53 protein-coding genes and 3 tRNA genes are annotated in these 51,791 nt (G+C 49.8%); 27 read left to right on the top strand and 29 right to left on the bottom strand.

From position 1 onward, the window contains the following. Positions 1-59: 59 nt before the first annotated feature. From HMPREF2711_RS10480 to HMPREF2711_RS10475, 3 genes are all read left to right on the top strand, one after another. Positions 60-133: transfer RNA gene (locus tag HMPREF2711_RS10480), tRNA-Cys, on the top strand. Between the two features lie 10 nt (positions 134-143). Beyond that, positions 144-221, top strand: a tRNA-Cys gene (locus HMPREF2711_RS11165). Between the two features lie 21 nt (positions 222-242). After that, positions 243-332 (top strand) — tRNA-Leu (locus tag HMPREF2711_RS10475). A 320-nt stretch (positions 333-652) separates the two neighbouring features. Here the strand turns inward: HMPREF2711_RS10475 and rfaD are convergent. The 6 genes from rfaD to HMPREF2711_RS10450 all read right to left on the bottom strand — a co-directional run bounded on the left by rfaD (position 653) and on the right by HMPREF2711_RS10450 (position 4,562). Then, the gene (gene rfaD / locus HMPREF2711_RS10470; RefSeq protein WP_070616173.1) at positions 653-1,657 is read right to left on the bottom strand and encodes an ADP-glyceromanno-heptose 6-epimerase; all 1,005 of its coding nucleotides are present in this window, start codon (positions 1,655-1,657) and stop codon (positions 653-655) included. 141 nt (positions 1,658-1,798) lie between these two features. Next, positions 1,799-2,761, bottom strand: coding sequence for a D-glycero-beta-D-manno-heptose-7-phosphate kinase (rfaE1, locus tag HMPREF2711_RS10465; RefSeq protein ID WP_003746117.1), 963 nt, complete (start codon positions 2,759-2,761; stop codon positions 1,799-1,801). Between the two features lie 44 nt (positions 2,762-2,805). Beyond that, positions 2,806-3,150: a Rossmann-fold NAD(P)-binding domain-containing protein gene (locus tag HMPREF2711_RS11365; RefSeq protein WP_003746115.1), complete on the bottom strand. Its 345-nt coding sequence runs from the start codon at positions 3,148-3,150 to the stop codon at positions 2,806-2,808. A 57-nt stretch (positions 3,151-3,207) separates the two neighbouring features. Then, on the bottom strand, positions 3,208-3,456 hold the full coding sequence (locus tag HMPREF2711_RS11360; RefSeq protein ID WP_003746114.1) for a Rossmann-fold NAD(P)-binding domain-containing protein: 249 nt from the start codon (positions 3,454-3,456) through the stop codon (positions 3,208-3,210). Positions 3,457-3,467: 11 nt separating this feature from the next. Beyond that, positions 3,468-4,199 carry an orotidine-5'-phosphate decarboxylase gene (gene pyrF / locus HMPREF2711_RS10455; RefSeq protein WP_003746111.1) on the bottom strand — a complete coding sequence of 244 codons (732 nt, stop codon included), beginning with the start codon at positions 4,197-4,199 and terminating at the stop codon, positions 3,468-3,470. Between the two features lie 102 nt (positions 4,200-4,301). Next, positions 4,302-4,562, bottom strand: coding sequence for a helix-turn-helix domain-containing protein (locus HMPREF2711_RS10450; RefSeq protein WP_003746109.1), 261 nt, complete (start codon positions 4,560-4,562; stop codon positions 4,302-4,304). Positions 4,563-4,672: 110 nt separating this feature from the next. Between HMPREF2711_RS10450 and HMPREF2711_RS10445 the strand changes: the two genes are divergently transcribed. Next, positions 4,673-5,035 (top strand): hypothetical protein, encoded by a 363-nt coding sequence (locus tag HMPREF2711_RS10445; RefSeq protein ID WP_036493797.1) that lies wholly within the window; start codon positions 4,673-4,675, stop codon positions 5,033-5,035. A 75-nt stretch (positions 5,036-5,110) separates the two neighbouring features. Here HMPREF2711_RS10445 and adk read toward each other — a convergent pair whose 3' ends face one another. From adk to lpxK, 7 genes are all read right to left on the bottom strand, one after another. After that, the gene (adk, locus tag HMPREF2711_RS10440; RefSeq protein WP_003746105.1) at positions 5,111-5,758 is read right to left on the bottom strand and encodes an adenylate kinase; all 648 of its coding nucleotides are present in this window, start codon (positions 5,756-5,758) and stop codon (positions 5,111-5,113) included. 72 nt (positions 5,759-5,830) lie between these two features. After that, a complete protein-coding gene (locus HMPREF2711_RS10435) occupies positions 5,831-6,349 on the bottom strand; it encodes a hypothetical protein (RefSeq protein WP_003746102.1) in 519 nt (172 codons plus the stop codon). Between the two features lie 11 nt (positions 6,350-6,360). Further along, positions 6,361-7,122, bottom strand: coding sequence for a 3-deoxy-manno-octulosonate cytidylyltransferase (kdsB, locus tag HMPREF2711_RS10430; RefSeq protein ID WP_003746101.1), 762 nt, complete (start codon positions 7,120-7,122; stop codon positions 6,361-6,363). Next, positions 7,119-7,301 carry a Trm112 family protein gene (locus HMPREF2711_RS10425; RefSeq protein ID WP_003746098.1) on the bottom strand — a complete coding sequence of 61 codons (183 nt, stop codon included), beginning with the start codon at positions 7,299-7,301 and terminating at the stop codon, positions 7,119-7,121. The genes kdsB and HMPREF2711_RS10425 overlap by 4 nt, the downstream gene beginning before the upstream one ends. Positions 7,302-7,555: 254 nt before the next feature. Continuing rightward, a complete protein-coding gene (locus tag HMPREF2711_RS10420) occupies positions 7,556-7,981 on the bottom strand; it encodes a DUF2059 domain-containing protein (RefSeq protein WP_003746096.1) in 426 nt (141 codons plus the stop codon). A gap of 45 nt (positions 7,982-8,026) precedes the next feature. Beyond that, positions 8,027-8,692, bottom strand: a complete 666-nt coding sequence (locus tag HMPREF2711_RS10415) for a DUF2059 domain-containing protein (RefSeq protein WP_003746094.1) — start codon at positions 8,690-8,692, stop codon at positions 8,027-8,029. Between the two features lie 64 nt (positions 8,693-8,756). Beyond that, the gene (gene lpxK, locus HMPREF2711_RS10410; protein WP_036493566.1) at positions 8,757-9,767 is read right to left on the bottom strand and encodes a tetraacyldisaccharide 4'-kinase; all 1,011 of its coding nucleotides are present in this window, start codon (positions 9,765-9,767) and stop codon (positions 8,757-8,759) included. 180 nt (positions 9,768-9,947) lie between these two features. On the opposite strand from lpxK, the gene xseA reads away from it, so the two are divergent. The 3 genes from xseA (at position 9,948) to HMPREF2711_RS10395 (ending at position 13,011) form a co-directional block, all read left to right on the top strand. Further along, positions 9,948-11,297 carry an exodeoxyribonuclease VII large subunit gene (xseA, locus tag HMPREF2711_RS10405; RefSeq protein WP_003746088.1) on the top strand — a complete coding sequence of 450 codons (1,350 nt, stop codon included), beginning with the start codon at positions 9,948-9,950 and terminating at the stop codon, positions 11,295-11,297. Positions 11,298-11,420: 123 nt separating this feature from the next. Next, on the top strand, positions 11,421-12,200 hold the full coding sequence (gene pssA, locus HMPREF2711_RS10400; protein WP_003746086.1) for a CDP-diacylglycerol--serine O-phosphatidyltransferase: 780 nt from the start codon (positions 11,421-11,423) through the stop codon (positions 12,198-12,200). Between the two features lies 1 nt (position 12,201). Beyond that, on the top strand, positions 12,202-13,011 hold the full coding sequence (locus tag HMPREF2711_RS10395; protein ID WP_003746083.1) for a sulfite exporter TauE/SafE family protein: 810 nt from the start codon (positions 12,202-12,204) through the stop codon (positions 13,009-13,011). Positions 13,012-13,095: 84 nt separating this feature from the next. Here the strand turns inward: HMPREF2711_RS10395 and HMPREF2711_RS10390 are convergent, their stop codons facing one another. From HMPREF2711_RS10390 to HMPREF2711_RS10365, 6 genes are all read right to left on the bottom strand, one after another. Further along, a complete protein-coding gene (locus tag HMPREF2711_RS10390; protein ID WP_003680951.1) occupies positions 13,096-13,776 on the bottom strand; it encodes a sulfite exporter TauE/SafE family protein in 681 nt (226 codons plus the stop codon). Positions 13,777-13,886: 110 nt separating this feature from the next. Continuing rightward, on the bottom strand, positions 13,887-14,927 hold the full coding sequence (locus tag HMPREF2711_RS10385; protein WP_003746082.1) for an ABC transporter permease: 1,041 nt from the start codon (positions 14,925-14,927) through the stop codon (positions 13,887-13,889). Positions 14,928-14,963: 36 nt separating this feature from the next. Next, on the bottom strand, positions 14,964-16,019 hold the full coding sequence (locus HMPREF2711_RS10380) for an ABC transporter permease subunit (protein ID WP_003746080.1): 1,056 nt from the start codon (positions 16,017-16,019) through the stop codon (positions 14,964-14,966). 99 nt (positions 16,020-16,118) lie between these two features. Beyond that, positions 16,119-17,048, bottom strand: coding sequence for a CobW family GTP-binding protein (locus tag HMPREF2711_RS10375; protein ID WP_003746079.1), 930 nt, complete (start codon positions 17,046-17,048; stop codon positions 16,119-16,121). Beyond that, positions 17,036-17,509: a Fur family transcriptional regulator gene (locus HMPREF2711_RS10370; protein ID WP_003746077.1), complete on the bottom strand. Its 474-nt coding sequence runs from the start codon at positions 17,507-17,509 to the stop codon at positions 17,036-17,038. Before HMPREF2711_RS10370 ends, HMPREF2711_RS10375 begins: the two co-directional genes overlap by 13 nt. Positions 17,510-17,622: 113 nt before the next feature. Next, positions 17,623-18,447 carry an SDR family oxidoreductase gene (locus HMPREF2711_RS10365; RefSeq protein WP_003746075.1) on the bottom strand — a complete coding sequence of 275 codons (825 nt, stop codon included), beginning with the start codon at positions 18,445-18,447 and terminating at the stop codon, positions 17,623-17,625. A gap of 133 nt (positions 18,448-18,580) precedes the next feature. On the opposite strand from HMPREF2711_RS10365, the gene HMPREF2711_RS10360 reads away from it, so the two are divergent. The 3 genes from HMPREF2711_RS10360 (at position 18,581) to HMPREF2711_RS10350 (ending at position 23,601) form a co-directional block, all read left to right on the top strand. Beyond that, positions 18,581-19,042, top strand: a complete 462-nt coding sequence (locus HMPREF2711_RS10360; RefSeq protein ID WP_003746073.1) for a c-type cytochrome — start codon at positions 18,581-18,583, stop codon at positions 19,040-19,042. A 389-nt stretch (positions 19,043-19,431) separates the two neighbouring features. Continuing rightward, complete coding sequence (locus HMPREF2711_RS10355) at positions 19,432-22,194, top strand: TonB-dependent receptor domain-containing protein (protein ID WP_003746070.1); 2,763 nt, start codon at positions 19,432-19,434, stop codon at positions 22,192-22,194. A gap of 141 nt (positions 22,195-22,335) precedes the next feature. Then, entirely contained in the window at positions 22,336-23,601 is a 1,266-nt protein-coding gene (locus tag HMPREF2711_RS10350; RefSeq protein ID WP_003746068.1) for a histidine-type phosphatase, read from the top strand. A gap of 179 nt (positions 23,602-23,780) precedes the next feature. On the opposite strand, the gene HMPREF2711_RS10345 is transcribed toward HMPREF2711_RS10350, so the two are convergent. Then, the gene (locus HMPREF2711_RS10345; RefSeq protein ID WP_003746066.1) at positions 23,781-24,977 is read right to left on the bottom strand and encodes an acetate kinase; all 1,197 of its coding nucleotides are present in this window, start codon (positions 24,975-24,977) and stop codon (positions 23,781-23,783) included. A gap of 233 nt (positions 24,978-25,210) precedes the next feature. On the opposite strand from HMPREF2711_RS10345, the gene HMPREF2711_RS10340 reads away from it, so the two are divergent. The 9 genes from HMPREF2711_RS10340 to trxA all read left to right on the top strand — a co-directional run bounded on the left by HMPREF2711_RS10340 (position 25,211) and on the right by trxA (position 33,459). Then, positions 25,211-25,516 (top strand): HLGFF motif protein, encoded by a 306-nt coding sequence (locus tag HMPREF2711_RS10340; RefSeq protein WP_003746064.1) that lies wholly within the window; start codon positions 25,211-25,213, stop codon positions 25,514-25,516. Continuing rightward, positions 25,516-25,698 carry a cbb3-type cytochrome oxidase assembly protein CcoS gene (gene ccoS / locus HMPREF2711_RS10335; RefSeq protein ID WP_003746062.1) on the top strand — a complete coding sequence of 61 codons (183 nt, stop codon included), beginning with the start codon at positions 25,516-25,518 and terminating at the stop codon, positions 25,696-25,698. Before HMPREF2711_RS10340 ends, ccoS begins: the two co-directional genes overlap by 1 nt. Positions 25,699-25,700: 2 nt before the next feature. Continuing rightward, positions 25,701-27,017 carry an MFS transporter gene (locus tag HMPREF2711_RS10330; protein WP_003746061.1) on the top strand — a complete coding sequence of 439 codons (1,317 nt, stop codon included), beginning with the start codon at positions 25,701-25,703 and terminating at the stop codon, positions 27,015-27,017. A 323-nt stretch (positions 27,018-27,340) separates the two neighbouring features. Continuing rightward, positions 27,341-28,321 (top strand): DNA polymerase III subunit delta', encoded by a 981-nt coding sequence (locus HMPREF2711_RS10325; protein ID WP_003746059.1) that lies wholly within the window; start codon positions 27,341-27,343, stop codon positions 28,319-28,321. Between the two features lie 10 nt (positions 28,322-28,331). Next, a complete protein-coding gene (locus tag HMPREF2711_RS10320; protein WP_003746058.1) occupies positions 28,332-28,685 on the top strand; it encodes a PilZ domain-containing protein in 354 nt (117 codons plus the stop codon). Positions 28,686-28,689: 4 nt separating this feature from the next. Then, positions 28,690-29,475 (top strand): TatD family hydrolase, encoded by a 786-nt coding sequence (locus HMPREF2711_RS10315; RefSeq protein ID WP_003746056.1) that lies wholly within the window; start codon positions 28,690-28,692, stop codon positions 29,473-29,475. A gap of 320 nt (positions 29,476-29,795) precedes the next feature. Then, complete coding sequence (locus HMPREF2711_RS10310; RefSeq protein WP_036493564.1) at positions 29,796-31,349, top strand: fatty acid--CoA ligase; 1,554 nt, start codon at positions 29,796-29,798, stop codon at positions 31,347-31,349. A gap of 85 nt (positions 31,350-31,434) precedes the next feature. Beyond that, positions 31,435-33,000, top strand: a complete 1,566-nt coding sequence (locus tag HMPREF2711_RS10305) for an ABC transporter ATP-binding protein (protein ID WP_003746052.1) — start codon at positions 31,435-31,437, stop codon at positions 32,998-33,000. Between the two features lie 126 nt (positions 33,001-33,126). After that, positions 33,127-33,459 (top strand): thioredoxin TrxA, encoded by a 333-nt coding sequence (gene trxA / locus HMPREF2711_RS10300; protein ID WP_003681479.1) that lies wholly within the window; start codon positions 33,127-33,129, stop codon positions 33,457-33,459. A 61-nt stretch (positions 33,460-33,520) separates the two neighbouring features. Here the strand turns inward: trxA and HMPREF2711_RS10295 are convergent, their stop codons facing one another. The 6 genes from HMPREF2711_RS10295 to HMPREF2711_RS10270 form a co-directional block, all read right to left on the bottom strand. After that, positions 33,521-33,838, bottom strand: a complete 318-nt coding sequence (locus HMPREF2711_RS10295; protein ID WP_003746050.1) for a DUF2322 family protein — start codon at positions 33,836-33,838, stop codon at positions 33,521-33,523. 97 nt (positions 33,839-33,935) lie between these two features. After that, on the bottom strand, positions 33,936-34,562 hold the full coding sequence (upp, locus tag HMPREF2711_RS10290; RefSeq protein WP_070616171.1) for a uracil phosphoribosyltransferase: 627 nt from the start codon (positions 34,560-34,562) through the stop codon (positions 33,936-33,938). A 147-nt stretch (positions 34,563-34,709) separates the two neighbouring features. Next, positions 34,710-35,021 carry a Grx4 family monothiol glutaredoxin gene (gene grxD, locus HMPREF2711_RS10285; protein WP_003681608.1) on the bottom strand — a complete coding sequence of 104 codons (312 nt, stop codon included), beginning with the start codon at positions 35,019-35,021 and terminating at the stop codon, positions 34,710-34,712. Positions 35,022-35,109: 88 nt separating this feature from the next. Beyond that, positions 35,110-36,363, bottom strand: a complete 1,254-nt coding sequence (locus HMPREF2711_RS10280; RefSeq protein WP_269208295.1) for a glutamate-5-semialdehyde dehydrogenase — start codon at positions 36,361-36,363, stop codon at positions 35,110-35,112. A gap of 6 nt (positions 36,364-36,369) precedes the next feature. Beyond that, positions 36,370-37,173, bottom strand: coding sequence for a glutamate 5-kinase (proB, locus tag HMPREF2711_RS10275; RefSeq protein WP_003746044.1), 804 nt, complete (start codon positions 37,171-37,173; stop codon positions 36,370-36,372). Between the two features lie 264 nt (positions 37,174-37,437). After that, positions 37,438-38,223, bottom strand: coding sequence for an inositol monophosphatase family protein (locus HMPREF2711_RS10270; protein WP_003746042.1), 786 nt, complete (start codon positions 38,221-38,223; stop codon positions 37,438-37,440). Between the two features lie 175 nt (positions 38,224-38,398). Here HMPREF2711_RS10270 and HMPREF2711_RS10265 point away from each other — a divergent pair, with 175 nt between their 5' ends. The 6 genes from HMPREF2711_RS10265 to HMPREF2711_RS10240 all read left to right on the top strand — a co-directional run bounded on the left by HMPREF2711_RS10265 (position 38,399) and on the right by HMPREF2711_RS10240 (position 46,523). Continuing rightward, positions 38,399-39,214 carry an RNA methyltransferase gene (locus tag HMPREF2711_RS10265; RefSeq protein ID WP_003746040.1) on the top strand — a complete coding sequence of 272 codons (816 nt, stop codon included), beginning with the start codon at positions 38,399-38,401 and terminating at the stop codon, positions 39,212-39,214. Between the two features lie 39 nt (positions 39,215-39,253). Further along, on the top strand, positions 39,254-40,123 hold the full coding sequence (locus HMPREF2711_RS10260; RefSeq protein ID WP_070616169.1) for a DUF1853 family protein: 870 nt from the start codon (positions 39,254-39,256) through the stop codon (positions 40,121-40,123). A 36-nt stretch (positions 40,124-40,159) separates the two neighbouring features. Then, positions 40,160-41,419 carry an RsmB/NOP family class I SAM-dependent RNA methyltransferase gene (locus tag HMPREF2711_RS10255; RefSeq protein ID WP_070616167.1) on the top strand — a complete coding sequence of 420 codons (1,260 nt, stop codon included), beginning with the start codon at positions 40,160-40,162 and terminating at the stop codon, positions 41,417-41,419. Between the two features lie 304 nt (positions 41,420-41,723). Continuing rightward, positions 41,724-42,953, top strand: coding sequence for a TolC family protein (locus tag HMPREF2711_RS10250; protein WP_003746032.1), 1,230 nt, complete (start codon positions 41,724-41,726; stop codon positions 42,951-42,953). 43 nt (positions 42,954-42,996) lie between these two features. After that, complete coding sequence (locus tag HMPREF2711_RS10245; RefSeq protein WP_003746030.1) at positions 42,997-45,204, top strand: type I secretion system permease/ATPase; 2,208 nt, start codon at positions 42,997-42,999, stop codon at positions 45,202-45,204. A gap of 89 nt (positions 45,205-45,293) precedes the next feature. Next, a complete protein-coding gene (locus HMPREF2711_RS10240) occupies positions 45,294-46,523 on the top strand; it encodes an HlyD family type I secretion periplasmic adaptor subunit (protein ID WP_070616165.1) in 1,230 nt (409 codons plus the stop codon). Positions 46,524-46,607: 84 nt separating this feature from the next. Here the strand turns inward: HMPREF2711_RS10240 and prfH are convergent, their stop codons facing one another. From prfH to pheA, 3 genes are all read right to left on the bottom strand, one after another. Beyond that, entirely contained in the window at positions 46,608-47,246 is a 639-nt protein-coding gene (prfH, locus tag HMPREF2711_RS10235; protein ID WP_070616163.1) for a peptide chain release factor H, read from the bottom strand. A 2-nt stretch (positions 47,247-47,248) separates the two neighbouring features. Beyond that, positions 47,249-48,382, bottom strand: coding sequence for an RNA ligase RtcB family protein (locus tag HMPREF2711_RS10230; RefSeq protein ID WP_070616161.1), 1,134 nt, complete (start codon positions 48,380-48,382; stop codon positions 47,249-47,251). Between the two features lie 397 nt (positions 48,383-48,779). Continuing rightward, the gene (gene pheA / locus HMPREF2711_RS10225; RefSeq protein WP_070616159.1) at positions 48,780-49,868 is read right to left on the bottom strand and encodes a prephenate dehydratase; all 1,089 of its coding nucleotides are present in this window, start codon (positions 49,866-49,868) and stop codon (positions 48,780-48,782) included. Positions 49,869-50,039: 171 nt separating this feature from the next. Between pheA and tsaE the strand changes: the two genes are divergently transcribed. Continuing rightward, the gene (tsaE, locus tag HMPREF2711_RS10220) at positions 50,040-50,510 is read left to right on the top strand and encodes a tRNA (adenosine(37)-N6)-threonylcarbamoyltransferase complex ATPase subunit type 1 TsaE (protein ID WP_003746020.1); all 471 of its coding nucleotides are present in this window, start codon (positions 50,040-50,042) and stop codon (positions 50,508-50,510) included. After that, positions 50,498-51,745: an N-acetylmuramoyl-L-alanine amidase gene (locus HMPREF2711_RS10215; RefSeq protein ID WP_003746018.1), complete on the top strand. Its 1,248-nt coding sequence runs from the start codon at positions 50,498-50,500 to the stop codon at positions 51,743-51,745. Before tsaE ends, HMPREF2711_RS10215 begins: the two co-directional genes overlap by 13 nt. The last annotated feature ends 46 nt before the right edge of the window (positions 51,746-51,791 follow it).

Below are 51,791 nucleotides of genomic sequence, written 5' to 3'. Positions count from 1 at the left end.
GCGAGTTCGAGACTCGTTTCCCGCTCCAGTTTCATACTACAACACTCAAGCGTAGTTTTGGCGAGATAGCAAAGTGGTTATGCAGCGGATTGCAAATCCGTCTACGCCGGTTCGATTCCGACTCTCGCCTCCATCCCTTTCATGGCGGGGTGGCAGAGTGTTTATGCTATAAGGGGTGCAACCCTTATACAGGCCGGTTCAAATCCGCGCCCCCGCCTCCAACTTCTCAATTTACTGTCTACGCCCGGGTGGTGAAATAGGTAGACACAACGGACTTAAAATCCGTCGGCCCTAAACCGGCCGTGCCGGTTCGATTCCGGCTCCGGGCACCATTTACCGCTTTTAAGCGGTTATTTTTTTGTCTATTACAATCTACAAAACAAGAACTTTCAGTTATTTTTACAGGCCATAACCTTAGCCTATTTATACCTATTTACATCTAATTATCCCAACCGCTTTTAGAAAAGTAATCAACCACTACCCCATCAGATATCCCCCTGATAAGCTAAATCTTTTATAAAACATGAGTTTTGAAAATACTATTCCAATTTCCATCGCAGAAAAGTAAATTTCTCATTTTAAAATTTCCCAAAATGATAAGGCCGTCTGAAAATCCTTTTTCAGACGGCCTTATCATTCAAATCAGAAGGACTTAAACCAAGTTCTCCAGCATCCATTTCACGTAACGGCTGACGCCTTGTTTTACATCCAAGAATTCTTCTGTATACCCGGCTTCACGCAGCTTGGTGATGTCCGCTTGAGTGAAGCTCTGATATTTGCCTTTAAGTGCATCTGGGAATGGAATATAGCGAATAAGTTCTTCTTCAACCAGCTCTTTCAAACTCATTTCAGGCTTGCCTTCGGCTGCACGGCAGGCGTTGACGGTTGCGGCGGCAAGTTCGTTAAACTGTTGGCTGCGGCCTGTACCGAGGTTAAAGATGCCTGAAAGCTCGGGATGATCGAAGAAGTAAAGGTTAACTTTGGCGACGTCTTCTACGCTGACAAAATCGCGGGTTTGTTCGCCGTTGCCGTAGCCGTCATTGGCGCCAAACAGGTTAACATAGCCATGTTCACGGTATTGGTGGAAATGGTGGAAGGCGACGGATGCCATACGGCCTTTGTGTTGCTCCTGCTGTCCATATACGTTGAAGTAACGGAAGCCGACGACTTGGGCGGTCAGGCCTTCTTTCATGCGACGGCGCAATACTTGATCAAACAAGAATTTAGAGTAGCCGTAAACATTGAGTGGTTTTTCCAGTTCGCGCTCTTCTCGGAAGATTTCGCCTTTGCCGTACACGGCGGCGCTGGAAGCATAAAGAAACGGAATACGTTCGTCCTGACACCAGTCCAAGAGATCAAGCGTGTACTGATAGTTGTTGTCCATCATGTAGAGGCCGTCGTGGTTCATGGTGTCGGAACACGCGCCTTGGTGGAAGACGGCTTCGATGTTTTCGTAATGCAGAAGATGGCCGCGCACTTGGCGGATAAATTCATGTTTATCGAGATAATGGGCAATTTCACACTCGGCAAGGTTTTTAAATTTTTCGCCTTTGCTCAAATTGTCAACGGCAACAATGTCGGTAATACCGCGCTGGTTAAGTGCTTTAACGATGTTGCTGCCGATAAAGCCGGCCGCGCCTGTTACGATAATGGTCATAATAAGTTTCCTTTATTTTGATTTTTCAGACGGCCTTGAAGTAATCATGCCGTCTGAAAATAAAAACTTCTCTGTCTGGATTATTTTCCAATTCTTATTTTTAGACGGCATTTAGAATTTTAAGGCCGTCAGAAACAATCATTATTGCTCTTCCAATGCCTTGGTCAATTCGGCAAACGAGCAAACCGCCGTACCAAGTTTTGCCACGACAACGCCTGCCGCCGTATTGGCAAGGTGCATCGCTTCAGGCATGGTATAACCTGCCGCCAAACCCAAGCCCACTCCGGCAATAACGGTATCGCCCGCACCGGATACATCATAGACTTCTTGAGCCCGTGTAGGCTGATAAATCGGCTCGCCCTCATTGAACAAGGTCATGCCCTCTTCGCTTCGGGTCAGCAAAATTGCGTTCAAATCAAGATGACGGCGCAGGTTTTGAGCTTTTTCGGTCAAATCGTTTTCGTTTTTCCAACTGCCCACCACTTCTTTCAATTCTGCACGATTCGGCGTAATCAGCGTAGCACCGGCATATTTTTCGTAATCGTCGCCTTTGGGGTCGATTAAAACAGGTTTACAGGCCTGTTTCGCCCAATCAATCATATCGGAAATATGCGACAGGCCGCCCTTGCCGTAATCTGAAAAAATAATGGCATCATATTCAGGCAACACTTCGCGGTATTGCTGCTTGATTTGTTCCAATACCTCACGATGCGGCGGCTCTTCAAAATCAAGTCGGATAAGCTGCTGGTTGCGAGCAACAACGCGCAGTTTGACAGTAGTCGCAATTTGCTTGTCGCGCATCAGATAGGAAGAAACACCGTCTTGCGCCATCAACGCATCCAGTGCATCCGCAGCTTCATCATCGCCAGTCACGGACAACAGCCCTGCTTTGCCACCCAATGAGGCGATATTGCGCGCAACGTTTGCCGCGCCACCCGCGCGTTGGTCGATACGTCCGATTTTCGCCACCGGCACGGGGGCTTCAGGAGAAATACGGGACACATCGCCAAACCAATAGCGGTCGAGCATCACATCGCCGACAACAAGGACTTTGGCTTGTGCAAAACGAGATTTGAGGGTTTCTTGTTGGAACTTGGTGGGCATATTGCCTCCGTTGTTAAAATTTTCTGCAAAACTGCGTATTCGGATTATCCGTCCGAAAGTCTGAAAATGTCCTGAGATTCATATACCTGCACTGAATGTTCAGGCGGTCTCAAAGCTACTTTCAGCATGGCTTTTGCCAATGTCTCAACGGCAAGCGGACGTTGGTTTTTCAGCAGGCCGATGCGGTTGAGTCCGTACAAAATCCGTTTGGCGACTTTTTCGCCCAAGCGGTCGCTATTTGGACGAATCAATAATGGCGGACGGAAAATGATAAGGCGCGGAAAGTTCAAAGCAATCAATGCCTGCTCCAATTCGCCTTTCATCCTTTGATAAAACAGGCGTGAAGCGGCATTGGCGCCGGAAGCGGAAACCAAAACCAAGGTATTCACGCCGTTTTCTCGTGCGGCTTTGGCAAACTTAAGATTTGCTTCGTAATCGACAGCCCATTACGCCTCTTTGCTGCCTGCTGCTTTCAAAGTCGTGCCCAAGCAGGCAAACAATACATCACCCTGCACTTCATCACGCCATGTTTCAATCTGTGCAAAGTCAATCTGATGAGCGTACAGTTTTGGATGGGAAAAATCGGAATTTCTGCGTCCGAAGCAGTCGATACGCTCGATTTCCGAATGATCTGTCAACAAGGGTAACAGGGATTTGCCTGTTGCGCCGGTTGCTCCGATGATGATGGCTCTCATATTCAGACTCCTTAAGCGTTTGCTACGCGATTCACTTCGCGCAATACGGCTACCGGATCGGCAGCTTTGGTTACCGGACGGCCCATTACCAGATAAGTCGAGCCTGCCGCCAATGCTTCGGCCGGTGTCATGATGCGGCGTTGATCGTCGTTGTTGCCGGCAACGTCCAAGCGGATACCCGGCGTAACCAAGACAAAATCTTGTCCTAATTCGCGGCGCAACGGTGCGGCTTCTTGAGCAGAACATACCACGCCGTCCAAGCCTGAACTTTGCGCCAGTTTCGCCAAGCGGATGACTTGTTCTTCAGGGGCGATGTTCAAACCGATTTCGGCCAAGTCGCTTTGTTCCATGCTGGTCAACACGGTTACACCGATCAAAAGCGGCTTGGTGTGATATCCGGCAACGGCTTCTACGGCGGCTTCCATCATGCGGCGGCCGCCCGATGCGTGCATATCGACCATCCAAACGCCCATATCGGCGGCAACTTTGCATGCCTGAGCGACGGTGTGGGGAATATCGTGGTATTTCAAATCGAGGAAAAGTTTGAAACCTTGATTGATTAAGCTTTCCGCCAAATTGCGGCCGGTCGCGGTAAACAGCTCTTTGCCGATTTTGATTTGACACAATGTCGGGTCAAGATTGCGGACAAATCCGAGCGTGTCTTTTTCGTTGGCAAAATCAAGGGCGACGATGACGGGAGTGCGTTGTTGCTGGGTTTGGAAGTCGGAGATTAAGGGATTCATAAGATGCCTGCGGATAAACGGTTATAGCTTCGATTTTAACAGCTTTTGTACACAAAAGGCCGTCTGAAAATATTTTTTCAAACGGCCTCATCACAACATACCTTAATTATTCTTATATAAATCTAAAATTTTTACAGAAAATTCATCATCGCTGAAAAAAAAGGCTGGTGGAACTTCCAATACTTCAGCAATTTTCTGCAAAGTATTCAAATCAGGCTGATGATTTCCTTTCTCATAACGATTAATACGCGTACTTGCCACAAACTCATCTAATCCTATCGCCAGTCCCAGCTTCTCCTGCGTCAAATTTTTTGCTTTTCTTGCTTCCTTAAATCGCCTTGTAAAAATTTCTTGTAAATTCATAACTTCTATCCTAAAAATCAAAGTTACGAATCTCGTATATTTCTCTTGATTATTTACTACGAATAACGTAGTATTTAATGATTTTATACTTTACCTATTGTGAGAAAACCATGACACCAGACCAAGAATCAAAATGCCATAAAATTATTCATTCTCATGCAATTGCTGCTGCCGCAGGCAACGCCATACCAGTACCAGGACTGGGTATCGCTACAGATATGGTTACAATGACTACCATGTGCACAAGTCTTTGTGCTGTTTTTGGTGGCAATATGACCGAAGCAGCTGCCAAGGCAATGGCTATTGCTGCAATTAAAAATACCATGTTAAAACAACCCATAAAAACAATGGCAAAAGAACTTTCAAAATTAATTCCAGGCTTAGGCAGCGTTGTTGCACCAACTATTTCTGTTGCATTACTTGAAGCAGCAGGATGGACTCTAGCAAAAGAACTAGAACAAAAATTCAGTTGATCCTCATACAATAATATGAAAAGGCCGTCTGAAAATATTTTTTCAGACGGCCTCATGATTTTACTTCGGCAAAACTTATTTGCCCAAACCTTTCAATACTTCGGCTTTCACGGCTTCTACTGCTTGGGTGCCGTCAACTTTGATGTATTTCGGCGCGTGTTCGCCTTCCAGTTTGCTGTAAAAATCAACCAAAACTTCGGTTTGCTCGTGGTAAACGGCAAGGCGTTTTTTCACGGTTTCTTCTTTGTCGTCATCGCGTTGAATCAAATCTTCGCCGGTTACGTCGTCTTTGCCTTCGACTTTAGGCGGATTGTAGGTAACATGGTAAGTACGGCCGGAAGCCAAATGCACGCGGCGACCACTCATGCGGTCGACAATCACGCTGTCGGGTACGTCGATTTCAACAACCGCGTCCAAATCCACGCCTGCTTCAACCATCGCTTCGGCTTGTGCCAATGTGCGTGGGAAACCGTCAAACAGGAAACCATTTTTGCAGTCGTCTTGGGCGATGCGTTCTTTCACCATGCCGATGATGATGTCGTCGCGCACCAAACCGCCTTCATCAATAATTTTTTTTGCTTCCAAACCCAGCGGGGTGCCTGCTTTGATGGCCGCGCGGAGCATGTCGCCGGTAGAAATTTGAGGAATGCCGAATGCGGCAGTGATGAATTGGGCCTGAGTGCCTTTGCCTGCGCCGGGTGCGCCCAACAATAATACTTTCATGATGAGTCCTTCTTGGTTTATGGATTTGATGTTTGTTTAATTCTACACGCCTTGCGTTTATCGTTCAAAACTTCAGACGGCCTGCTCTGCGCCAAAGTGCTGCCACGCATCATCGCGCATTTCGATAAACCAGCTGTCTTCGGGGAAGCGTTCCAACGCGTCTTTCAACGTGGAAAGTAGATTTTGGGACAAGGCTTTTGCCAAATATTCTTCCTCGTTGGCTTCTGCCGCTTTGTCCGGCTGTTGCGCCAAACCGAGGGCGCGTGTCCGATGGCCGTGTGCCAGATAGTTGAGCGCAATCACTTTTTGCGCCCAAAGCTGGGGAATGTCGGGGCTTTCCTGCAACAACACCGATAAAATCGATACGGCGACCGCCAACCGTCCACCGGTCATGCGCAAATCTAAAGACTGGTTGGGCGGCAGGGTGCTGAGCATTTCTGCCATGCGAAACCAAAATTCGCCGCTGGCTTCATCGGGCGCGGCCACTTTCAACATTTCGTAGTTGAACTCTTGATCGTCGTCTTTGACCAGCAAAGCGACATCGGCAAGCAGTTTTTGTTCGTCACGGCTCAAATGGCGTAAATCATTCATGTTTTTTCCTTTCAGACGGCCTCGAACACAGCCCTTACCCTGTCCAAATCTTCCTGCGTATCCACGCCGGCGGCTGGCGCTTCTTGGGCAATTTCAACGGCAATCGGATAGCCGTGCCACAAGACGCGCAATTGTTCCAGCGATTCGATGGTTTCCAAAGGAGAAACTTCCATTTCGGAATAGCGTTGCAGGAAGCCTGCGCGGTAGGCATAAATGCCGATATGGCGTAAAACGGCTGTTTCGGAAGGCAATTCGCGTTTTTCGGCGCGCATGGTGTCGCGCGGATAAGGAATCGGAGCGCGGCTGAAATAGATGGCGTTGCGGTTTTTGTCGAGGACGGCTTTGACGACGTTGGGATTCATAAACTCGTCAAAATCGTGCAATTCGTGGGCGGCCGTCGCCATTTGCACATTGTTTTCAACCAAAACTTTGGCCGTACGGTTGATGAGTTCGGGATCGATTAAAGGCTCGTCGCCTTGTACGTTCACGACAATCAGATGCTGTGGCAGTTTCAGCGTATTGGCCGCTTCGGCAAGGCGCGTTGTACCGCTTTCATGTTGATTGGAAGTCATGACCACTTCGACACCGTGCACCTGACAGGCCGTCTGAATATCGGGATGGTCGGTGGCAACGACAACACGCGCAGCCTCGCTTTTTGCTGCTTGTTCGGCAACGCGTACAACCATCGGTTTACCATGAATATCAGCCAAAGCCTTGCCCGGCAGACGTGAAGAATCCAACCGCGCCGGAATCAATACGACAAATTCGGTCATGCTTTCAGTTCCTCTTCGCTCAACGCTCGCGCTTCGTTTTCCAGCATATAAGGGATGCCGTCTTTAATCGGATAAGCCAGCTTCGCCTGACGGCTCCACAATTCCTGTTTGTCTTGATGGTATTCGAGTTTGCCTTTGGTAACAGGACAAACAAGGATGTCTAAGAATTTTTTTTCCATGGGGGTTTACTTTCGGGTTTGGTGGTTTTAGTGAAACTCGCTGCACTCGTTTTGGCGAAACTCGCTGCGCTCGTTTTCAGACGGCCTCAAGAGGCATCATTTTTTCCGTGCCGTTTTCTTTGCTTGCTTTGTTTGCCGTGTACAGACTTGGTCAGGATTTTTGCCGTTGTACATGATCTGACGGATTTTACGGACTAAATTTTTGTTTTTACTGGATTTTTCGTATTTTTCAGTGATAATTCTCAATATTAGATTCATTGTAGCCTCAAAATAGCGCGGCGTTTTAGTAAGTATAATTGCCCCACTGCAGTGCCGTAAAAGTCAATCAATGCGTTGACTTCTTCCTGAGTATAAACCGCCTTTATACCATCTAAAGCTGCTTTATGTACCTGGGTATTCTCTTGTAGTGCATTAATTTCGTTCATTAATTGATTTGTATATTTTTTAAGGACCTCTTCTAACTGTGGACGCTTATCTTTTGGCACATCTTTTAAAAAATCCTGTATCTTCGGATCAGAGAGCACAATACCTCCATCGCTTTGGAGAGACTGATTCAGCAGTGCATCCATCTTCTGAACTTCAAACAAACGCTCCAGCGACGCATCACTGGGCGGCGCGGCAAACGCATTGGCACACAAGACCAGCGTGGCGAAGGGCAATAATAAGGTTTTCAGTTTCATTTTTTCTCCTTTTCAATAAAAAAATATTTTCAGATAGTCGGAAAATTATTTGGCACATTCCGAAGAATGTTTATTACCCTTACACAAAATATCGCGTGTTTGAGCCTCAAAAGCGGGCGTATATTTATCGCTTGCATTGAGGTAGTTTTGACTCATGTTTTTTTGGATAATCTCATCGCTCAGCTTATCGAAATGCTTGACTTTTTCGAGCGCAGACTTGCCAGCACCATGCCCAAATGCTTCAGCCATCTTTTCTATATCCGATTGGCTCAATACATCCTCAAGATTTCCACCATGCTGTTGTAAACTTCTTATCTTTTTCAAAATATTTTTTCCCTGAGCCGAAGAGAAAAAACGGTTGGTTGCATCGACTTCTTCTTGTGTAAATACTTTCTGTACGGCACGCTTTTCTTCATCCAACCATTGTTTTTTCAACTCAGGGCGGCTCAAATCGTCTTGCATATTTTTCATATAACGGCTGATGACCGCCTTCATCTGCGCTTTTTGCGTTTTGGGCGTCATCGCTAACAAGCGCTCATTGTCCTCTTTATTCACCATCTCCAAAGAACGTTGTACTTTCTCGCTATAATTATTGCTTATGTCTTGAATCTCCAACCATTTCATTGCAGATTCATCACTTGGTTTAGCAGCCAGGCTTTGAGTGGATACAAATAAAGCTGCGCAAGCGACCAACAAATATTTTAACTTCATGATTTACTCCTATCGCGTAGTTTGAAGATCATCTTTAAAACATCTGTGAAACATATATAAGCATTTAGATTGAAACTTTCGCGGATACGAACACCGCCAAATTAGGTTCAATTATCGCACAAACAGGCAAGACCCATACATGATTCAGATTAAGGCCGTCTGAAAACTTGACTGCATCTTTCTCCGTAATAATGACCACATCCGCATTGGGCAAGTCTGCTGCTGCGATGTCGGCATGGTCGGGCAGTGCAACGGTTTGGTTCAAGGTGATGCCCATGTTCCGCAACGAATCGAAAAAACGCTCCGGCTTGGCGATACCGGCGACGGCGGCGACGGTTTGATTTCCCAAACCCGCAAAATCCAATTTTTCAGACGGCCTGTTCAAACGGTAAATCCGCCCTGTTTCAATATGGCTGGCAAACATATTTTCAGACGGCCTAAATGCCGCATCTGCTTTCCCTCCGCTGACGACAACCGCATCAACGGAAGCCAATCGAGACAAAGGTTCGCGCAAGCTGCCGTTGGGCAGTAAATCCAAATTGGTACGCCCTGTATCTGCCGCAGGAAATACGGCAATTTCCATATCGCGTTGCAAGGCATAATGTTGCAAACCGTCGTCGGCCACAATCAATTTAAGCTCCGGATGCGCCGCAAGCAATGCCCTGCCTGCTTCTGTACGGCTGCTGCCTACCGCCGTAGGCGCACCGGTTTGGCGAAATAATAATAAAGGCTCGTCGCCTGCATCTGCCGCGCTGCTGGCTGTATTCAATACATGAACCGCCTTGCTCTTGCGCCCGTAACCCCGGCTGATGATGCCGACCTTAACGCCCTTTTTCTGCAAACCCGACACCAGCGCGGCGACTATCGGCGTTTTCCCTGTTCCGCCTGCATGGATATTGCCGACCACCACCACTGGCACAGGCAATTTTTCGCTTTTCAGACGGCCTGAAACAAAATCATCGCGCCGTTTCGCCGCAATTTTGGCAAACAGCTTGGACAATGGTTTTAACAGCAAAGACAAAAACGGATTGGGGGATTGCCAATGGCGCTCGATAATTTGGTGGAGTTTGGGCATACGCACGGCTTTTGAAGCGAAAATCAAACGATAATATAACACAAGCCTGCCCGGACAAGGCCGTCTGAACATGCGGCTTTGATAATATTAAAACAAAGGGCGCAAGTTTCATAAAAACGAATACAACGAATCGCCCTAAAACCCTTATAATTCAGCTTTCCCCAATTTTTCTGTTTCGTAATGTCCGAACTCTTCGCACCCTCCTCCATTTCCGTATCCGAACTCAACGCCCTCGCCAAAGCCTTGTTGGAAGACCATCTCGCAGGCTTGTGGATTGCCGGCGAAGTGTCCAACCTGACCCATGCCGCCAGCGGACATTATTATTTCTCGCTCAAAGACAGCCGCGCGCAGGTACGTTGCGCGATGTTTAAAGGTGCGGCGGCGCGTTTGGCGAAGCCTTTGAAAGAAGGCGACCATATCGAAGTATCAGGAAAAATCAGTATTTATGAAGCGCGGGGCGAATTTCAGATTACCGTGAACGAGGTGCGGCTCAAAGGCTTGGGGCAGCTTTACGAAGCCTATGAGCGATTGAAAGCGCAGTTGCAGGCGGAAGGCGCGTTTTCAGCGGAACGCAAAAAACCGTTGCCCGCCCGTCCGCAATGTATCGGTATCATCACCAGCCTGGCGGCGGCGGCATTGCGCGATGTTGTAACCACCTTAAACCGCCGCGCGCCTGAAATTCCCATTATCGTTTATCCGACGCCCGTTCAAGGTACAGGCAGCGAGTTGCAAATTGCCCAAGCGATTAAAACCGCTTCGCAACGCGCCGAATGCGATGTGTTGATTGTCTGTCGCGGCGGCGGCAGCATTGAAGACTTGTGGGCGTTTAATGAAGAGCCGGTCGTGCGTGCCATTGAAGCCTGCGCGATTCCCGTTGTCAGCGGCGTAGGACACGAAACCGATTTCACGCTTGCCGATTTTGTTGCCGACGTACGCGCGCCCACGCCGACCGGCGCGGCAGAATTGGTCAGCCCAAACCGCCAAGAATCGTTACACCGCCTCGCCCAAGCCAAAGGCCGTCTGAAAACCGTTTTGGAACAACGCTATTTCGATGCCAGCCAAAAACTCGACTGGCTCGCGCGGCAAATCCGTCATCCGCGCCAAAAACTTGACGATCAGCGCGCTTCAATCAGCAAACTGGCGCAAACGCTGTCTTACTCGATGACGCAAAACCTCCGCGCCCATACCGCCCGTTTTGAACGCCAAACCCAAACCCTGAAACATTGCCATCCTGATGTTTCCATTTACAAACACAACATCGACCACTTTCAGACGGCCTTATCGCATTCCTTCCGCCAGCTGCTTACCCACCGCCGTCAAAGCCTGACCGCCCAAGCAGCATTGCTCGAAGCCGTATCGCCGCAGCATATTCTAGAGCGCGGTTTCTCCGTCGTCAAAAACACCCGCGGACAAGTCATCCGCAATGCCGATACGTTGAAACAAGGGCAGAAACTGCACATCACTTTTGCCGACGGCGAAACCGACGTACGCGTGACCAAAGAGCAGGCGCAGGGCGAGTTGTTTGACTGACGCAATAAAGGCCGTCTGAAACTTTATGCTGATGAAGTGAAACTACGACTGCCTTTTAAAAATCCTTAACCTGCCAATGCGGTATAATGCCTCATCTGCACCCGCAGCATATACGGAAACATTATGGACAACTCACAAAATACAGAAAATCCGATTCCACCGCGCAACTCCATCCGCAAAAACAGCATTTACCTGCTGCCCAATTCCTTTACCATCGCCGCACTGTTTTGCGCCTTCTTTGCCATTACCCAGTCTATGCACGGACGTTATGAAACAGCGGCGATTGCAGTTTTCCTTTCCATGCTGCTCGACGGTATGGATGGACGCGTGGCGCGGCTGACCAACAGCCAAAGCGCGTTCGGCGAACAGCTCGACAGCCTTGCCGATATGGTCAGCTTCGGCGTCGCGCCTGCCCTGATTGCCTACAAATGGCAACTTTGGCAATTTGGCAAAATCGGTTATTCCGTTGCCTTTATCTACTGCGCCTGCGCCGCCCTGCGTTTGGCACTGTTCAACACGCTTATCGGCAAAGTCGACAAACGCTGGTTTATCGGCGTGCCCAGCCCGACTGCCGCTGCGTTGATTGTTGGCCTGATTTGGGTCAACCACAGCGTCGAGCGTTTCCCCAACGTGCATTGGTGGGCATTGGGTATCACCCTGTTTGCCGGCATTTCCATGATTGTGCAGATTCCGTTTTGGAGCTTCAAAGAAATCAACATCCGCCGCCAAGTGCCGTTTATGGGCATGGTGTTGGCCGTATTGATTCTGCTTTTGATCAATTGGGAGCCTTCGCTCGTCCTCTTCCTGTTTTTCCTCGGTTACAGCTTGTCCGGTTATGTGATGGCAGTCATCCGTTGGTTTAAAAAACGCCATAAATCACACAAACACGACAAGGCCGTCTGAAATGTGGTCTTGGGACATCATCCTTGCCCTGCTCGCCGTCGGCAGCGCGGCGGGCTTTATTGCCGGGCTGTTCGGCGTAGGCGGCGGCACGCTGGTTGTCCCCGTTGTCTTATGGGCATTGCAACTGCAAGGCGTAGGCAACCACCCCTATGCACAGCATCTCGCCATCGGCACTTCCTTTGCCGTCATGGTGTTTACCACCTTCTCCAGCATGTATGCCCAGCATAAAAAATACGCCATCGATTGGGCAACCGTCCGCCGGATGACGCCGGGCATGATACTCGGCGTCTTCCTCGGCGCAGCAACGGCAAAATATATGCCGACGCTGGCTTTGCAGGTTTTCTTTATTGCATTTCTTACCCTTATCGCACTCAAAACCCTACGCGATTCCAAACCCACACCTTCACGCACCCTGCCCGCCCTCCCCGGCCTGACAGCCGCAGGCACGCTTTTTGGTGCGGCTTCAAGCTGGGTCGGTATCGGCGGCGGTTCACTATCCGTTCCATTCCTACTGTATTGCAACTTTCCGGCGCACCGCGCCATCGGCACATCTTCAGGCCTGGCATGGCCGATTGCAGTTGCCGGCACCATCGGCTATTTTGCCAACGGTTTGCCTATTGCCAACCTGCCTGAAGGTGCGGCAGGCTTTATCTATCTTCCGGCCGTAGCCATTTTGAGCATTGCCACCATCCTCTTTGCCCCGCTCGGCGTTAAAACGGCGCACAAGCTGCCCGCCCGAAAACTCAAAATTGCTTTCGGCATCATGTTGCTGCTGATTGCCGCCAAAATGACTTGGAATTTGATTCATTAAATCTTTCTTGTGAAAAGGCCGTCTGAAAATCTTTCAGACGGCCTTTTTGATTGCAAAACAACAAACTAGATAAAACCTTTTTCCCTACCCGATTTGCCCCATCGCAAAGACGGCCAAGCGCCATATCGCCCATCCTGCCACCAATAATCCGGCGCACAAACGAACCATGCGTTTTTGCAAAAAGGTTTTCAACTGCGCTGCAAATATGCCCATCGCGAGCAGGTTCGGCAAGGTCCCCAACGCAAACGCCAGCATATACAGTCCGCCGTGCAAGGCATTGCCGCTGCCCAAAGCATATAAAGACGCGCTGTACACCAAGCCGCAAGGCAGCCAGCCCCAAAGCACGCCCACGCCGAAACAGGCAGGCACTGATTTAATCGGCAGCAATTTGTTCAGTAAAGGATTCAGGCGTTTCCATATCGGTTTGCCGATGCCTTCGATTTTGGTTGCGGCAGTCGAAATACCGGCAAGATACAGCCCAAGTAAAAGCAGCAAGACATTGGCGGCAATATACAAACCGTTTTGAACCGCGCGCGTATCGTCCAAGGAAATGCCAACCTGCCCGACCAAACCGACCAACAGGCCAATGACGACATAGCTGCTGATGCGCCCTAAGTTCAACAATACAATCAGCCCGATTCGGTTTAAATGTGGCGGCAGCTGCAATGCGAATGCGCTGCTCAATCCGCCGCACATGCCGACGCAATGCGTTCCGCCAAAAAAGCCGAGCAGAAAAAGCGTAAGAAATGTGATTTCTTGATTCATGGTTTTTAATGATTCAAACGAATGGATGAGGCCGTCTGAAACTTTTCAGACGGCCTTGAGAATGAAGGATAAGCTTTTCCGCCCACCCTCTTCACGCTTTAGAAAAGCAATTAGCTGCGTGCGCGTACATCAAATGCCTGACGCAAACCTTCGCCGATCATAACCAGCAAAAGCAGCATCACCGTCAGCGTAGCAACGGCAGACAGACCGATCCACCACGCGTCCAAGTTGTCTTTGCCTTGCGCCAGCAACTCGCCCAAGCTCGCCTGTGAGGCAGGTACGCCCAAGCCCAAGAAGTCCAAACTGGTCAGGGCGAGTACCGCACCTGAAATACGGAAAGGCAAAAAGGCCAATACCGGCGTCAAGCTGTTGGGCAGGATATGGCGCCACATGATTTCACGGTTGCTCACGCCCATCGCGCGCGCCGCCAAAACGTAATCGGTCTGACGGTTTTTCAAAAACTCGGCGCGGACATAGTCGGACAAGCCCATCCAGCCGAAAAGCGACAGCAATACCAGCAAAATCAACAGTCCGGGATTAAAGAACGAAGACAGGATAATCAGGAGGTACAGCTCCGGCATACCGCCCCAAACCTCGATAAAACGCTGCATCAGAAGGTCGGTTTTGCCGCCGAAATAACCCTGCACCGCGCCTGCAACCACGCCGATTACGGTAGTCACCACGGTCAATACCAAGGCAAACAGCAGCGAATCGCGGAAACCGTAAACCAAGCGCGCCAACAGGTCGCGGCCGCGGTCGTCCGTTCCCAAGATATGCCGTTCGGACGGTTTGGCAGGATCGGGGGCCGTATCGAAATCGTTCAAGGTATCGGCATCGTAAGGATTGGGCAGATACAGGGCGAAATTGCCGTCTGAAGTGATGTTGTGGCGGATAAGCGGATCCAAATAATCCGCAGGCGTATCGAAATCGCCGCCAAATGTGGTTTCATTGTATTCAGTTACCAAAGGGAAGAAATACTCGCCCTGATAGCGTATCCACAAAGGTTTGTCGTTGCTCCACAAAGGCGCAAGCAAGGTAACGACAAACAAAACGGCCAAAATCCGCAAAGCCAGCCAACCGCGCTTATGCTGCTTAAAGGCCTGCCAAGTAGGGTTTGAAGTAGATTTTTTCTTTTTCATGGTTCGAAACATTCTTTAATAATGGATTGAAGATATTTTCAGACGGCCTTATTTCTGTCCGCCAAAGTGAATGCGCGGATCGACCCACGAATAAGAAATATCCGACACCAATTTAGCCAACAACCCCATCAGCGTGAACACATACAGCGTGCCCATTACGACAGGATAATCACGTTTCATCACTGCCTCGTAAGACAGCAAACCCAACCCGTCCAGCGAGAACAGCGTTTCAATCAACAGGCTTCCGGTAAAGAATGCGCCGATAAATGCGGCCGGGAAACCGGTAATCAGAGGAATCATGGCGTTGCGGAAAATATGTTTCCACAAAATCTGTTTCTCAGGCAAGCCCTTGGCCCGCGCGGTATAAACATATTGGCGACGGATTTCTTCAAGGAACACGTTTTTCGTCAATACGGTCATCACCGCCAAGTTGCCTGCCACCGAAGCGGTAATCGGCAAGGCCATATGCCACAAATAATCTTTGACTTTACCGGCCCAAGAGAGCGTATCGAAATCATCGCCGACCAAACCGCCCTGCGGGAACCAGGCAAAAAAGCTGCCGCCGCCAAACAACACCAGCAACACCAAGCCCAAGACAAACGGCGGTACGGTATAGCCGACCAAAATGATCATGCCCGTAATCGTATCGAATCGGCTGCCATCCCTGACCGCCTTGGCAATACCCAACGGAATACATATCAAATAAGTCAGGAAAAACGTCCACAAACCCAAACTCATCGATACCGGCATTTTCTCTTTCACCAATTCAAACACAGTTTGGTGATGGAAAAAGCTCTCGCCCAAATCGAAACGGGCGAATTTCCATACCATATCGGCAAAACGCGTCAAAGGCGGCTTGTCGAAACCGTATAAAGCATTCAGCGCGGCCAAATCCTCCGCACTGATGCGGTTGCCGTTTTTGGCCAAAGTTCCGGGCATACTGTGTCCCGCCGTCTCGCCGCCAACCGCGCCCTGCGTCAGCTGCTGAACCATCTGCTCCACCGGGCCGCCGGGAACAAACTGAATCACGGCGAAAGTAATCGCCAAAATCCCCAACAGCGTGGGAATCAAAAGGAGCAAACGATGAAAGATATAACGCCACATGGTTAAGTGTTCCTCTATTTTTTTGATTTGAAGGCCGTCTGAAACCGCTTGCTTCAGACGGCGTTATCGTAACGGATTAATAAGCGTTTGGACGATGATTTACTTCTCCAAAGCCTCCAGCAATTTTTTCTCAATCAAATCCGCATCAAAGGATTTGGCAATCAGCTCGAAGCGCGAGTCGCGACGCCATGAAACCTGATTTGCGCCCCATTGTCCGTCCACCCAGTTGAGCCATACCCAAGTACCGAGCACTTGGAACACGCCTTTGGCACGGACGAGGCCGTCTGTCAATTTAGGCAGGTCATTGAAGAAATCGGTCAATTTTTCGCCGTCGAAATCGCGTCCGGCAGGGAATGTGAAGCCTTGCGACTGGAAGCCCATGGTGTTGTCCGGCAGGGCTTTGAGGCGGTAACGTGATTTTTCGATAACGGGAATGTCAAGCCATTGGATGTCGAGTTGCGCATTTTGGACTTCAACCACTTTGGCTTTGGGCGGGAACAGTTTGGCCGCTTTATCATGAAATTCGGCCAGTTGATCCGGCGTGCACAAGTCGGTTTTGCTGGCGACCAATACGTCGCAAATGCCGATTTGGTCTTTATACAAGGCTTGTTGCGCGTAATCGGGATTAATAAACTGGCGCGGATCGACAACGGTAAAGACGGCGCCAATTTCCAGCATGCTGTCGAGCGGTTTGGCTTTCAGTTCGTCAATAACGCTGGCGGCGTGCGCCAGACCGCTGGCTTCAATCATCAAGCGGTCGGGTTGGGCATCGCGCAGCATTTTTTGTACGGTCGTCCCCATTTGCGCGCCGGCAGTACAGCACAAACAGCCGCCGGCAATTTCGGCCACGGGAATGCCGTTGTCGCTCAAGACGGCGCCGTCAATGCCGATTTCGCCAAATTCGTTGACGATGATGACCCATTTTTCATTCGGGTCTTTTTGCGCCATCAGACTTTTGAGTGCGGTGGTTTTACCTGTTCCGAGAAAGCCTGAAATCAGGTGGACTTTAGTCTTTTTTACTTCTGACATTTTTTACAAATTCCTGTTAAAACAACATGTTCTTCTTTTAATGAGAAACCGGTTTCAGCCACGCCTGCACGCAAGGCCGCCCATTCTTGGCTCAAGGTCTGCTCATCCGCCGTACCGCATTCGGTGCAAACCAAAATAAACGCGCTGTGGTGCGCCTCTGTTTCTTCGTGGTCGTGGCAATGGTCGTTGCACTCGTGCTGCGCGTGGCTGCACAAAATATAGCCGTTGACCGCCGCCACTTTGTGCAAAACGCCCTGTTCCGCCCAAAAATCAAGGGCGCGGTAGGCCGTCGGCGGCGCAACCACACCCTCGCTTTGCTGCTGCATCTGCGACAGAACGTTGTAGGCTTTAATCACGCCGCTTTGTTTCAAAACAATATCAAGCACTTGCTCGCGCAATGCGGTTACCTGCACGCCATCGCGCTGCGCTTGTTCTAAGATTTTTTGTTTGATTGCGTTCATAACTGAAACAGCCTTTCAGACGGCCTTGTTAATAAAAAATTACATTATAGCGTGTTTACTCAATTTCAGATAACAAAGAGGCCGTCTGAAACGTTCAGACGGCCTTATGCCGATTACTTAAACCAAGATTTAATTTTTCCAAACAAAGACATGCTTTGTTTTTCAAACGTTTCTTCCTTCGCCGGTGCAGGCTCGTCGCGGTAAACTTTCATGCCTGCAAAGGTCTGGGCAACCGGCATGATTTCGATGGAATTGACGTTCATCCGCGCCGGACGCTGATAGAGCCATAAAGCGGTATCGGCAATATCTTGCGGCTGGATAAACTCGACATTCTCATAAACCTCGGCCGCACGCTGGTCGTCGCCTTTGAAACGGACGTTGGAAAACTCGGTATCGCCGCACAAGCCCGGTTCGATATTGGTAATGCGGATGTTTTTGTCTGCCAATTCGGCGCGCAGATTCATGCTGAATTGACGCACAAAAGCCTTGGTCGCGCCATAGACATTACTGCCGGGATAAGCATAACTGCCGGCAATCGAACCCAAATTGATGATATAGCCCTGTTTGCGCGCGACCATTTGCGGCAAAATCTGTCGGGTCAGAAAAGTCAGGCCGATGATATTGGTTTGAATCATGGTTTCCCAATCGCCAAAATCGGCTTTATCGGCAGTATCCAAACCCAAAGCCAAACCGGCGTTGTTGATCAGGCAATCGATTTCGGACAAATGCTCGGGCAGGCTGTTCAAAGCGTTTTGAATCGACTCCGTGCGCGAAACATCCATTTCCAAAGGGTAAAACTGCTCGCCCAATTCCTCTGCCAACTGCTGCAATTTGTCTTCGCGCCGTGCCGCGCCGATGACATGATAGCCTGCTGCAACAAAGGTGCGGCACATTGCCGCGCCGAATCCTGCCGATGCCCCGGTAATCAAAATTGCCATATCGTTTCCTTTCTGTACTCGTTTCAGACTTGGGTTTTAAGGTATGATAACGCCTTATCAGACGGCCTGAGTGGTTGACCGGCTGATTTTAAATTTAACGATAATCATATCATTACAATAGGACACACTCCATATGAAAACCCGTTTTCTCCCTGTTGCTTTGGCAACAGTGGCGCTTACCCTTTCCGCCTGCGGCGGCAGCGGCGCGCCTTCCCAGCCTAAAGGCCCTATTTCCGAAGACCGTACGGCCGCATTCAAATCCATGATGCCTGAGTTTACCCGCATGGGCAAAATGGTCAAAGACGAAGAGCCTTACGACGTTGAGAAATTCAAACAAGCTGCAGCCACTTTTGCTGAAAACAGCAAAAAACCGTTCACCCTGTTTGAATCCGATCCTCAAGGCAACGGCCGCGCCCTGCCTGCCATCTGGACAGACACAGCAACATTCAAAGCCGAAGAAGAAAAATTCGTTGCTGCGGTTGAAAAACTCAACGCCGCTGCCCAAACCGGCAAGCTCGAAGAAATCAAAGCCGCTTACGGCGAAACCGGTGCAACCTGCAAATCCTGCCACGATACATTCCGCGGTCCGGAATAAGGCTTAAAACAAACAATAAAGGCCGTCTGAAATATCATTTTCAGACGGCCTTTTCTTCAACTGACTTCAAACCTTTCTATATCGACTTTATATTTTGCATTTCATGTTTTTTACCGGTTTCATTTGAAACCGACGGCTCAATTCACATAGCGCAATCAAATTTTCTTCTTCCGGCTGTTTAAATTCAATTAAATCTCCCCTTTTCTCAACCAACCCAATTCAAATTCAGACCTGCTTTATCTTTTCAGCCAGATTAATCATATGCGGTTGGATTATCTTATAAAACAAAATTTTACTTTATTTTTTAATAAATAAAAACCATTTTCAAAATATTTGTAAAGTTTAATAATATGTTATAAAGTAGCGACTTCGTTTCTGAGGTAACTATCATGAATCCGAATTTCAAATTAAATCTACTGACATTATCTTTACTGGCTATAACAAGTATCGCACACGCAGAAGAAGAAGTTTCAACTCAAGAGCTTGATGAAATTCAAGTCAAAGGCAAACACATTGCCAAAGAGAAAAAAGTTTTTACCGAAGGCCAAGCCAAAAGTTCGCGTGAACGGGTTTATCAATCCAGCGAAAACATCGATACCATCGTTCGGAGCATGCCCGGCGTCTTCACCCAACAAGACAAGGGATCGGGGGTATTGGCAGTTAATATCCGTGGCGATAGCGGTTTGGGACGTGTCAATACGATGGTTGACGGCGTAACCCAAACCTTCTATTCCACTTCCGCCGATGCCGGACGCAGCGGCAGCTCCTCGCAATTTGGTACGGCACTGGATCCCAATTTTATTGCCGGTGTGGATGTAACCAAAGGCAGTTTCTCGGGTGCCAACGGCATCAATACTTTATCCGGTACAGCCAATTTCCGTACTTTACGGGTAGATGATGTGGTACACGGAAACCATACCTTCGGCCTTTTAACCAAAGGATTGACCGGCACAAACAGCACCAAAAGCAATTTTATGGCAACCGGAGCGGTACAAAAATGGTTTGACAGCGGTGCGCGCCTTGGCGCGTTATATGGTTACAGCCACCGTAATGTCGAGCAAAACTATAAAGTGGGCGGCGGCGGTCAGCGTATCGGCAATTTTGGCGAAGAATATTTGGACCGTAAAAAACAAGAATATTTTGAAAGCAACTTATTGAAATTCGACCACGAACAAAATCTCTGGGTTCGTGACTTTTCCAAACGTAACGCAGTCGGCAAAAGCTATTGGGACTACCCTTTCTCCAAAAAATATAACGATCCTGAAGTTTTACAAAGAGATTATGTCGATGACTTGGAAAGAAGCTGGAAAGAGAATTTGGCACCGCAATGGGACCTGACTCCAATCGACCCGACTAGCCTGCAACAACGCTCAAACAGCCATTTAGTCAAAGTGGAATATGAAAACGACAACAACAAGCTGGACCTTCAGCTTCGTACCATGAACAACCGTATCGGCAGCCGCAAAGTAGAAAACCGCAACTACCAAGCCAATTACAACTTAAACATTGGCGATTATGTCGATTTAAACGTATTGGCCGCCCATAATCTGGGTAAACAAAAATATCCGAAAAACTCACGTTTTTCAGGATGGGGGCTGTTGGATTATTTGGAAACCAAAAACACAGCCAATCTTTTGGATATCAACAACAGCTTTTCTTTCAAACTTCCCCAAAAAACAGATTTAAAAGCTACCGTCGGTTTCAATTTCTTTAAAAACCAATACAGTAAAAACCGCTTTCCGGAAGAGCTGAGCTTGTTTTACGACGGTCCCGATCAAGATGCTGGCCTGTACAGTTTTTTAGGCCGCTTCAAAGGAGACAAAGGAATATTTCCCCAAAAATCAACGATATTGCAACCTTCAGGCCAGCAAAAATTCAATACCTTCTATTTTGATACTTCCTTGAAAAAAGGTATTTATCAATTGAATTACAGCGCCAATATGGTCAACTACCGCTACAAGGGCGAATATACCGACTACTTCAATACCCAAGAAGACTTTAAAAAAGCATTTGGAGAAGATTCCAAAATTTATAAACAGCATTGCACACCAAGCTGCGACCTTTACGAACCGGTTTATACCAAATCCGGTAAAAAGCATGCGGTAAACCATTCGGTGGCATTAAACATCAATGTTAACGACTACTTTATGCCGTTTATCAGCTATTCGCGCACGCATAGAATGCCGAATATTCAAGAAATGTATTTTTCACAAATCGGCGACTCGGGCGTCAATACCACCCTCAAGCCGGAACAGGCCAATACTTACCAAATAGGTTTCAATACCTTCAAAAAAGGGATTTTCAAGCCGGATGATGTATTGGGTTTCAAACTGGTTGCCTATCGCAGTAGGATAAACAACTATATCCACAATGTTTATGGCAAATGGTGGGATTTGGACAAAGCACCCAGCTGGGTAACCAGTACCGGCCTGCAATACTCCATCCAGCATAGAAACTATGCCAAACCTGTCCATAAAAATGGTTTGGAAGTGGAAATGAACTATGATTTCGGCCGCTTTTTTACCATCCTGTCTTACGCCTATCAAAAAACCAACCAGCCGACCAATTATAGCGATGCCAGCGAATCTCCCCGCAACTCTTCTAAAGAAGACCAAATCAAACAAGGCTACGGCTTAAGCAAAATTTCCCGCCTGCCCCGAGATTACGGTCGGTTTGAATTAGGGTCCCGATGGTTGGGCAACAAATTGACCATCGGCGGCATTATGCGCTATTACGGCAAAAGTACACGGGCGACGACTGAGGAGGAATTTGTTGACGGTACAACCGGTGCTAATACCTACTCTTCACATCAAATGGGCAGAAGGGTGATCAAAAAAACAGAAAGCATCAACAGACAGCCGATGATTTTTGATTTCTATGCCAATTATGAACCGAAGAAAAACCTTATCCTTCGTTTCGACATTCAAAATGCCTTCAATAAACGCTATGTCGATCCTTTGGACGCCGCAAATGATGCCGCAACCCAGCGCTATTTCAGCGTATTTGAAAGAAAAGGCGGTTTAGATGATGAGGAAGTCGAATGCGATGCCAACGGTTTATGCAATGGCAAATATGGCGGTACGACACGCTCCGTCTTGAACAACTACGCACGAGGCAGGACTTTGCTGTTTACCATCAGTTATAAGTTCTAAACCTATCTATCAGTATCTTAATATTGCACTGATTAAGCGGTAGTCAATATTGTTGCAGTATTTATGGTGTTAGTTTACGGCACCAAATATGCCTTGAATTTTTATAGCTCAATTTCAACATTAAATGATTAGGTATCGAATATGAAAAAAATAACCCTAAAATTCACCGCACTTTTGCTTGGCTCAGCTTTAGCAAGTAGTGCGTTTGCAACAGAAAATGGTCAAACTTCCTCAAGTTCTGATTATGAATTAGAGAAAGTATTGATTTTCAGCCGACACGGATTGCGTTCACCAGTGGAAAAAGATCCGCAAGAAATGGCGAAATATTCCCCGTATGCGTGGGCAAAATGGGATGTGCCATCTGGTTATCTCACGGCAAAAGGGACAGTGCTAGAAACCTATTTCGGCCAATATTTAGGACAATGGCTTGCGGATAAAGGATTATTAACGACAGATCGTTGTGCATCGGGTGAAGGTATTTTCGCTTATGCGAATGGAGTGCAACGCACCATTGCAACAGGTCAGGCCATTGTGGCGGGAGCTTTTGCAGGCTGTAATGTTCAACTGCAACATCACGGTGAAATTGGTTCAGAAAAAGATCCAATTTTTAACACGCAGGCGCACAATCCAAGCCAAGCTTTGATTGAATCTGCAAAAAATAACGTTGATTTAACCGCTTTACAGCAAAAATTAGCGCCAAATTATGCGCTATTGAGTGAAATCATCGATTATAAAAATTCACCAAACTGTTTGCAAAAAGGCGAATGTGATTTAGGTGGAAAAGTCGGTGAATACAGTATCAAAGACGGCAAGTCGGTCAAGATTACGGGGTCTATCAGCACCGGGAAGAAAATTGTCAGTGCATTATTGCTCGCACATTATGTGGGTAAGCCTGATTCTGAAATTGCAAACGGTCGTGTGGATAGCCAAGAAAAATGGCGCGCAATTAACGAAATTAAAAACGAATATTACCGTACTTTATTTAAAAACAATGAAGCGTTAGCACAAAATGCATCATATCCGTTATTGGCATTTATTCAGCAGCAGCTAAATAGCGAAAATAAAATTAACTTATTGGTTGGACACGATTCTAATATCGTCGCTCTGCTGGCTGCATTAGGTGTTGAGCCTTATGAATTAGATGGTTCATTGGAAAATATCCCAATCGGTGGCAAGCTGCTATTTGAAGTGTGGAAGCACAAACCAAGTGGTAAGCTCAAATTTAAGTTGGATTATGTGTATCAATCTACCGAACAGCTGATTAACACCATGCCATTAAGTTTAGCGACACCACCAAACCAAACAGCTTTAACGCTCAAAGGCTGTGAAAAAGATGAAAAGGGCTTTTGTGATTACGAGCGTTTTCAACAGGTGTTGAGTGAGGGTATTAAGAACGGTAAAAAATAGCATTCATGCAACCCTATGAAAAATACTTAAAAGAGAATTCGCAGAAACTGCGAGTGGATCAAACGGAAAAGCCGGCAAACGTAATGTTTACCGGCTTTTCTCAATATATTCTCAAAATTTTCTTCATCTATACACAATAAAAAACCTGTCCTTGCGGACAGGTTTTCAATGATGATGGATTACAGGCCGCTCAGACGGGCTGTATCGTGTGCAATCATCAATTCTTCGTTGGTAGGAATCACAACGGCAACAGCTTTGCTGTCGGCAGTGGTAATCACACCGGCATTACCGAAGCGGGCTTTCAGGTTGGCTTCTTGGTCAATGTGCAGACCGAGGAAGCCCAAGTAGCCCAATACGCGTTCGCGGATGATGTCGGAGTTTTCACCGATACCGCCGGTGAAAACCAATGCGTCCAAACCGCCTGCCGCTACTGTCATGCTGCCGATGTATTTAGCCAAGCGGTAGATGAACATTTCCAAAGCCAGTTTGGCGCCCGGATGGCCTTTGGCAGCTTCTTCTTCGATGGTACGGCAGTCGTTGGACAAACCGGAAATACCGAGCAGGCCGGATTTTTTGTTCAGCATTTCGGTAATTTGGGAAATGGTCATGTTGGCGTTTTCAGCCAAGAAACTGAAAACGGCAGGGTCGATATCGCCGCTGCGGGTACCCATTACCAAACCTTCCAGCGGAGTCAGGCCCATGCTGGTGTCTTGAGATTGGCCGTTGGCAACGGCGGTAATGGATGCGCCGTTACCCAAGTGGGCAATAACCATGCGCAAATCTTTTTTGTCTTTACCGAGGAAGCGTGCGGTTTCGTCGGCGACGAAGCGGTAGCTGGTACCGTGCGCGCCGTAGCGGCGCAAGCCGTATTTTTCATACAATTCATGTGGAACAGCGTATTTGTAAGCGTGTTCAGGCATGGTTTGATGGAATGCGGTGTCGAATACGACAACGTTCGGCAGGCCTTTGAAAATGGTTTGTGCAGCGCGCAGGCCCAAAAGGTGAGCCGGGTTGTGTAAAGGAGCAAGTGGAATACATTTTTCGATACCAGCGATAACATCGTCGGTAACCAAAATGGATTCACTGTACAATTCGCCGCCGCTTACCACACGGTGGCCGATCGCGCCGATACGGGTGTCGAGGCCGTGGGCTTTGAGTTCTTCCATCAGGGCTTCAACTGCACCGGTGTGGTCGGGCTTGGCAGACAGGTCGACTTTGTGTTTTTCGCCGTTGAATTTGAAGGTGATGTAGGCATCGGGCAGATTGAGTTTTTCGGCAAGGCAGCTCAGCAATACTTCGCCGCTGTCGTTATCCAATACGGCACCTTTGAGAGAAGAGCTGCCGCAGTTCAAAACCAAGATTAATTTTTGTGTCATTTTATGCTCCTTGAGGTTTCAGACGGCATTTTTGTCGGGACCTTACTGCTGCTCCGGCTATGTTGCACCCCTTGTGGGACGTAGTGGGTAGCGGTCTGAACAGATTAACAAAGTAAACGTCGTATTCTAACAAAAAATGTAATCGGCTGCTTGACTTAATATTTGATGTAAAATGGACGAAATTTTATTTTAGGCCGTCTGAAAAATGACGGCGGTTTTGAAGAATTTTCAATATGCATTATTTCAGTATCCACACTCAAGACGGCGAGCATGCCGGATTTTTTATTATGTTGGCAGACGATGAGTCGCAAAATCCGCCGCAAAGCGGACGCTTCGCAATCAAGCTGCAAAGTGAAGACGCAGCCGCAGCGGCGGTATTGTCGCCTTTCGAGCAAACCGATATTCCGCAATACTGGCGCGTGGTTAAAGACCGTATCGAATTGTTTTTTGACGATAAAAACATCGGCGCGCTGCGCAACGAATATCTGACCATCAGCGGTAAAACCTTTATCCTGACCGATTTGACCGGAGCGATGTAATGGAAAGTATGTTTATCCTTGTACCCATCAGCATTATTTTGGCCTTTATTATCGGCTGGTTTTTCTGGTGGTCGGGTAAAAACGGACAGTTTGACGACCTTGAAGGACCTGCACACCGCATTTTGATGGACGATGACTCCACTGAAAAACTGATCGAAAAAGACGAAAACAAAGAATCCTAACAATGAGCCTTAAAAAAGACAATCTGAATTTCCACACAACCCGCCGTTTTGCGCCGCTCTTTGGGACGCAGTTTTTGGGCGCGTTTAACGATAATGTGTTCAAAACCGCATTATTCGTGATGATCAGTTTTTACGGTTTGGGCAAAAACGACTTTCTGCCGTCCAGCCAAATGCTGAACTTAGGAGCGATGCTGTTTATCCTACCCTATTTTCTGTTTTCCGCGCTGTCAGGACAGCTGAGCAACAAATTCGACAAAGCCGTTTTGGCGCGCTGGATCAAGCTGTTGGAAATCATCATCATGGCAGTGGCGGCGTATGGCTTCTACATCCAATCCGCGCCTTTGCTTTTAATCTGCCTGTTTTGCATGGGCACGCAATCTACCCTGTTTGGCCCGCTGAAATACGCCATTTTGCCCGATTACCTCAACGACAAAGAGCTGATTATGGGCAACAGCCTGATTGAATCGGGTACGTTTATCGCCATCTTGCTTGGCCAGATTTTGGGCACGGCAGTCGCAGGCGTTCCGCCATATATTGTTGGTGGTTTGGTGTTGTTGGTCGCTATCGGCGGCACGATGACCAGCCTGTTTATGCCGTCTGTAGCCGCTAAAATGCCGGACACAAAAATCGAATGGAACATCATCAAAGGCACGAATTCGCTGATTCGAGAAGCGGTGGCCGACCGCCCTGTATTCACTTCCATTATCGGTATTTCATGGTTTTGGTTTGTCGGCTCGGTTTATACCACCCAACTGCCGACGTTCACGCAAATCCATTTGGGCGGCAACGATAATGTGTTCAACCTGATGTTGGCGCTGTTCTCCATCGGCATCGCCATCGGCTCGGTATTATGCGCCAAACTCAGCCATGAGCGACTGATTTTGGGCTTGGTCACCATCGGCACATTGGGGCTGACGGTCTGTGGATTATTGCTGGTGTGGCTGACCCACGGCCAACGCTTTACCGAATTAAACGGCATTATTTGGTTTTTATCGCAAGCCCAAGCGTATCCGATTATGCTCGTCATGTCGGCTATCGGCTTTTTCGGCGGCTTCTTCTCCGTACCGCTTTACACTTGGCTGCAAACCGCCAGCAGCGAAACCTTCCGCGCCCACGCCGTCGCCGCCAACAACATCATCAACGGCGTGTTTATGGTGTCGGCCGCTATTTTGAGCGCGGTTTTGCTGATGTTGTTCGAAAGCATCACGCTGCTGTATTTGATTGTGGCCGTGGGTAATCTTCCTTTGATTGTTTACCTCATCAAACGGGAACCGAAATTTATCGGGGATTTGACCGCTTTGTTGAAAATCAGCAAATAAGGCCGTCTGAAATATATCCCCACCATGCACATTTTCACTGTTCAATCGCGTGGACAGCCTGTGCATAAATCAGATTACTGTCTGATTTAAAATTAAAAAACAGAACTGACTAAATTTTAAGCACAACTTTACCGCCAAACAAAATGCACATTTTTCCCCAAACAAGCGTGTGTAAAGGCTGTGAATAAGTCTGCTTAATGTTTGATATTTCAAAACAAAACGATATTTGATTAATTTTTAGGCAGTTAATAAAAGGCCGTCTGAAAACTTTTTCAGACGGCCTGAGCGTATAATAACCACCTACCTTATAGTTCCCAAACGATATGATTTATCCATGGCATGAAACCCAATGGCAACAGCTCGCCGCCCATTGGCAAAACCGTCCCAACGCTTGGCTGTTTACCGGCAAAGAAAATACCGGCAAAACCGAGTTTGCCCGCTTTGTCGCGCAGGCATTGCTGTGCGAATCGCCCAAGTCCGGTCATGAACCCTGCGGTGAGTGCGCTTCGTGCCATTTGTTCAGCCAAAACACACATCCCGACTTTTACGAACTCACGCCGGAAATTCCCGAAGGCGAGGCAACAGGACGCAAACTCCTGCAAATCAAAATCGATGCCGTGCGCGATATTGTGGAAAACATTTACCTGACCGCTGTCCGTGGCGGCCTGCGCGTGGTATTGGTACATCCGGCGGAAAGTATGAATACACAGGCGGCAAACGGTTTGTTGAAAGCTTTGGAAGAGCCGCCGCAACACGTTGTTTTCCTGCTCGTTACCCACGCGCGCGACAAACTCCTGCCCACCATCAAAAGCCGTTGCCGCCAGATGGTGCTGCCCTCGCCGACCCATGAACAAGCTGCAGCATACCTGCGCCAACAGGGCGTGGAAAATGCCGAAGCCTTGTTGGCATTCCACAGCGGCGCGCCTTTATTCACACCGACTCCCGAATTGGACGCATTGCGTGAAGAGTTGCTGACGCTGCTGGCTGCCCCGCGCCTGTTGGCCATACTCGACTACGCCGCCGCGTTCGACAAACAAAAGCAACCGCTGGCCGTTTTCATCGACTGGCTGCAAAAGTGGCTGACGGATGTCGGCTTGGCACAACAAAGCATGGCGCCGCTTTATTATCCGCACCATGCCCAAGCCCTGCTTCAGACGGCCTCCAAAACCGATTCACGCAGGCTGTTTGCCCTATTGGGCCGTCTGAACGCGCTCAACCCTTACGGATACCATACCTTGAGTGTTAAAATGCAACTTGAGTATCTGCTTATCGAATATTTAGATTTTTGGCAAAACAAACCCTAACAGGTAATAAATGATGAATAAAAAAGACATTCCGGCGAAGATGTTGGCTTTGCAACTCAAAGACCCCAATCTGTTGTACAACTGCTATATGCCGTTTTTAGAACACGGCGGCCTGTTCGTGCCGACCGATGACGTATTCTCCCTAGGCGAAGACATCCTCTTGGCCGTCGAAATCGCCGACTATCCCAAACGCTTCCTGCCAACCAAAGTCGTTTGGATCAATCCCGCGCGCACCTCGGCCCACCGCCCCAAAGGCGTAGGCCTTGCCTTTTCCGAACACGAAAGCTGCCAGCAGGCAAAAAACCTGATCGAAGCCGAGCTCGGTCCGCGCCTGCGCAGCGACCGTACTACTTTTACCCTGTAATACCATGCATTTAATCGATTCACATTGCCATCTCAACTTTGACGGCCTAAAAGACCGCCTGCCCGAAGTCTTTGCCAATATGGAAGCGCAAAGCGTCAAACAAGCGCTTGCCATCAGCGTCAGCAAACAAAGTTTTGCCGAAGTCTTCGACATTGCCCAGGCGCACGACCACATTTACTGCACCATCGGCATACATCCCGACAGCCAAGAAGCGGAAGAATTTACCGTTGCCGAAATGGTAGAAGCGGCCAAACATCCCAAAATCGTCGGCATCGGCGAAACCGGTTTGGACTATTACTGGTGCAAAGGCGATTTGTCATGGCAGCATCAACGTTTTGCCGACCACATCCAAGCCGCCAACGAAAGCAGCCTGCCCGTTATCGTCCACACGCGCGATGCGGCCGAAGACACATTGCGGATTTTGAAAGAGTGCCATACCAACTCCGGCGTAATTCACTGCTTCTCCGAAGACGTTGCCTTCGCCAAAGCCGCTTTAGATTTGGGCTTATACATTTCCTTCTCCGGTATTGTGACGTTTAAAAACGCACCGTTGATACAGGAAGCCGCCAAATACGTCCCTGCCGATAGAATCTTAGTAGAAACCGATGCCCCCTTCCTCGCGCCGGTTCCCAAACGCGGCAAACAAAACGAGCCTTCCTACGTCCGCTATACAGCCGAATTCGTAGCCAATCTGCGCGGCGAGAGCTTGGAAACATTGGCACAAAACACCAGCGACAATTTCTATCGCCTGTTTAAGAAAGTACCCGATGGCCGTCTGAACAACGGCTAGGTCTAAAGCCTCTACCATCGGCTCTGCCTACCTGTCATCTAGATCCTGCCTCAAACTCAACGGTAAACTCGAAATGACCCGAGACAGAAACACAATCGGCTTGCGCTATCTTCCGAACGGCCAGCCTTTTGAAGAATGGGAATTTTCCCATCAACACAATAAATAAGTTTAAATTCAAAATATTGCTTTCCTAAGCCCGACAAAGCAAGAGGTCGTCTGAAAGTATTTTCAGACGGCCTCTTGCTTATTTTACCGATAGGATGTAAAACCTATCCTTCGAAATAAACGGCTCATCGAAACCGTACACCCATCGACACAATATGGACACGAACTCCGAAATGCACACCCACTCTAATTTTTACGCCATGTTGACAGCCGCCTGCCAAAAAAACGGTAAAGGCACGGTCATTTTCAACGATAAAGAAAAAATCAGCTATTCCTCCCTCAAACACGAAGTAGAAACCGTCGCCGCCTATCTGCAACATGAAGGCGTACAATATGGTGACAAGGTCGCCCTTGTCGTTTCCAACTCTCCCGAATTTATTACCGCCTATTTCGCCATTACTTCCATCGGTGCGGTAGCCGTCCCACTCAACGTCTTTTTGAAAAGCGAAGAGTTCTCTTACATCCTCAATGACTGCGACGCACGCTTTATGTTCGCCTCCGCGCCGTTGGCCAAAGAACTCAAAAACATCAAAGCCAAAACCAAAGTCCGTAAAATCATCTGGATTGGCGAAACCAAAGCCGCCAGTGGCGAAGACAGCTATTTCGATGCCGCGCGTACATTCCCCGGCAAGCCGAATCTGAGCCGTCAGCCGTCCGTCAACGATTTGGCGCACATTATCTACACCTCCGGCACAACCGGCCATCCCAAAGGCGCATTAATCAGTTACAGCAATCTGTTTTCCAACCTTTCGGGCGTCGAACAAATTTTCCAAATTTCGCAAAAAGACCGCTTCGTCGTCTTCTTGCCCATGTTCCACAGCTTTACGCTGACCGCCATGGTTTTGCTGCCGATATATCAGGCCTGCTCGATTATTTTGGTCAAATCCGTCTTCCCGTTCTCCAACGTGTTGAAACAGGTTTTACTCAAACGCGCTACCATTTTCCTCGGCGTACCGGCTATTTACACTGCCATGAGCAAAGCCAAAATCCCTTGGTATTTCAGATGGTTCAACCGCGTCCGTCTGTTTATCAGCGGCGGCGCGCCTTTGGCCGGACAAACCATTGACGACTTCAAAGCCAAATTCCCGCGTGCCAAATTGCTGGAAGGCTACGGCTTGAGCGAATGCTCGCCCGTCGTGGCCGTCAATACGCCCGAACGCCAAAAAACCGCCAGCGTCGGCGTTGCCCTGCCCGGCCTGACCGTGAAAGCCGTCGATGACGAATTGGTCGAAGTGCCACGCGGCGAAGTGGGCGAACTCATCATCAAAGGCGGCTCGGTCATGCAAGGCTACCTCAATATGCCTGACGCCACAGATGAAACCATCGTAAACGGTTGGCTGAAAACCGGCGACTTCGTCACCATAGACGAAGACGGCTTCATCTTCATCGTCGACCGCAAAAAAGACCTGATTATCTCCAAAGGCCAAAACGTCTATCCGCGAGAAATCGAAGAAGCCATTTACAAACTCGATGCCGTGGAAGCCGCCGCCGTCATCGGTGTGAAAGACCAATACGCCGATGAAGAAATCATTGCCTTTATCCAACTCAAAGAAGGCATGAAGCTGGAAGAAGCCGAAGTCCGCAGCCACCTGCGCGGCCTGCTGGCAAACTTTAAAATCCCCAAACAAATCATCTTCCAAGACGAGCTGCCGCGCAATGCCACCGGCAAAGTGTTAAAACGCAAACTCAAAGAACAGTTTCAAGACTAAACCGCTGTTTCAGACGGCCTCTTGATTCATGCAGGCCGTCTGAAAACAACCTGTATTCCACAAACCTTTTCAGACGGCCACGACCATGACGACACCTATACTCGAAATCGAAAACCTAAACGGCTCCTTTCCGAGCAAGCAAGTCCTACACGATATCAACCTGACCTTGCAACCCGGCCGCAAACTGGCATTGGTCGGCGAGAGCGGCAGCGGCAAAACCGTATTGTCACAAGGCATCATGCGCCTCAACCCGATGGTTAGCTTTGAAGGCAGTCTGAAATATTGCGGAACCGATCTGCTGACCCAGCCCGAACGCGCCCTGCAAAAGCTGCGCGGCTGCGAAATCGGCATGGTGTTTCAAGAACCCATGACCGCCCTCAACCCCGTGATGCGCGTCGGCGAACAAATCGCCGAAGTCCTAACCCTGCATTTGGGTTTGGATAAAAAACAGGCATGGGCGCGCGCCATCGAACTCCTAGACGAAACCGGCATCCACCAGCCCGAGCAAAAAGCCCAGGCTTATCCGTTCCAACTTTCCGGCGGCCAACGCCAGCGTGCCATGATTGCCATGGCCGTATCCGCCCAACCCAAGCTCCTGATTGCCGACGAACCGACCACTGCTTTGGACGTTGCCGTCCAAGCCCAAATTCTCGACCTGCTCTCGCGCCTGCAGGAAGACCACGGCATGACCATGCTCTACATTACGCACGACTTAAACCTCGTGCGCCGTTTTGCCGACGACATCGCCGTTATGCGTAACGGCCGCATCCTTGAAGCCGGCAAAGCAGCCGAAGTCTTCGCCAATCCGCAACACGAATACACCAAAATGCTGCTCAATGCCGGCACAACACGCCGCGTCGCCCCCTTGCCTGAAAACCCGGCCACCGTACTTAAGGCCGAACACGTCGCCTTTTCCGTCAAAGAGTCGGACGGTTGGTTTAAAAAACGCGACAAAACCATCCTCAACCCCATTTCTTTCGACCTTAAATCTGGCGAAACATTGGGTATCATCGGCGAAAGCGGCAGCGGCAAAACCACGCTGGCCAAAGCCGTTATGCACCTTATCGACTCCGAAGGCAGTCTGATTGTCAACGGCGAGCCATGGAAACGCGAATTGAGACGCGAAATCCAAATGGTGTTCCAAGACCCGTTCGGCGCATTCAATCCGCGCATGAACGTCTTTGATACCGTTTCCGAAGCCTTACGCGTGCACGAACCTGAAATGCCACGCGAAGAAATGCGCCGCCGCGTCGAAGAAGTCCTCAAACAAGTCGGCCTGCCCGAAGACGCACTCGAACGCTATCCGCATGCCTTCTCCGGCGGCCAACGCCAACGCCTCGCCATCGCCCGCGCCATCATTGTCCGCCCGAAAATCCTCGTATTGGACGAACCAACCAGCGCGCTCGATGTCCAATGGCAACAACAAATCCTTGAATTGCTCAGCGGCCTGCAAAAAGAATACGGCCTCGCCTTCATCATCATCAGCCACGACCTCGCCGTCATCCGCGCCATTTCCCACCGTGTGATGGTGTTGAAAGACGGCAAAATCGTTGAAGAAGGCGAATGTGAAAACGTATTTGCCAATCCAAGCAGCGACTACACGCGCCATTTGATTGCCCACTCCGGCCACATGGTCCAAGAGGCCGTCTGAATCTTTAAGGATTACGATAGACGCATTTCAAAAAAACTATTACCGAGTGGCAGCACTTGAAATTTTCCCAGTCTGCCACTATCCTGAACAACATATTTATCGATCCCCATTCAAAAGGAAACAAACATGAGCAGCGAATTGATTATCCACGCCAGCGATGCCAGCTTTGAACAAGACGTTTTGAAATCCGACGTACCTGTATTGCTGGACTTCTGGGCACCATGGTGCGGCCCTTGCAAAATGATCGCCCCAATCTTGGACGACATTGCCTCCGAATTCCAAGGTCGTCTGAAAGTCGTTAAAATCAACATCGACGACAATGAAGCCACTCCTGCCAAATTCGGCGTTCGCGGCATCCCTACCCTGATGGTGTTCAAAAACGGCGAAAACGTTGCCACTAAAGTCGGCGCATTGGCTAAAGGCCAACTGACTGCATTCGTTGAAGCTTCTATCGCTTAAGGTTTTAAGCATATAAAAAGGCCGTCTGAAAATTGTTTTCAGACGGCCTTTTTTGTATTCATTAAGCAGCCAATGGTTTCAAAGTCAGGCTGGCATTTTCAGCTTTCACTTTAAACAGCAAATCAATATTCGGATGTTTGCCCGGATTGGCTTCGGCATCGGCAACATGTTCGGCAAACCATGCCAGGCCGCGTTCTGCCGCCGCTGCGTCAAGTTTACCGTCAAACTCTTGCGCCAAAGCATGGTAAAGCTTGAGCGAGCCTTGTTTGCCAGGTGCATTGGGAATGTGATGAACCACATTGCCCTCTTTGTCGAGAATATCCAAGCCGCTCAAATGATCGATGGCAGGCATGGCGGCAAGATTATCTTGGAAGCTCATGATTGTCCTTTCTGATGTGGGTTTTAAAGCAAACCATATAATAAGGCCGTCTGAAAGTTTAGGTTTGACACTTTTCAGACGGCCTTAAACATTTCAATTAACGTGTACCGAAAATCTTATCGCCGGCATCGCCCAAACCGGGGATGATGTAGCCGTGTTCGTTCAAGTGGCTGTCGAGTGCGGCAGTGTAGATGGTTACATCAGGATGCGCCTCGTTGACGGCTTTCACGCCTTCCGGTGCGGCAACCAATATCAATGCTTTGATGTTGCGGCAACCTTTGGCTTTCAAAAGGTCGATGGTGGCAACCATAGAGCCACCGGTCGCCAACATTGGGTCGATAATCAGCGCGGGACGTTCGTCCATGCTGTCGACAAATTTTTCAAAATAAGAAACCGGTTTCAAAGTTTCTTCATCGCGCTGCAATCCGACAACGCTGATTTTGGCAGTCGGAATCAGGTCGAGTACGCCGTCGAGCATACCCAAACCGGCACGCAAAATCGGGACGACGGTCAGCGTTTTGCCTTTGATGCGGTCGCCTTCGATAGAGCCGCACCAGCCGTCAATAATATATTTTTCAATTTCAAAGTCACGGCTGGCCTCATATGCCATCAGACGTGCCAACTCGGTGGTAAGCGTGCGGAATTTGTAAGTGCTGCAATCCGCTTCACGCATCAGCGTGAGTTTGTGGCGGACTAAAGGGTGGTTGATAACGGTAACGTTCATGTTGATTTTCCGAATTGCGTTGATGGAGGGGGATTATACTTTTTTTCGCATGGCGCGCAAAGTGCGTATTCATGCGAAAGGCCGTCTGAATCAGGGTTTCAGACGGCCTTTGTCAACAATTTTACATTGCGGGAATATTTAAAATGCTTAAGCTTTCAGCAATTCTTGCAGTTCGCCGGCTTCATACATTTCCATCAAAATGTCGGAGCCGCCGACAAATTCGCCGTTGACGTACAGTTGAGGAATGGTCGGCCAGTCGCTGTATTCTTTAATGCCTTGGCGTACGGCATCGTTTTCCAATACATTGACGGTTACATAGTCGGTGCAACCTGCCGCATTGAGGATTTGTACGGCACGGGAAGAGAAGCCGCATTGCGGGAATTGCTTCGTGCCTTTCATGAACAATACGACGCGGTGTGTGGTAACGACTTCTTTGATTTGATCGTGGATAGAGGACATGGTGTGTTCCTTTTTACTAAATCGGTTGTTCGGGGAAAATCAAATTTCCCGCCATTATACGCAAATTGATGAAGTTGAGGGGCGTTTATCAACGTCGGATCTGACCTTTGCCGTTGATGTAGAACTTGGTCGAAGTCAGCGCTTCCAAACCCATCGGGCCGCGGGCGTGCATTTTTTGGGTGGAAATCCCGATTTCCGCGCCCAATCCGAACACAAAGCCGTCGGTAAACCGAGTGGACGCATTGACATAAACCGCCGCCGCATCAATGCTTTCTTGGAAAAACTCGGCATGGGCAATACTTTGGGTCACAATCGCTTCCGAGTGGTGCGTTGTATGGCCGTTAATCCAATCGACGGCTTCTTCCACTGATTTCACTATTTTGACCGACATAATATAGTCAAGAAACTCGGTACTATAATCTTCCTCGGTTGCCAAAACAGCATTTTTAAACATACGCAATGCTTCTTGATCGGCTCTAAATTCGACCGGATGCACTTTGGCAACAGCTTCTTCCAGTTTGGGCAAAAACGCCTCCGCTATCTTTTCATGAACAACCAAAGACTCCGCGGCATTGCACACGCTCGGACGCTGCGTTTTGGCGTTCACGACGATATTGACCGCCATCTCTAAATCGGCGCTGTCATCGACATAAATATGGCAATTGCCGACCCCGGTTTCAATGACGGGGACTTTCGATTTCTCTTTCACCGTCTGAATTAAGCGTGCACCGCCGCGCGGAATCAGCACATCAATATAATCGACTGCCTGCATCAATTCCTCGGCAGCGGCATGACTGGTATCTTCAACCAGCTGCACTACATCGGCATCTATTCCCGCTTGTACCAAAGTCTGCCTGATCACGGCAATCAATGCGGTATTGGAATGGATGGCATCGCGGCCGCCGCGCAAAATAATGGCATTGCCGGTTTTAAAGGCCAGAGAGAACGCATCGACCGAAACATTGGGGCGGCTTTCAAAAATCATGGCGACCACACCCAAAGGCACGCGTTTTTGAACTATCTTCAAACCGTCCAGATTGGTATAGCCGCGGACAACCTGCCCAATCGGGTCCTGCAAATCGGCAACCTGCCCAACGCCTTCCGCAATGCCTTTAATGCGTTCGTGATTCAAACGCAGCCTGTCGAGCATAATGTCCGAAATGCCGTTTTCTTTTGCAGCGGCCAAATCGCGGGCATTTTCTGCCAAAATCATCTCAGCCTGTTCAACCAAAGCCGTTGCAACCTGACGCAGCAGATTGTTTTTTTCTACGCTTCCCAAGCTGATCAACGTTTTACTGGCTTTTTGAGCATTCTTGCCCAACTGTTCGATATAGTTCATCAAACCTCCCTATTTCTCTTGTGCAAACCACGTTCCGATAGGCGCGCCATCTAAAACCTGAAGGATATCGCGCGGATTGGCGCTGTTCATCAACACCATCTGGCCGTGATGTTCAAACATCATCTGCGCGCTCTTAATCTTACTGAGCATACCGCCCGTACCAAACTTACTGCCCGAGCCGCCGGCAGAAGCAATAATTTCTTCGGTAATATCGGCAACATGGCTGCGCAGCTTGGCATCGGCGTGAACGGCCGGATTTTTATCAAACAAACCGTCAATATCGGACAACATAATCAGCAAATCTGCTTTAACGATTTTCGCCACGACTGCCGACAAACGGTCGTTATCGCCAAACTTGGTCGCATGGTCCATCTCGTCCACGCTGACCGCGTCATTCTCATTGACAATAGGGATGACACCGATGGAAAGCAGGGATTCAAAAGCATTGGTAACGTTTGCCAAACTTTCCGGATATTCGACCACATCGCGCGTCAGCAGGATTTGCGATACCGTCATCCGATAATGGGAAAAAATCTGCGAGTAAAGGCTCATCATGGCCACTTGGCCGACGCTGGAAACAGCCTGCTGCTGCGCCATGTCCGCCGGACGTTTTTCCATATTGAGGACATTCAGCCCAAAGCCCATCGCGCCGGAAGACACCAGCACAATTTCTTTGCCCTTTCCGACCAGGCTGGAAATGACAAAGGCCAGTTGGTCGATTTTTGCCAAATTGATTTTACCGTTTGGCAACACCAAAGAACTGGTTCCAATCTTAATGACAATGCGTTTTACTGCTTCAAAATCTCGTTTCATTATTCTCCTCTGCTTTCTATTTTTATGATTGCAAGCGGCATTATTTCAGCCAAACGTATCTACATCATAACTGCGAAGCAATAGAAAATACAGACAAAATTAAAAAGTGCCTCCTTCAAAAGCCATATTTTCAGCTCTTATCCGAATCCATTAACAACAAAACAAAAGGCCGTCTGAAATCCTATTTCAGGTTTCAGACGGCCTTTTACCGATTATTGAAACTCTAGTCTGCAAAGATAAATACAGACCGTTCCCTACAAACGTTTATTGGTGGTCAAAAATAATTTTCAGCATTTGCGCCAATACTTTAGGATTGGCCGCAACGATGTCACCGCTTTCCAGCCAGCCTTCATTGCCGGACATATCGGTAACGATACCGCCTGCTTCTTGGACAATCAATGCACCGGCGGCAATATCCCAAGGTTTGAGATTAAACTCAAAGAAACCGTCCAAACGGCCGGCCGCAACGGCACACAAATCCAAAGAAGCCGCGCCTTCACGACGGCCGCCGGCGGTTTTTGCCAAGAAATCTTTCAAAATTGCCAGATACTTGTCCATCATGCTTTGATCGACAACAGGGAAGCCGGTGCCGATCAGGCAGCGGTTCAATTCGATGCGGTTGGAGACACGGATGCGGCGGTCGTTGAGCAACGCGCCTTTGCCACGGGAAGCCATGTATACGTCGTTGCGTTCAGGTGCGTACACCAAAGCTTCTTGCAACACGCCTTTGTGCAGGAGTGCCATAGAGATGGCGTATTGAGGATGGCCGTGGAGGAAGTTGGTTGTGCCGTCGAGCGGGTCGATAATCCATTCGTACTCGGCGGTGGCTTTACCGTGGGAGCCGCCTTCTTCGCAAGTGATTTTATGATGCGGATAGGCTTCTTTGAGCGCTTCCACCAAAATCATCTCGGAGCTGCGGTCAACATCGGAAACGAAGTCGTTGAATGCTTTGCTGTCTACTTTGACGGCATCCAGATTGCCGGCGGCGCGAATCATCATTTGCCCTGCTTTACGGGCGGCTTTGAAAGCGGTATTTAAAAACGGATTCATGGTTTTCTTCCTAATTCAGGTAAAATACGCCCTAATGCGCCGAACATGGCACACAAGAGGCTGTTAATCGTTTCCGATGCTGTTAAAGAACATTTCAGACGGCATGGGAAAAGGCCGTCTGAAAACAAAAAGATGGCGCATTATACCTGATTCCCGTACAAACAGAAAACAAAACATGACTTCCGAAAAACCCGCCCTGCCCGCTTACCTAGACAACATCCGCATCATCCTCACGCGCACCAGCCATCCTTCCAATATCGGCTCCGCCGCACGCGCCATGAAAACAATGGGCCTGCACAAACTGACCATCGTCGCCCCCAATCTGATGGCAACGCCGATGACGGAAAATCCGCCCGTATTCGATCCGGAGCATCCGCAATCGTTTAAATTACCGGAAGAAAGTTTCATCCTCGCTTCCGGCGCGGCAGACGTTTTGGAAAATGCCACCATTGCCGCCTCTTTGGACGAAGCCCTTGCCGACACCACCATCGCCTGCGCCCTGACCAGCCGCCGCCGCGAAATTACTGCACCGCTGCAAACCCCGCGCGAGTTAGTACCCGAATTACTGCAGGCCACCAACCGCGGCGAGAAAGTGGCGCTGGTCTTTGGTAACGAAACGTTCGGTTTGAGCATCGAAGAAGTCCAAGCCTGCAACCGCCTGATGACCATCAACGGCAACCCCGACTATTTCTCGCTCAACCTTGCCCAAGCCGTGCAGGTCGTGTGCTACGAAATCTTCAGCCAAACCGATTCGCCCATGACCCATCTGCAACAGGAAGACCACGCCGCGACCCATGAGCAAATCAAAGGCATGGTCGCCCACATGGAAAGCGTGATGAACGACATCGGCTTTTTCAACCGCCGCAACGGCGAACGCCTGATGCGCCGAATGCAAAGCCTGTTCGGACGCGCCAATACACAAACCGAAGACATCGACATCCTGCGCGGTTTTTTCAATACCGTCAGCCACCGTATCCATAAAAAAGACTGATTAAGGCCGTCTGAAAACATTTCCAGCTTTTCAGACGGCATGACTGATATTCGGATAAGCATGAATTACGCCCTAGACGCATTATGGTGGAAACTCACCAGCCAACCCGTCCGCGACCTCGCCTCGCTGCTGACTGCGCCGCCTTTGTGGCAAAGCGGTTGCGAATTGAGCGTGCGCGAACTATTGGGGGAACACGGTTTCCGCTATCTTTTGGCATTGGACGCCGATCCCGCTCCGCTAAAGGAACATCTTGCCCAACGCGCCCCGTTCGGACACCGTCTCGGCATTTATGCCGAAGAGTTGCTGGCTTTTTGGTTTGCCAACGCGCCGCACGCCAAACTGCACGCATACAATCTGCCCGTTTTTTCAGACGGCCAAACTTTAGGCGCCGCTGATTTTGTCGTTTCCCTCAACCAACAGCCCTACCATATCGAGCTGGCGTGTAAATACTACGGCGGAGACCAAGTGCAAAACCTGCGCGGCCTCAACACTAAAGACACGCTGACGGACAAAGCCGCCAAACTGGTGCAGCAATCCCAGCTGCTGCATACGCCGCAAGGCAAAGCAACCTTAGTTGCACAAGGTCTGCCTGAAAATCCGCTCCCCACTTCCATCGTGCGCGGCATCGGATTTTTTCCACAAGGTTTCCATGCTTTTGAGCCGCCGCTTAACCCATACGGCTGGCGCGGCATCTATATTCAAGATTGGAAGGAATACGGGTTTGAACGCCAAGAAGCGCGTTATCACTTGCTCGACCGCATGGCCTATCTTGCACCTGCGCGTGTTGCCGAAACCGAAACATTGAATGCAACCGAAATCCGCCGTATCAACCAAGGCTTGATTGCCATTTTGGAATTACGGCCGGACGGCTTTTGGCACGAAATCGAACGCATCATGAAAGCCGTCTGAAACCCTTTACTAACTTTAAGAGAAACCCATTACATTATGAACGCCGCACAACTCGACCATACCGCAAAAGTTTTGGCTGAAATGCTGACTTTCAAACAGCCTTCCGATGCCGTCCTCTCCGCCTACTTCCGCGAACACAAAAAACTCGGCCGCCAAGACCGCCATGAAATCGCCGAAACCGCCTTTGCCGCGCTGCGCCACTATCAAAAAATCAGCACCGCCCTGCGCCGTCCGCACGCGCAGCCGCGCAAAGCCGCTCTTGCCGCGCTGGTTCTCGGCAGAAGCACCAATATCAGCCAAATCAAAGGCCTGCTTGATGAAGAAGAAACAGCGTTCCTCGGCAATTTGAAAGCCCGTAAAACCGAGTTTTCAGACGGCCTAAATACCGCCGCAGAATTGCCGCAATGGCTGGTGGAACAACTGCAACAGCATTGGAGCGAAGAAGAAATCCTCACCTTCGGCCGCAGCATCAACCAACCTGCCCCGCTCGACATCCGCGTCAATACCTTGAAAGGCAAACGAGATAAAATATTGCCATTGTTGCAGGCTGAAAGTGTCGATGCAGAGGCAACGCCTTATTCGCCTTGGGGCATCCGCCTGAAAAACAAAATCGCGCTTAACAAACACGAACTGTTTTTAGACGGCACGCTGGAAGTCCAAGACGAAGGCAGCCAGCTGCTTGCCTTATTGGTGGGTGCAAAACGCGGCGAAATCATTGTCGATTTCTGTGCCGGCGCCGGCGGTAAAACCTTGGCTGTCGGCGCACAAATGGCCAACAAAGGCAGAATCTACGCCTTCGACATCGCCGAAAAACGCCTTGCCAACCTCAAACCGCGCATGACCCGTGCCGGACTGACCAACATCCACCCCGAACGCATCAGCAGCGAACACGATACCCGTATCGCCCGACTGGCAGGCAAAGCCGACCGCGTATTGGTGGACGCGCCCTGCTCCGGTTTGGGTACTTTACGCCGCAACCCCGACCTCAAATACCGCCAATCCGCCGAGACCGTGGCCAACCTTTTGGAACAGCAACACAGCATCCTCAATGCCGCCTCCAAACTGGTGAAACCGCAAGGCCGCTTGGTGTACGCCACCTGCAGCGTGTTGCCGGAAGAAAACGAGCTGCAAGTCGAACGTTTCCTGTCCGAACATCCCGAATTTGAACTCGTCAACTGCGCCGAACTGCTGCAAAGTCTGAAGGTCGATTTGGATACCGGCAAATACCTGCGCCTCAACTCCGGAGAACACCAAACCGACGGCTTCTTTGCCGCTGTATTGCAACGTAAGGATTAAGGTTGAAAAAAGGCCGTCTGAATTCCTTTCAGACGGCCTTATCGATAGTTTTCTTACATTAAAACCATAAATTACGATAGTCGCGCTTTGCAATAATATACTTTGAGGCCTGTATCTCGACCTTTTATCAGAATATTGTGAAAAGCCGGAAAAAATGCTTTATGCTTTGTAAATGTATGTGTTCTCGTTCAAAATTCGCCCGGTCATGCCTCAAGCGATACCCGATACAGACAACGATAATATATAAATCATTTGGTTGAAAATCATGTCGCATATTTATTCTTTCCCCACAAAGCCCCGTTTATTGTCATCGGCCGTTGCCGTCGCCTGCTGTCTGCTGCCGTTTCAGACGGCCTCTGCATACAGCCTGCAAGACATCCTCAGGGATGCTTTAATCAGCGACCCGATTGTGCGTGAAGCCAAAGCCACTCAAGAAGCAGCGCAAAGCACGACTAAAGCCACGCGTGCGCGCCATTACCCCGTTGTTACCCTGACCGGCACGAAAGTGCTGGCGCAACACAATAAATACACCAGCAACGATATGGAAGACGGCGTCGGCGTACGCGGCAGCCTGAACATCTATTCATGGGGCGCGATTGAAGCCGCCGTCCGCCGCGACCGCAGCCGCGAAGAATACTATCAACACAAATACACCGAAAGCCAAGAGCAGCTGGGAAGCGATATCGGCCGCCTCTATCTGAGCGCATTGCGTGCAAAAGAAACCCTGATTCTTAACGAGCAGACTTTGGCGCGCCACAACAACCTCTTAAAAGACTTAAATACCATCGTCAAATATGATGCCGGCCGCCGTTCCGAGTTGATTGAAGCGCGCGCGCGCCAACTACAAGTGGCCAACATCATTGCCCAACAACGCCGCACCATGGATTTGGCGCTGAGCCGCCTGTCCCGCTACACCTCGCGCCAACTGACTGCCAACGATTTGGAAGATCCGTTTAAAAACGACACGGCAAAATCCATCAGCGAACGCTTCAGCAGCCCCAACCGCAACAATAATCCGTCCTATCAGGCGCAGTTGGCCGAGCGCGACAGCGTCCGTGCCGACTTGGACGCCTCCAAAGCCGAACGGCTGCCTGCCCTCAATTTGGAAGGCAGTGCAACGCGCAACACCAAACAGCTTTATTTAAATGTTGCATGGAATGTGCTGGATATTGCCGCCCGACACAATGTAGAGCGTAATGCCAAATCATTGATTGCCGCAGAAGCCAAATCCGAACAAATCCTGCGCGACATGAACGAACGCGTCCAAACGTCTGCCATCGATATGCAGGAAAGCGAGCAGCGTGCCGCGCTGACGGCGCAACACATCGCCGCCCAAAAAGAAGTCATCAAAGTGTACGAATTGCAGTTTAAAATCGCCCGACGTACGCTGACCGACGTTTTGAGCGCATACAGCGAGTTATCTTCCATCGAACAAGATTACGTCGCCGCCCGCAACGATTTCCGCGATGCGGCGCTCGACTATTTAAATACCCAAGCCAAAATCTCCGCTTGGGTCGGTTTGGCACAAAAATAAAGCCATATCCGCCGGTTAAACCAAAAACATTACGCGAAAAAATATGAAAGCTATCATTGAACACATCGTTTTAGTGACCCGCCTTTTAGGTGCACCCGTATCCGAAGCCGCTTTGTCCGCCGAAGTCGTACGCGATAAAAAGCTCAAGGTCAACTATCACTCACTGGTCGAAGTCCTGCGCAGCCACGGCTTTGAAAACACCTTGTCCAAACGCAATCTGGAAGACATCCCCTCGCTCGCCGTGCCGGTCATGATTATCCTGCACAACGAAGAGGCCGCGGTTATCACCCAAATCGAAGGTTCCGGCCAAGAGCGCAAATACCATATCCGCCAGGTTGACGGTTTGGAACAGGAACTCAGCCACGAGCAGCTCTCCGGCCTGTATTTGGGCTACTGCTGGTTTATCAAACCCAAAATGGCTACCGATATGCGCTCGGAGCTGCCTGAATACCATTTGCCCAAAGCATGGTTTTGGAAAGTTATTTGGCGTTTCCGCAGCTACTACTACCAAGTCATCTTGGCCACCATCATCATTAACTTCCTTGCGCTCGTCAGCTCCCTGTATGTGATGAATGTGTACGACCGCGTGATTCCCAACCAAGCCTATGAAACCTTATGGGTATTGAGTATCGGCGTGGTCTTGGCGATTTTGTTTGAGTTTGCCGCCAAGATGATCCGCGGCCACTTGACCGATATTGCCGGTAAAAAAGCCGACCTGATCATCAGCTCCGCTTTATTCCGCCGAGTGATGGCATTGCGTCTGGCAGACCGTCCCGCTTCTTCCGGTTCATACGCCAGCAATTTGCGCGAATTTGAAGCCGTGCGCGAGTTCATGACCAGTGCCAGCTTGTTGACCATCGTCGACTTGCCTTTCCTGTTGCTGTTTATCTTCGTAATTTCCATGGTCGGTGGCAAACTGGCACTCGTTCCCCTGACCATCATTCCGATTGTCGTGATTGTCGGTTTTGTCGTACAACGCCCGCTCTCTCGCCACATCAACGAATCGATGAAAGAAGGTTCGCAACGCTCCGGCCTTGCCGTTGAAGCCATCGAAGGCATCGAAACCCTAAAAACCAACAACGCCACATCTTGGGCGCAACAACGCTGGGACGAATACACCGCCAAAACTTCCGCTTCTTCCATCAAAGTCAAAGACACCAGCAACTTCATGGTCAACTTCGCCGTCGCCATGCAGCAGCTCAATACCGTCTTCCTGGTCGTCGTCGGCACCTATCTGATTCATGCCGACAACCATGCGGAACGCATCACCATGGGTGCATTGATTGCCTCCGTGATTCTGTCCGGCCGCGCTTTGGCGCCGTTGGCACAAATCGCCGGTTTGGCCACCCGCTTCCAACAGGCCAAACTTGCCCTCAAAGGCGTAAACGACATCGTTACCCGCCCTATCGAGCGCAATCCGGAACGCAAATACATTACTTTGGACAACGTTCAGGGCAATATTACCTTTGAAAACGTATCGTTCAAATATCAAGCCGACAACAACAGCGCCGTCGAAGATTTGCGCCTGACCATCAAGCCGGGGGAAAAAGTCGGTATTTTGGGACGTATCGGCAGCGGTAAAAGCACCATGCTCAAACTGGCCAGCGGTCTGTACGACACTGAAAAAGGCAACGTTACCCTTGACGGCGTCGATATGCGCCAGCTTGACCCCAACTTCCTGCGCGACCAAGTCCTACTGCTGAGCCAATCGCCACGCCTGTTCCTCGGTACATTGCGCGAAAACATGGACTTAGCGCGTACCGGCAGCTACTCTACCGACCAAGACCTGCTGATTGCGCTCAACCGCTTCGGCCTCGACAAAATCATCCGCAACCATCCGCGCGGTTTGGATATGCCTTTAGGTGAAGACGGCTTGGGCTTGTCCGGCGGTCAAAAACAAATCATCGCCCTGGCGCGCATGACCTTGCGCAATCCGAAAGTCGTCCTGCTGGACGAGCCGACCACCAGCCTGGACCAGGCTACCGAACGTATGGCACTCAATGCCATCGCCCAATGGGGTCGCAACCGCACCATGCTTTTGGTAACCCACCGTCCGCAAGTGCTGCAAATCGTCAACCGCATCATTGTCATGGACAATGGTAAAGTCGTGATGGACGGCCCGCGCGACCTGGTATTGCAAAAACTCATGCAAAACGAACAGGCCAAAGCAGCCAACGTCAAACAACAGCAACAAGCTGTCAACGCCAAACAGCAACAACAAGCCGCCGCCCCTCAATCGGCAGCACAATAAAGCAAAAGGCCGTCTGAAAACCTACTTACCCTTTCAGACGGCCTGCCCTAATGGTTAAAATCCACCAAACACAATAAAGACACACGATTATGAGCCGCGAAAACAACGTCAAATCCAAAGACCTACACCTCATCAATGACCTCAACGCCGCCCTTCAAAAAGAAAAACACAGCGGTCAATTTTGGGTCATCATCCTTTTCTTCATTTTCCTGGTTGTCTTCGTTATTTGGGCTTACAACAGCCCGGTCGAAGAAGTGACCCGCGGCAACGGCAATATCATTCCCAGCAGCCGTGAGCAAGTGATTCAAAGCCTCGACCCCGGCATCGTAACCGAAATCATGGTTAAAGAAGGCGATATGGTCGAGAAAGATCAGATTCTGATGAAACTCGACGACACGCGCAGCTCCGCCGTTTTGCGTGAAAGCGAAGCCAAAGTCGAAAACCTCGAAGCCACCGTTGCCCGCCTTAAAGCCGAGGCCTACGGCACCAAGCTCTCCTTTCCTGACAGCGTGGGTCCCGAGCTTCGCCGTCGCGAAATCGCCGCCTACAAAGCACGCCGTCAAGCCATGACCGACGCCGTCAACGGCCTTTCCCAAAGCAAAGCCGCACTTGACCGCGAAATCGCCATTACCGCCCCCATGGTTGCCGAAGGCGTGGTTTCCGAAGTCGAACTCTTAAGAATGCGCCGTGAGTCTGCCGACTTGGCCACCCAAATTTCCGAGCGCCGCAACCGCTACAAAGCCGATGCCAACAACGAACTTTTGCAAGCCGAATCCGAGCTGGCGCAATCCAAAGAAAACGTTGCCATGCGCGCCGACCCGGTTGAACGCTCGCAAATCCGCGCACCTATGCGCGGCATCGTCAAAGGCATAAAAGTCACCACCATCGGCGGCGTTGTGAACGCAGGCGAAGACATCATGCAAATCGTCCCGGTTGACGACAAACTGCTGGTCGAAGCCTATATCCGCCCGCAAGACATCGCCTTTATCCGCGCAGGCCAACCTGCATTGGTTAAAGTCAGCGCATACGACTACTCCATCTACGGCGGTTTGGAAGGCAAAGTTACCCTCGTCGGCGCCGATACCGTCAGCAATTCCATGCAAAACCGTGCCAACGACCTGAAACTCGACCCTAACCAAGTCTATTATCGTGTTCTCGTCCAAACCGAAAACAACTCACTGAAAGACAAAAACGGCAAACCTATGCCGATTATTCCGGGCATGGTTGCAACGGTAGATATCAAAACCGGCGAAAAAACCATCTTCCAATACCTGATCAAACCGATTACGCGTATGAAACAAGCGTTGAGCGAACGCTAATCGATAAAACGATAAAAGGCCGTCTGAAAGTTTTCAGACGGCCTTTTATTTATGTTTTAAATGCCTGTTTACCCGGCAGGCAAATTACTTCTCCTTAAAAGCAGTACCGACAAACGTCCTTTTCGGATTACCGCGCTCAACTTGATAGAGTTGCGCATGCTGCTCCTGCGCAAAATTTCCTGCCTGTCCGGCATGATGCTCCGCCAGCTTTTGCGCCAAGAGCATTACCGCCAATTTTTTATTGGCATGCTGGCTGCGTTCGCTCTCGACCCATACGGAAATGCCGCTTTCTTTATGGGTAGCGCGGACGGTGCTTTCGGTTTTATTGACGTGTTGCCCACCCTTGCCACCTGAACGGCAGGTTTGGAACTCGATTCCGTTTTCAGACGGCATTTCATACGTCTGCGGCATATCGGGCAAGCGGAAAACGCCTATGTACCAATTTTTGCGCGGATATTTCGGGCGAACAGGGCTAGGGCATACCCATTGGAGCGTCCCCTGCCAAGTTTGCGCTAGGCTTTCGGCTTTTTGCCCTGCCAATTTGAGTGTTGCCGACAAAATGCCGTGCTTATCGGTGGTTTCGGTAACAAGTTCGGCATCAATGTCTTTTGCTTGAGCTTCGGCAAGCAATTTGGCCAAGACGAAACGGGCAAATATGCGGCACTCTGCCGGCCCTTGCGCGGTGGAAATTTGCAGATAAACCGCTGGTGTATTCTGTTTCATCTTTACGCTCCACACTCGCCGCCGGTTTTATAAGTCAAAACAGGCTTGAACCGCGCGACCAATTCAATCAAACCTGCGTTTTTCATGGCGGCAATAACGCTGTCAATACTTTTATAAGCCTGTGGCGCTTCTTCAAAAATCAGGGCCTTATCCTGACAGACGACTACGCTGCCAAATTCGGTCTGGCGCAGGCTGTCGGCAGTATATTTGTGCGACAGCCTGCCTTTGCATTCGCCGCGCTGCCACTTCCGACCTGCGCCGTGAGCCAAGGTATTTAACGAAATTTGGCAGTCTTCAGCAGGTCGGACCAGATAGCTGTAATCGCCGCGCGAGCCGGGTATTATGACCAAGCCTTTATCGGTGGGCGTTGCGCCTTTTCGGTGCAGCCAACCGGTTGTGCCGTCAATCTCGGTTTGTTCCAAAAAATTATGATGGACATCAAGCAGGCATGTTCCTTCTGCGTGCCAACGGTCGAGCATTCTGGCCGCAATCAAACGGCGGTTAAGGCTGGCAAATTCAAGGGCTGTTTGGTGTTCGGCAAGATAGGCTGCCGCCGCTTCGCCCTCTTCCGCCAAACCTTGATGCCCGAAGGTGGCAATATGGCGTTGCAAAATCTGCTGGCCCAATCCGCGCGAACCGCTATGCACCAACAGTTGCAAATGGTTTTCATCGAAATCGGGCGGAAGCAGATCGGCGCGATAAACGGTATCAACGGTTTGCAACTCGGCAAAATGGTTGCCGCCGCCAATCGTACCCACGGCAAGATCGTCTGAAAATTGGTGCATATCGACAGCGTCGCCTAATAAATCGACCTGTTCGTCCTTGTCTAGCGGCGTATCGATATTGCCCAGCTGTTTGACGAGTTTGGCTGGTTTGAGTTTGGCTGCGCGTAAATCGGTCTGCCAAAACGCCATGCCGCAACCGATGTCGTTCCCAATCAGGGCAGGATAAAAATGACGGTCGCTGAAAAATGCCGCGCCAACCGGATAACCGCGCCCTGCGTGTAAATCCGGCATTCCGGCAACGCGCAACATATGCGGTAATCGTGCGGTGGTTTCAAGCTGTGCGACAGCGTTGCCTTCAATCCATGTATTTGAATCGGCAATAATTTGAATATGATGGGGATAATTGCCCATGTGTTTATGCTTTCTTTAAAACGGATAGAAACCGTCAGCAGATGACAATAAATATCCACCGTCTGCGAAATGCTCAGACGGCCTGGTTTCTATCCGATAATCGTAAGGAAAGCAGCCCGAAGCGGGCGACATGGAATGCAAAAAGCGTTATCCGAAAATCAGACCGACGCTTGGGCTGCAAAGAATGTGATTGAGCGGATTGAAGTATTGCGTGTCATGACTTGCTCCTTTCTTTGCATGAAAATATTAAAAACGTTCGGATTATAGAGGGTTCATTTCCAATCATGCAAACTTACTGACATCAATCTGCCAATAATGTTGCATAAATGGCAACTATTGAGAACATAATTTAGGCCGTCTGAAAACTTTTCAGACGGCCTTTGATACCCAATAATCCTTACAAAACAACGGTCGGATAAGAGCCGACAACTTTCACGAAGGAAGCGCGTTCGCCCAAAAGCTGCAAGGCTTTTTGGACATTTTCATCGCTTTGATGGCCTTCGATGTCGATGAAGAACAGGTATTCCCACAAAACCGATTTGCTTGGGCGGCTTTCAAATTTGGTCATGGAAATGCCTAATTCGGTGAAAGGTTGCAGCAAAGCAGTAACGGCACCGGCACGGTTGGGCGCGGAGACGACCAAAGAAGTTTTGTCGTTGCCGCTACGGCCTGTGTCTTGATGGCCCATCACCAAGAAGCGCGTGGTGTTGTTCGGCTCGTCTTCGATACACTCGGCGGCAAAGCTCAACTGATAAATTTCCGCGGCGATACGTCCGGCAATGGCGGCTACATTCGGGCTGTCAGACTCGGCAACCAAACGCGCCGCTTCGGCATTGCTGGCTACGGCGATACGCTCGGCATTGGGCAGGTTGTGGCCGAGCCAGTCGTTGCATTGCGCCAAGGCTTGGGCATGGGCGAAAACTTTGGTAATGCCGCCGATTTCGTGGCTGTCTTTACGCAGCAGGTTGTGATGAATGCGGACAACCACTTCGCCGCAGGCTTTCAACGCGGTTACGGCCAGCAAGTCCAAAGTACGGCCCACCGAGCCTTCGGTCGAGTTTTCCACCGGCGCCACTAAATAATCGGCTTGGCGCGTTTCGACCTGTTTGAAGCAGTTGTCGATGGTAGTACACGCCATGGTGTGTGCGGCGTGGCCGAAATGTTTGATGGCGGCTTGCTGGGTAAATGTCCCCTTCGGACCCAAATAGGCAATCGTCAGCGGACGCTCCACCGCCAAACATTCGCTCATAATCTCGCGAAACAGTCGAGTAACTGATTCATCAGGCAAAGGGCCGCGGTTCAAATCCTGAATCCGGCGTAAAACGGCCACTTCCCGTTCAGGACGGTACACCGCGCCTGTCCCTTTCAATTCGCCGATAGCATGCGCATGACCGGCGCGCTCGTTGAGCAAACGGAGGATTTCCGCATCGATGCTGTCGATGGCATTGCGGTGCGGCAATAATTGTTCGTCTATGGATAAAGGCATAAGCTGTCTCGCAATTTTGTGAGGGATATTTTCATTTTAACATTAAAGGCCGTCTGAATTCCGTTTTCAGACGGCCTCAACACTATCTTTATCTAACTTTATCGTCTATCAGGTTTGCAAACGCCTCCAATTCCATCATAATTAAGCCTTTTAAACGACAAGGCCTATTCCATGCACTCAAACGGACTGTACACCCGTTTTCTGCCCGATGAAGAAGCAACCCTGAAACTGGGTGAAGAATGGAGCAAGCAGCTTTCCGCTCCGCTGACCATCTATCTTGAAGGCGGGCTGGGTGCAGGCAAAACCACGCTGACACGCGGGATTTTGCGCGGACTGGGGTATACTGGTGCAGTCAAAAGCCCGACTTACACCATTGTCGAATCTTATCCGCTGGATACATTCACCCTCCACCATTTCGACCTCTACCGCTTTACTATGCCCGAGGAATGGGAAGATGCCGGTTTGGACGAATTGTTTGCGCCCGACAGCATCTGCCTCATCGAATGGCCGCAGCAAGGCGGGGAATTCACACCTCCGGCAGACATTACCATTACATTGACGTACACCGATAAGGGCAGAACCTGCACCTTTTCCGCCCACACAAACCAAGGCCGAAAAAGTTTAGAATCATGGTCAAATTAACTAGAAGACACATTCTCCGTCAAGGCACAGGACTATTTCTCACCCTCACGCCCGTTGGTGCCGCATTGGCCAAACCGGCCTCTCCTGCGCAATTCCTTGCCGTCCGCATTTGGCCGGCGAACGCCTACACACGCGTTACCCTTGAGAGCAACCACTCGATGAAATACCAACATTTTATGTTGGACAACCCCAACCGGTTGGTTGTGGATATTCAAGGAGCGGAAATCAACAGCGTCCTGCAAGGCATTTCCAGCAAAGTGCTGTCTGACGACCCTTTCATCCGCAGCATCCGCGCCGGTCAAAATACGCCCAGCACCGTGCGTATCGTCATCGACCTCAAACAAAGCACCCATCCGCAAGTCTTTGCGCTCGCCCCCGTCGGCAACTTCAGAAACCGCTTGGTTATCGACCTCTATCCGCACGGCGCAGATGCCAACGACCCGATGATGGCCCTGCTCAACGGCAGCGTCCCCAAACAACGTCCCAATACCAACACCGCATACGACACCCCTGCCCCTAAAAGCAATCGCGGCAGCGGCGGCAACCGCCGTCCCGTGATCATGCTCGACCCCGGCCACGGCGGCGAAGACCCCGGTGCCATCGGACCGAGCGGCCTCAAAGAGAAAAACGTCGTACTCTCCATCGCACGCGAAACCAAAAAACGCCTCGAAGCCTTGGGTTACAACGTATTCATGACGCGCAACGAAGACATCTTCATTCCCTTGGGCATCCGCGTCGCCAAAGGCCGCGCGCGCAATGCCGACGTATTTGTTTCCATTCACGCCGATGCCTTTACCAGCCCGTCCGCACGCGGTACCGGCGTGTACATGCTCAATACCAAAGGCGCGACCAGCTCGGCGGCAAAATTCCTGGCCCAAACTCAAAACAACGCCGACGCCATCGGCGGCATTCAGACCAGTGGCAACCGCAATGTTGACAACACGATTTTGGACATGACCCAAACCGCAACCCTGCGCGACAGCCGCAAACTCGGCCATTTGGTGCTGACCGAATTGGGTAAACTCAACCAACTGCACAAAGGCCGCGTTGACGAAGCCAACTTTGCCGTCCTTCGCGCTCCGGACGTTCCGTCCATTTTGGTGGAAACCGCCTTCCTCTCCAACCCTACCGAAGAGCGGCTGCTCGGCAGCGAATCATTCCGCCAACAATGCGCCCAAGCCATTGCATCAGGCATTCAAAAATACATCAATACCGCCGTTTTACGCCGCGGATAATGGCTTGATGAAACAAAGGCCGTCTGAAAAATTTTCAGACGGCCTT

Source organism: Neisseria sp. HMSC070A01 (assembly GCF_001810165.1).
In the GTDB taxonomy this organism is placed as follows: Bacteria; Pseudomonadota; Gammaproteobacteria; order Burkholderiales; family Neisseriaceae; genus Neisseria.
This window is presented reverse-complemented; position numbering and strand designations above follow the sequence as displayed.

What these genes read in the sequence shown, in the direction of transcription:
- HMPREF2711_RS10305 (WP_003746052.1), top strand. Translation starts at nt 31,435, where the DNA reads ATGACGACACCTATACTCGAAATCGAAAACCTAAACGGCTCCTTTCCG.
- HMPREF2711_RS10260 (WP_070616169.1), top strand. Translation starts at nt 39,254, where the DNA reads ATGACTGATATTCGGATAAGCATGAATTACGCCCTAGACGCATTATGG.
- HMPREF2711_RS10325 (WP_003746059.1), top strand. Translation starts at nt 27,341, where the DNA reads ATGATTTATCCATGGCATGAAACCCAATGGCAACAGCTCGCCGCCCAT.
- grxD (WP_003681608.1), bottom strand. Translation starts at nt 35,021, where the DNA reads ATGTCCTCTATCCACGATCAAATCAAAGAAGTCGTTACCACACACCGC.
- pssA (WP_003746086.1), top strand. Translation starts at nt 11,421, where the DNA reads ATGGACAACTCACAAAATACAGAAAATCCGATTCCACCGCGCAACTCC.
- HMPREF2711_RS10310 (WP_036493564.1), top strand. Translation starts at nt 29,796, where the DNA reads ATGGACACGAACTCCGAAATGCACACCCACTCTAATTTTTACGCCATG.
- HMPREF2711_RS10385 (WP_003746082.1), bottom strand. Translation starts at nt 14,927, where the DNA reads ATGTTTCGAACCATGAAAAAGAAAAAATCTACTTCAAACCCTACTTGG.
- HMPREF2711_RS10340 (WP_003746064.1), top strand. Translation starts at nt 25,211, where the DNA reads ATGCATTATTTCAGTATCCACACTCAAGACGGCGAGCATGCCGGATTT.
- HMPREF2711_RS10420 (WP_003746096.1), bottom strand. Translation starts at nt 7,981, where the DNA reads ATGAAACTGAAAACCTTATTATTGCCCTTCGCCACGCTGGTCTTGTGT.
- ccoS (WP_003746062.1), top strand. Translation starts at nt 25,516, where the DNA reads ATGGAAAGTATGTTTATCCTTGTACCCATCAGCATTATTTTGGCCTTT.
- HMPREF2711_RS10435 (WP_003746102.1), bottom strand. Translation starts at nt 6,349, where the DNA reads ATGAATGATTTACGCCATTTGAGCCGTGACGAACAAAAACTGCTTGCC.
- HMPREF2711_RS10320 (WP_003746058.1), top strand. Translation starts at nt 28,332, where the DNA reads ATGATGAATAAAAAAGACATTCCGGCGAAGATGTTGGCTTTGCAACTC.
- HMPREF2711_RS10390 (WP_003680951.1), bottom strand. Translation starts at nt 13,776, where the DNA reads ATGAATCAAGAAATCACATTTCTTACGCTTTTTCTGCTCGGCTTTTTT.
- HMPREF2711_RS10415 (WP_003746094.1), bottom strand. Translation starts at nt 8,692, where the DNA reads ATGAAGTTAAAATATTTGTTGGTCGCTTGCGCAGCTTTATTTGTATCC.
- HMPREF2711_RS10270 (WP_003746042.1), bottom strand. Translation starts at nt 38,223, where the DNA reads ATGAATCCGTTTTTAAATACCGCTTTCAAAGCCGCCCGTAAAGCAGGG.
- HMPREF2711_RS10380 (WP_003746080.1), bottom strand. Translation starts at nt 16,019, where the DNA reads ATGTGGCGTTATATCTTTCATCGTTTGCTCCTTTTGATTCCCACGCTG.
- adk (WP_003746105.1), bottom strand. Translation starts at nt 5,758, where the DNA reads ATGAAAGTATTATTGTTGGGCGCACCCGGCGCAGGCAAAGGCACTCAG.
- HMPREF2711_RS10375 (WP_003746079.1), bottom strand. Translation starts at nt 17,048, where the DNA reads ATGTCAGAAGTAAAAAAGACTAAAGTCCACCTGATTTCAGGCTTTCTC.
- HMPREF2711_RS10365 (WP_003746075.1), bottom strand. Translation starts at nt 18,447, where the DNA reads ATGGCAATTTTGATTACCGGGGCATCGGCAGGATTCGGCGCGGCAATG.
- HMPREF2711_RS10230 (WP_070616161.1), bottom strand. Translation starts at nt 48,382, where the DNA reads ATGGGCAATTATCCCCATCATATTCAAATTATTGCCGATTCAAATACA.
- HMPREF2711_RS10350 (WP_003746068.1), top strand. Translation starts at nt 22,336, where the DNA reads ATGAAAAAAATAACCCTAAAATTCACCGCACTTTTGCTTGGCTCAGCT.
- HMPREF2711_RS10240 (WP_070616165.1), top strand. Translation starts at nt 45,294, where the DNA reads ATGAGCCGCGAAAACAACGTCAAATCCAAAGACCTACACCTCATCAAT.
- HMPREF2711_RS10395 (WP_003746083.1), top strand. Translation starts at nt 12,202, where the DNA reads ATGTGGTCTTGGGACATCATCCTTGCCCTGCTCGCCGTCGGCAGCGCG.
- lpxK (WP_036493566.1), bottom strand. Translation starts at nt 9,767, where the DNA reads ATGCCCAAACTCCACCAAATTATCGAGCGCCATTGGCAATCCCCCAAT.
- proB (WP_003746044.1), bottom strand. Translation starts at nt 37,173, where the DNA reads ATGAAACGAGATTTTGAAGCAGTAAAACGCATTGTCATTAAGATTGGA.
- trxA (WP_003681479.1), top strand. Translation starts at nt 33,127, where the DNA reads ATGAGCAGCGAATTGATTATCCACGCCAGCGATGCCAGCTTTGAACAA.
- HMPREF2711_RS10330 (WP_003746061.1), top strand. Translation starts at nt 25,701, where the DNA reads ATGAGCCTTAAAAAAGACAATCTGAATTTCCACACAACCCGCCGTTTT.
- HMPREF2711_RS10295 (WP_003746050.1), bottom strand. Translation starts at nt 33,838, where the DNA reads ATGAGCTTCCAAGATAATCTTGCCGCCATGCCTGCCATCGATCATTTG.
- rfaD (WP_070616173.1), bottom strand. Translation starts at nt 1,657, where the DNA reads ATGACCATTATCGTAACAGGCGCGGCCGGCTTTATCGGCAGCAACATC.
- pheA (WP_070616159.1), bottom strand. Translation starts at nt 49,868, where the DNA reads ATGCCTTTATCCATAGACGAACAATTATTGCCGCACCGCAATGCCATC.
- pyrF (WP_003746111.1), bottom strand. Translation starts at nt 4,199, where the DNA reads ATGAATCCCTTAATCTCCGACTTCCAAACCCAGCAACAACGCACTCCC.
- HMPREF2711_RS10245 (WP_003746030.1), top strand. Translation starts at nt 42,997, where the DNA reads ATGAAAGCTATCATTGAACACATCGTTTTAGTGACCCGCCTTTTAGGT.
- HMPREF2711_RS10255 (WP_070616167.1), top strand. Translation starts at nt 40,160, where the DNA reads ATGAACGCCGCACAACTCGACCATACCGCAAAAGTTTTGGCTGAAATG.
- HMPREF2711_RS10215 (WP_003746018.1), top strand. Translation starts at nt 50,498, where the DNA reads ATGGTCAAATTAACTAGAAGACACATTCTCCGTCAAGGCACAGGACTA.
- HMPREF2711_RS10425 (WP_003746098.1), bottom strand. Translation starts at nt 7,301, where the DNA reads ATGGAAAAAAAATTCTTAGACATCCTTGTTTGTCCTGTTACCAAAGGC.
- HMPREF2711_RS10355 (WP_003746070.1), top strand. Translation starts at nt 19,432, where the DNA reads ATGAATCCGAATTTCAAATTAAATCTACTGACATTATCTTTACTGGCT.
- HMPREF2711_RS11360 (WP_003746114.1), bottom strand. Translation starts at nt 3,456, where the DNA reads ATGAGAGCCATCATCATCGGAGCAACCGGCGCAACAGGCAAATCCCTG.
- HMPREF2711_RS10265 (WP_003746040.1), top strand. Translation starts at nt 38,399, where the DNA reads ATGACTTCCGAAAAACCCGCCCTGCCCGCTTACCTAGACAACATCCGC.
- HMPREF2711_RS10450 (WP_003746109.1), bottom strand. Translation starts at nt 4,562, where the DNA reads ATGAATTTACAAGAAATTTTTACAAGGCGATTTAAGGAAGCAAGAAAA.
- rfaE1 (WP_003746117.1), bottom strand. Translation starts at nt 2,761, where the DNA reads ATGCCCACCAAGTTCCAACAAGAAACCCTCAAATCTCGTTTTGCACAA.
- xseA (WP_003746088.1), top strand. Translation starts at nt 9,948, where the DNA reads ATGTCCGAACTCTTCGCACCCTCCTCCATTTCCGTATCCGAACTCAAC.
- HMPREF2711_RS10345 (WP_003746066.1), bottom strand. Translation starts at nt 24,977, where the DNA reads ATGACACAAAAATTAATCTTGGTTTTGAACTGCGGCAGCTCTTCTCTC.
- HMPREF2711_RS10360 (WP_003746073.1), top strand. Translation starts at nt 18,581, where the DNA reads ATGAAAACCCGTTTTCTCCCTGTTGCTTTGGCAACAGTGGCGCTTACC.
- HMPREF2711_RS10445 (WP_036493797.1), top strand. Translation starts at nt 4,673, where the DNA reads ATGACACCAGACCAAGAATCAAAATGCCATAAAATTATTCATTCTCAT.
- upp (WP_070616171.1), bottom strand. Translation starts at nt 34,562, where the DNA reads ATGAACGTTACCGTTATCAACCACCCTTTAGTCCGCCACAAACTCACG.
- HMPREF2711_RS10315 (WP_003746056.1), top strand. Translation starts at nt 28,690, where the DNA reads ATGCATTTAATCGATTCACATTGCCATCTCAACTTTGACGGCCTAAAA.
- kdsB (WP_003746101.1), bottom strand. Translation starts at nt 7,122, where the DNA reads ATGACCGAATTTGTCGTATTGATTCCGGCGCGGTTGGATTCTTCACGT.
- HMPREF2711_RS10370 (WP_003746077.1), bottom strand. Translation starts at nt 17,509, where the DNA reads ATGAACGCAATCAAACAAAAAATCTTAGAACAAGCGCAGCGCGATGGC.
- tsaE (WP_003746020.1), top strand. Translation starts at nt 50,040, where the DNA reads ATGCACTCAAACGGACTGTACACCCGTTTTCTGCCCGATGAAGAAGCA.
- prfH (WP_070616163.1), bottom strand. Translation starts at nt 47,246, where the DNA reads ATGAAACAGAATACACCAGCGGTTTATCTGCAAATTTCCACCGCGCAA.